This is a genomic window from Tabrizicola sp. T46 (assembly GCF_057219895.1).
Genome location: NZ_JBXVVV010000004.1, coordinates 115,045 through 171,156, shown reverse-complemented (window position 1 = coordinate 171,156; position 56,112 = coordinate 115,045). Strand labels below are relative to the sequence as shown.

At 66.5% G+C, this 56,112-nt stretch carries 52 protein-coding genes and 1 riboswitch (2 of these 53 cut by a window edge); of the genes, 24 read left to right on the top strand and 28 right to left on the bottom strand.

Annotated features, from left to right (window positions below):
* The 3 genes from ctaD to AC2D9V_RS16330 form a co-directional block, all read left to right on the top strand.
* On the top strand, positions 1–522 hold the 3' portion of the coding sequence (ctaD, locus tag AC2D9V_RS16340) for a cytochrome c oxidase subunit I (protein WP_484715169.1). It extends 1,158 nt beyond the left edge of the window; only the last 522 of its 1,680 coding nucleotides appear in the window; its start codon lies off the left edge, out of view; the stop codon is at positions 520–522.
* A gap of 75 nt (positions 523–597) precedes the next feature.
* The gene (locus AC2D9V_RS16335; protein WP_484715168.1) at positions 598–1,548 is read left to right on the top strand and encodes an alpha/beta hydrolase; all 951 of its coding nucleotides are present in this window, start codon (positions 598–600) and stop codon (positions 1,546–1,548) included.
* Positions 1,549–1,640: 92 nt separating this feature from the next.
* Positions 1,641–2,126 carry a DUF2244 domain-containing protein gene (locus AC2D9V_RS16330; protein ID WP_484715167.1) on the top strand — a complete coding sequence of 162 codons (486 nt, stop codon included), beginning with the start codon at positions 1,641–1,643 and terminating at the stop codon, positions 2,124–2,126.
* An 8-nt stretch (positions 2,127–2,134) separates the two neighbouring features.
* Here the strand turns inward: AC2D9V_RS16330 and AC2D9V_RS16325 are convergent, their stop codons facing one another.
* Entirely contained in the window at positions 2,135–2,593 is a 459-nt protein-coding gene (locus AC2D9V_RS16325; protein ID WP_484715166.1) for a GatB/YqeY domain-containing protein, read from the bottom strand.
* A gap of 178 nt (positions 2,594–2,771) precedes the next feature.
* Between AC2D9V_RS16325 and carA the strand changes: the two genes are divergently transcribed.
* The gene (gene carA / locus AC2D9V_RS16320; protein ID WP_484715165.1) at positions 2,772–3,926 is read left to right on the top strand and encodes a glutamine-hydrolyzing carbamoyl-phosphate synthase small subunit; all 1,155 of its coding nucleotides are present in this window, start codon (positions 2,772–2,774) and stop codon (positions 3,924–3,926) included.
* Positions 3,927–3,995: 69 nt separating this feature from the next.
* Positions 3,996–5,915: a glycosyltransferase gene (locus AC2D9V_RS16315; protein ID WP_484715164.1), complete on the top strand. Its 1,920-nt coding sequence runs from the start codon at positions 3,996–3,998 to the stop codon at positions 5,913–5,915.
* On the opposite strand, the gene AC2D9V_RS16310 is transcribed toward AC2D9V_RS16315, so the two are convergent.
* A complete protein-coding gene (locus AC2D9V_RS16310) occupies positions 5,880–6,515 on the bottom strand; it encodes a GntR family transcriptional regulator (protein ID WP_484715163.1) in 636 nt (211 codons plus the stop codon). The genes AC2D9V_RS16315 and AC2D9V_RS16310 overlap by 36 nt on opposite strands.
* Before the next feature lie 99 nt (positions 6,516–6,614).
* Here AC2D9V_RS16310 and AC2D9V_RS16305 point away from each other — a divergent pair, with 99 nt between their 5' ends.
* The 4 genes from AC2D9V_RS16305 (at position 6,615) to AC2D9V_RS16290 (ending at position 9,374) form a co-directional block, all read left to right on the top strand.
* Positions 6,615–7,262: a pyrimidine 5'-nucleotidase gene (locus AC2D9V_RS16305; protein ID WP_484715162.1), complete on the top strand. Its 648-nt coding sequence runs from the start codon at positions 6,615–6,617 to the stop codon at positions 7,260–7,262.
* Between the two features lie 68 nt (positions 7,263–7,330).
* Entirely contained in the window at positions 7,331–7,576 is a 246-nt protein-coding gene (locus tag AC2D9V_RS16300) for a hypothetical protein (protein ID WP_484715161.1), read from the top strand.
* Positions 7,577–7,653: 77 nt separating this feature from the next.
* Entirely contained in the window at positions 7,654–8,865 is a 1,212-nt protein-coding gene (locus tag AC2D9V_RS16295) for a UbiH/UbiF family hydroxylase (protein WP_484715160.1), read from the top strand.
* A gap of 260 nt (positions 8,866–9,125) precedes the next feature.
* Positions 9,126–9,374: a hypothetical protein gene (locus AC2D9V_RS16290; RefSeq protein WP_484715159.1), complete on the top strand. Its 249-nt coding sequence runs from the start codon at positions 9,126–9,128 to the stop codon at positions 9,372–9,374.
* A 74-nt stretch (positions 9,375–9,448) separates the two neighbouring features.
* Here the strand turns inward: AC2D9V_RS16290 and AC2D9V_RS16285 are convergent, their stop codons facing one another.
* From AC2D9V_RS16285 to AC2D9V_RS16270, 4 genes are all read right to left on the bottom strand, one after another.
* Positions 9,449–10,573 carry an aminotransferase class V-fold PLP-dependent enzyme gene (locus tag AC2D9V_RS16285; RefSeq protein ID WP_484715158.1) on the bottom strand — a complete coding sequence of 375 codons (1,125 nt, stop codon included), beginning with the start codon at positions 10,571–10,573 and terminating at the stop codon, positions 9,449–9,451.
* 2 nt (positions 10,574–10,575) lie between these two features.
* The gene (locus AC2D9V_RS16280; RefSeq protein WP_484715157.1) at positions 10,576–11,679 is read right to left on the bottom strand and encodes a mandelate racemase/muconate lactonizing enzyme family protein; all 1,104 of its coding nucleotides are present in this window, start codon (positions 11,677–11,679) and stop codon (positions 10,576–10,578) included.
* A 96-nt stretch (positions 11,680–11,775) separates the two neighbouring features.
* Entirely contained in the window at positions 11,776–12,258 is a 483-nt protein-coding gene (locus AC2D9V_RS16275; RefSeq protein WP_484715156.1) for an Lrp/AsnC family transcriptional regulator, read from the bottom strand.
* Positions 12,255–12,713: an Lrp/AsnC family transcriptional regulator gene (locus AC2D9V_RS16270; RefSeq protein ID WP_484715155.1), complete on the bottom strand. Its 459-nt coding sequence runs from the start codon at positions 12,711–12,713 to the stop codon at positions 12,255–12,257. The genes AC2D9V_RS16275 and AC2D9V_RS16270 overlap by 4 nt, the downstream gene beginning before the upstream one ends.
* A gap of 128 nt (positions 12,714–12,841) precedes the next feature.
* On the opposite strand from AC2D9V_RS16270, the gene ilvC reads away from it, so the two are divergent.
* The 3 genes from ilvC (at position 12,842) to AC2D9V_RS16255 (ending at position 16,359) form a co-directional block, all read left to right on the top strand.
* Positions 12,842–13,864, top strand: coding sequence for a ketol-acid reductoisomerase (ilvC, locus tag AC2D9V_RS16265; protein WP_484715154.1), 1,023 nt, complete (start codon positions 12,842–12,844; stop codon positions 13,862–13,864).
* A 193-nt stretch (positions 13,865–14,057) separates the two neighbouring features.
* Entirely contained in the window at positions 14,058–15,434 is a 1,377-nt protein-coding gene (locus tag AC2D9V_RS16260) for a DUF3300 domain-containing protein (protein WP_484715153.1), read from the top strand.
* 13 nt (positions 15,435–15,447) lie between these two features.
* Complete coding sequence (locus AC2D9V_RS16255) at positions 15,448–16,359, top strand: DUF2950 domain-containing protein (RefSeq protein WP_484715152.1); 912 nt, start codon at positions 15,448–15,450, stop codon at positions 16,357–16,359.
* A 26-nt stretch (positions 16,360–16,385) separates the two neighbouring features.
* Here AC2D9V_RS16255 and glmM read toward each other — a convergent pair whose 3' ends face one another.
* The 8 genes from glmM to AC2D9V_RS16215 form a co-directional block, all read right to left on the bottom strand.
* The gene (gene glmM, locus AC2D9V_RS16250; RefSeq protein ID WP_484715151.1) at positions 16,386–17,756 is read right to left on the bottom strand and encodes a phosphoglucosamine mutase; all 1,371 of its coding nucleotides are present in this window, start codon (positions 17,754–17,756) and stop codon (positions 16,386–16,388) included.
* Complete coding sequence (gene folP, locus AC2D9V_RS16245) at positions 17,753–18,775, bottom strand: dihydropteroate synthase (RefSeq protein ID WP_484715150.1); 1,023 nt, start codon at positions 18,773–18,775, stop codon at positions 17,753–17,755. Before folP ends, glmM begins: the two co-directional genes overlap by 4 nt.
* A gap of 45 nt (positions 18,776–18,820) precedes the next feature.
* Positions 18,821–19,717 (bottom strand): dihydroneopterin aldolase, encoded by an 897-nt coding sequence (locus AC2D9V_RS16240; RefSeq protein ID WP_484715149.1) that lies wholly within the window; start codon positions 19,715–19,717, stop codon positions 18,821–18,823.
* 90 nt (positions 19,718–19,807) lie between these two features.
* On the bottom strand, positions 19,808–20,434 hold the full coding sequence (locus AC2D9V_RS16235) for a cell wall hydrolase (protein ID WP_484715148.1): 627 nt from the start codon (positions 20,432–20,434) through the stop codon (positions 19,808–19,810).
* 190 nt (positions 20,435–20,624) lie between these two features.
* Positions 20,625–23,171, bottom strand: a complete 2,547-nt coding sequence (locus tag AC2D9V_RS16230) for a putative PEP-binding protein (protein WP_484715147.1) — start codon at positions 23,169–23,171, stop codon at positions 20,625–20,627.
* A gap of 275 nt (positions 23,172–23,446) precedes the next feature.
* Positions 23,447–25,726: a glycine--tRNA ligase subunit beta gene (gene glyS / locus AC2D9V_RS16225; protein WP_484715146.1), complete on the bottom strand. Its 2,280-nt coding sequence runs from the start codon at positions 25,724–25,726 to the stop codon at positions 23,447–23,449.
* A complete protein-coding gene (locus tag AC2D9V_RS16220; RefSeq protein WP_484715145.1) occupies positions 25,726–26,259 on the bottom strand; it encodes a DUF6446 family protein in 534 nt (177 codons plus the stop codon). The genes glyS and AC2D9V_RS16220 overlap by 1 nt, the downstream gene beginning before the upstream one ends.
* Positions 26,256–27,182 (bottom strand): glycine--tRNA ligase subunit alpha, encoded by a 927-nt coding sequence (locus AC2D9V_RS16215; RefSeq protein WP_484715144.1) that lies wholly within the window; start codon positions 27,180–27,182, stop codon positions 26,256–26,258. The genes AC2D9V_RS16220 and AC2D9V_RS16215 overlap by 4 nt, the downstream gene beginning before the upstream one ends.
* A gap of 178 nt (positions 27,183–27,360) precedes the next feature.
* Between AC2D9V_RS16215 and AC2D9V_RS16210 the strand changes: the two genes are divergently transcribed.
* A complete protein-coding gene (locus AC2D9V_RS16210) occupies positions 27,361–29,115 on the top strand; it encodes a trypsin-like peptidase domain-containing protein (RefSeq protein ID WP_484715143.1) in 1,755 nt (584 codons plus the stop codon).
* A gap of 7 nt (positions 29,116–29,122) precedes the next feature.
* Here the strand turns inward: AC2D9V_RS16210 and AC2D9V_RS16205 are convergent, their stop codons facing one another.
* The 3 genes from AC2D9V_RS16205 to metZ all read right to left on the bottom strand — a co-directional run bounded on the left by AC2D9V_RS16205 (position 29,123) and on the right by metZ (position 33,109).
* On the bottom strand, positions 29,123–30,571 hold the full coding sequence (locus AC2D9V_RS16205; RefSeq protein ID WP_484715142.1) for a TrkH family potassium uptake protein: 1,449 nt from the start codon (positions 30,569–30,571) through the stop codon (positions 29,123–29,125).
* A gap of 84 nt (positions 30,572–30,655) precedes the next feature.
* Positions 30,656–31,741 carry a GTP cyclohydrolase FolE2 gene (folE2, locus tag AC2D9V_RS16200; RefSeq protein WP_484715141.1) on the bottom strand — a complete coding sequence of 362 codons (1,086 nt, stop codon included), beginning with the start codon at positions 31,739–31,741 and terminating at the stop codon, positions 30,656–30,658.
* Between the two features lie 186 nt (positions 31,742–31,927).
* The gene (gene metZ / locus AC2D9V_RS16195) at positions 31,928–33,109 is read right to left on the bottom strand and encodes an O-succinylhomoserine sulfhydrylase (RefSeq protein WP_484715140.1); all 1,182 of its coding nucleotides are present in this window, start codon (positions 33,107–33,109) and stop codon (positions 31,928–31,930) included.
* A 50-nt stretch (positions 33,110–33,159) separates the two neighbouring features.
* Positions 33,160–33,237: riboswitch (SAM riboswitch) on the bottom strand.
* Between the two features lie 132 nt (positions 33,238–33,369).
* Between metZ and AC2D9V_RS16190 the strand changes: the two genes are divergently transcribed.
* On the top strand, positions 33,370–34,275 hold the full coding sequence (locus AC2D9V_RS16190) for an alpha/beta fold hydrolase (RefSeq protein ID WP_484715139.1): 906 nt from the start codon (positions 33,370–33,372) through the stop codon (positions 34,273–34,275).
* A 42-nt stretch (positions 34,276–34,317) separates the two neighbouring features.
* On the opposite strand, the gene AC2D9V_RS16185 is transcribed toward AC2D9V_RS16190, so the two are convergent.
* The 5 genes from AC2D9V_RS16185 to AC2D9V_RS16165 form a co-directional block, all read right to left on the bottom strand.
* Positions 34,318–34,953, bottom strand: coding sequence for a hypothetical protein (locus AC2D9V_RS16185; protein WP_484715138.1), 636 nt, complete (start codon positions 34,951–34,953; stop codon positions 34,318–34,320).
* 96 nt (positions 34,954–35,049) lie between these two features.
* Positions 35,050–35,658, bottom strand: coding sequence for an inner membrane-spanning protein YciB (locus AC2D9V_RS16180; RefSeq protein ID WP_484715137.1), 609 nt, complete (start codon positions 35,656–35,658; stop codon positions 35,050–35,052).
* Between the two features lie 61 nt (positions 35,659–35,719).
* Entirely contained in the window at positions 35,720–36,592 is an 873-nt protein-coding gene (locus AC2D9V_RS16175) for a hypothetical protein (RefSeq protein ID WP_484715136.1), read from the bottom strand.
* A 77-nt stretch (positions 36,593–36,669) separates the two neighbouring features.
* Entirely contained in the window at positions 36,670–37,809 is a 1,140-nt protein-coding gene (ftsY, locus tag AC2D9V_RS16170; protein ID WP_484715135.1) for a signal recognition particle-docking protein FtsY, read from the bottom strand.
* A 70-nt stretch (positions 37,810–37,879) separates the two neighbouring features.
* Entirely contained in the window at positions 37,880–38,581 is a 702-nt protein-coding gene (locus AC2D9V_RS16165) for a lysoplasmalogenase family protein (protein ID WP_484715134.1), read from the bottom strand.
* 64 nt (positions 38,582–38,645) lie between these two features.
* Between AC2D9V_RS16165 and AC2D9V_RS16160 the strand changes: the two genes are divergently transcribed.
* From AC2D9V_RS16160 to AC2D9V_RS16140, 5 genes are all read left to right on the top strand, one after another.
* Positions 38,646–39,713 carry an alkane 1-monooxygenase gene (locus AC2D9V_RS16160; protein WP_484715133.1) on the top strand — a complete coding sequence of 356 codons (1,068 nt, stop codon included), beginning with the start codon at positions 38,646–38,648 and terminating at the stop codon, positions 39,711–39,713.
* 55 nt (positions 39,714–39,768) lie between these two features.
* A complete protein-coding gene (locus AC2D9V_RS16155) occupies positions 39,769–40,170 on the top strand; it encodes a hypothetical protein (protein ID WP_484715132.1) in 402 nt (133 codons plus the stop codon).
* Positions 40,171–40,174: 4 nt separating this feature from the next.
* Positions 40,175–40,579, top strand: a complete 405-nt coding sequence (locus AC2D9V_RS16150; protein WP_484715131.1) for a hypothetical protein — start codon at positions 40,175–40,177, stop codon at positions 40,577–40,579.
* Positions 40,580–40,581: 2 nt separating this feature from the next.
* The gene (locus tag AC2D9V_RS16145) at positions 40,582–40,968 is read left to right on the top strand and encodes a hypothetical protein (protein WP_484715130.1); all 387 of its coding nucleotides are present in this window, start codon (positions 40,582–40,584) and stop codon (positions 40,966–40,968) included.
* A 100-nt stretch (positions 40,969–41,068) separates the two neighbouring features.
* Entirely contained in the window at positions 41,069–41,458 is a 390-nt protein-coding gene (locus AC2D9V_RS16140) for a lysozyme inhibitor LprI family protein (RefSeq protein WP_484715129.1), read from the top strand.
* Positions 41,459–41,625: 167 nt separating this feature from the next.
* Here AC2D9V_RS16140 and AC2D9V_RS16135 read toward each other — a convergent pair whose 3' ends face one another.
* Both AC2D9V_RS16135 and xseA read right to left on the bottom strand, forming a co-directional pair.
* The gene (locus AC2D9V_RS16135) at positions 41,626–42,753 is read right to left on the bottom strand and encodes an NAD(P)/FAD-dependent oxidoreductase (RefSeq protein WP_484715128.1); all 1,128 of its coding nucleotides are present in this window, start codon (positions 42,751–42,753) and stop codon (positions 41,626–41,628) included.
* Positions 42,754–42,993: 240 nt separating this feature from the next.
* Positions 42,994–44,556 carry an exodeoxyribonuclease VII large subunit gene (gene xseA / locus AC2D9V_RS16130; RefSeq protein ID WP_484715127.1) on the bottom strand — a complete coding sequence of 521 codons (1,563 nt, stop codon included), beginning with the start codon at positions 44,554–44,556 and terminating at the stop codon, positions 42,994–42,996.
* Between the two features lie 171 nt (positions 44,557–44,727).
* On the opposite strand from xseA, the gene purD reads away from it, so the two are divergent.
* From purD to AC2D9V_RS16115, 3 genes are all read left to right on the top strand, one after another.
* Positions 44,728–45,990 (top strand): phosphoribosylamine--glycine ligase, encoded by a 1,263-nt coding sequence (purD, locus tag AC2D9V_RS16125; protein ID WP_484715126.1) that lies wholly within the window; start codon positions 44,728–44,730, stop codon positions 45,988–45,990.
* Positions 45,991–46,132: 142 nt separating this feature from the next.
* Entirely contained in the window at positions 46,133–48,169 is a 2,037-nt protein-coding gene (locus AC2D9V_RS16120) for a PhoX family protein (RefSeq protein WP_484715125.1), read from the top strand.
* Positions 48,170–48,265: 96 nt separating this feature from the next.
* Entirely contained in the window at positions 48,266–49,522 is a 1,257-nt protein-coding gene (locus AC2D9V_RS16115) for an aspartate kinase (protein WP_484715124.1), read from the top strand.
* 47 nt (positions 49,523–49,569) lie between these two features.
* On the opposite strand, the gene AC2D9V_RS16110 is transcribed toward AC2D9V_RS16115, so the two are convergent.
* Positions 49,570–49,971: a hypothetical protein gene (locus AC2D9V_RS16110; RefSeq protein ID WP_484715123.1), complete on the bottom strand. Its 402-nt coding sequence runs from the start codon at positions 49,969–49,971 to the stop codon at positions 49,570–49,572.
* A gap of 207 nt (positions 49,972–50,178) precedes the next feature.
* A complete protein-coding gene (locus tag AC2D9V_RS16105; RefSeq protein ID WP_484715122.1) occupies positions 50,179–50,511 on the bottom strand; it encodes a GYD domain-containing protein in 333 nt (110 codons plus the stop codon).
* A gap of 389 nt (positions 50,512–50,900) precedes the next feature.
* On the opposite strand from AC2D9V_RS16105, the gene ptsP reads away from it, so the two are divergent.
* Positions 50,901–53,144 (top strand): phosphoenolpyruvate--protein phosphotransferase, encoded by a 2,244-nt coding sequence (gene ptsP, locus AC2D9V_RS16100; RefSeq protein ID WP_484715121.1) that lies wholly within the window; start codon positions 50,901–50,903, stop codon positions 53,142–53,144.
* A gap of 24 nt (positions 53,145–53,168) precedes the next feature.
* On the opposite strand, the gene AC2D9V_RS16095 is transcribed toward ptsP, so the two are convergent.
* On the bottom strand, positions 53,169–54,650 hold the full coding sequence (locus AC2D9V_RS16095) for a DUF1254 domain-containing protein (protein WP_484715120.1): 1,482 nt from the start codon (positions 54,648–54,650) through the stop codon (positions 53,169–53,171).
* 117 nt (positions 54,651–54,767) lie between these two features.
* Between AC2D9V_RS16095 and AC2D9V_RS16090 the strand changes: the two genes are divergently transcribed.
* Positions 54,768–55,700 carry a LysR family transcriptional regulator gene (locus AC2D9V_RS16090; RefSeq protein ID WP_484715119.1) on the top strand — a complete coding sequence of 311 codons (933 nt, stop codon included), beginning with the start codon at positions 54,768–54,770 and terminating at the stop codon, positions 55,698–55,700.
* 113 nt (positions 55,701–55,813) lie between these two features.
* Here the strand turns inward: AC2D9V_RS16090 and AC2D9V_RS16085 are convergent, their stop codons facing one another.
* Positions 55,814–56,112, bottom strand: partial view of an AMP-binding protein gene (locus tag AC2D9V_RS16085; RefSeq protein WP_484715118.1) — the final stretch only. It continues 1,162 nt past the right edge of the window; 299 of the gene's 1,461 nt are visible here — the last part of the coding sequence; its start codon lies off the right edge, out of view; the stop codon is at positions 55,814–55,816.

Here is a 56,112-nt window from a genome sequence, read left to right as displayed (position 1 = left end):
GGCGGTGTCACGGGCATCGTCCTCAGCCAGGCTGCCGTCGACCGTGCCTATCACGACACCTACTACGTCGTGGCGCACTTCCACTACGTGATGTCGCTGGGCGCGGTCTTCGGCATCTTCGCCGGCGTCTACTTCTGGATGGGCAAGATGTCGGGCCGGCAGTATCCGGAATGGGCGGGCAAGCTGCACTTCTGGATGATGTTCATCGGCTCGAACCTGACCTTCTTCCCGCAGCACTTCCTGGGCCGCCAGGGCATGCCGCGCCGCTACATCGACTATCCTGAGGCTTTCGCCTACTGGAACTGGTTCTCCTCGATCGGCGCCTTCATCGCCTTTGCGTCCTTCGTGTTCTTTATCGGGATCGTGCTTTATACCCTGCTCGCCGGGCGTCGCGTGACCGAGAACAACTACTGGAACGAATACGCTGACACGCTGGAATGGACCCTGCCCTCGCCGCCGCCCGAACACACGTTCGAGCAGCTGCCGAAGCGTGAGGATTGGGACAAGTCGCACGCGCATTGAGCGTGCTGATCTGAGGGGGCCCCGGGCGGAACATCCCGGGGCCCCTTCCCATTTCCGGTTCCTGGGAGTCTTCCGATGCGCGTCGTCCTGTTCCTTGCGTTCGTCGCGTTGTTCGCGCTGGGCGGCTATCTTGCCCTGACGGGCTGGTTCCTGGCCAAGACGGTTGCCGGAACGCTTGCGCTTGGTCCGCTGGCCACCGCGATTGCTCAGGCCGACCCGCCAGAGGATCCTCTTGTCGTGGGCTACGTCGGCTCGCCGATGGAAGCGCTTGGCTTGCCCTTCGAGACGATCACTCTTGAGACGACGCTGGGGCCGGTCGAGGCCTGGCTGGTGCCGGCCGCGGGGACGGAAGCCGGCCGCGCCATCTATGTCCACGGCATCGCCGGCCGGCGCGAGAACGGGTATCGCCAGTTGTCGATCCTGCATGAGAGGGGCTGGACGGTCCTTCTGACCACCTATCGCAATCACGGCGGGGCGCCGCAGTCGGAAGAGGGTCGCTATGCCTTCGGCCTGACGGAATGGCCGGACCTCGAAGCTGCGGTGGCCTGGTTTGCCCCCGAGCCGGGCGGGCCGGGCCTGCTGGTCGCAGCCGACTCGATGGGGGCCGCCGTTCTGGGCCAGTTCCTCGCGCGAAGCCCGCTGGCGGACCGGGTCGAGGCGATTGCGCTGGACAGCCCTGCAGTCAGTTTTTCGGCGGTAACGCGCCAATTGGCCAGGGTCAACGGATCCTTCCTGGGTGGGGCAGTTGCCTGGACCGCCGGGCGTCTGGTTCCAAGGCTGACCGGCCTGCCACTGTCCGAAGCCGAGGTTGCAGGGGTCTTCACCGCCTTTCCCGGTCCCCTCTTCATTGCCCACGGCACCCAGGACAGCATCGTTCCGTTTGCCCCGTCCGAGGCGCTTGCGGCGGAGCGCAGCGCGCCAACCGCGACACTCTGGACCGGTGCCGACCATCTTGGCTCTTTCGCCGAGGACCCCGCGGCCTACCGCGAGGCGCTTTCGGCCTTCCTTGCCAGCCTGGGCCGCTGATGCCGGATGGATCGGGTCTGTGCCGGCCCGATGGCCTTGCCTGCGACAGCCCGACGCTTTCCTTCGCTCTGCCATAGCCTAGACTTCACGCCATGCCCTACGAATGGCTTTCTTCTGATGACACCGAGTATCGGCTGCACGCATGGCCGCATCGGTCGCTTACCCAACGCGGCTTTGTCTGGTTCCTGGGGATCACTGCCTTCCTGATCGCCCTGCCGATGCTCGCCGTCCTGGGAAGCCCGGTCGTCTGGGCGCTGATGCCCTTCATGGTCGCGACCGTGGCCGCGATCTGGCTTGCCCTTCGCAAGAATGGCAGGGATCGCAGCATCGTGGAGGAGTTGGTCATCACCCCGACCCGGGTAACGCTTGCGCGGCATGGTCCGGGGGGTCGCAAGCAGGAATGGGAGGCCAATCCCCATTGGCTGCGCGTCACCCTGCATGAGGAAGGCGGACCGGTTCCGAACTACCTAACGCTCAAGGCCAAGGGCCGCGAGGTGGAACTCGGGGCCTTTCTGTCGGAAGAGGAACGCATGGCACTGCACGGCGAGGTGAAGGAAGCGCTCCACTCATTACGGTAGGTTGCCCCTTAGCCGAGCCGTGCCTTCACCAGAGCGCCCACCGCGCCGAAATCCATCTGGCCGGTGTGGCGCGCCTTCAGGGCTGCCATGACCTTGCCCACGTCGCGGATGCTGGTCGCCCCGGTTTCAGCGACAGCTGCATCGATGGCAGCGGCCACTTCGTCGGGTGAAAGCTGGCGCGGCAGGAATTCCTGGATGACGGTGATTTCCTCGAGTTCCTTCTCGGCAAGTTCCAGCCGTCCGCCCTCTTCATAAGCCTTGGCAGACTCCTGGCGCTGTTTCACCATCTTGCCCATGATCTGCAGGATTTCGGCCTCGCCCACCTCGCCTGCGTCGGTCTCGCCACGTGTGGCGATCTCGCGATCCTTGATGGCGGCGTTGATCAGGCGCAACGTCGAAAGACGCGCGGCATCCTTGGCCTTCATGGCCTCTTTCAAGGCCGTCTGCAGACGGTCGCGCAGCAGCATGAAATGGTTTTCCCCAGTTTCCCCAGATCGGCACAATACTCTGATCCGCAGGTGACCGCAACCGGGGGTTCTTTTCCTAAGATGTTGACATTGCTTCATAATCCTTTTTCCCTGCGGCCTTGACCCGCTGCCATCCACCCCTTAGGTTCGCGCCAATTTGCCCTCAGGAGAGTCGCCCATGCCCGCGCCGCGCGATGCTACCGCCTGCCTCGCCCTTGCTGACGGCACGATCATCTATGGCAAGGGCTTCGGCGCCGTGGGCGAAACGGTGGCGGAACTCGTCTTCAACACCGCGATGACCGGCTATCAGGAGATCATGACCGACCCCTCCTACGCGGGACAGGTGGTGACCTTTACCTTCCCGCATGTCGGCAATGTGGGCGTCACGCCCGAGGATGACGAGACGGCACGGCCTGTCGCCGCCGGGATGGTGGTGAAATGGGACCCCACCGAACCCTCGAACTGGCGTGCGACCGGTGAGCTGACCGACTGGCTAACGCAGATCGGGCGGATCGGGATGGGCGGGGTCGACACCCGCCGCCTGACCCGGGCGATCCGCCAGCAGGGCGCGCCGCATGTGGCCCTTGCCCATGACCTCGAAGGCCGGTTCGACATCGAGCGGCTGGTCGCCAAGGCGCGGGCCTGGAAGGGCCTCGTGGGCCTTGACCTCGCCAAGGATGTGACCTGCGCACAGAGCTACCGCTGGGACGAAATGCGTTGGGCCTGGCCCGCGGGCTATCAGCGGCGCGAAGGGCCGGGGCTGCGCGTCGTCGCGATCGACTACGGGGCCAAGCGCAACATCCTGCGCTGCCTGGCCTCGGTCGGCTGCGAGGTGACCGTCCTTCCCGCCACCGCCACGGCGGAAGAGGTGCTGGCCCATGACCCGGAAGGCGTATTCCTGTCGAACGGCCCCGGCGATCCGGCAGCGACCGGCGCTTATGCCGTGCCGATGATCCAGGGTGTGCTGGCGAAAGACCTGCCGCTCTTCGGCATCTGCCTAGGCCACCAGATGCTTGCCTTGGCGCTGGGGGCCAAGACGCGCAAGATGAACCACGGCCACCACGGGGCAAACCATCCGGTGAAGGACCTGACCACCGGCAAGGTCGAGATCACCTCGATGAACCACGGCTTCACGGTGGATGCCGACACCCTGCCGAAAGGCGTGGCCGAAACGCATGTCAGTCTTTTCGACGGCACGAACTGCGGGATCGCGGTCACCGGCAAGCCGGTCTTCTCGGTCCAGTACCACCCCGAGGCGAGCCCCGGGCCGCAGGACAGCTTCTACCTTTTCGAACGGTTCGCCGCTGAAATGCAGGCGCGCCGCCCGGCCTGATCCGGTCGCCTTAACCACCTGTTAACCCTGCCTGCGCATGCTTTCTCCTGCGGTCAAACCGGAGGGGGAATGCAGTCGAAGGCAGGCCAGCAGGACTGTACCGCGCCGCAGCGACCTGTCGCGCGGCGCCGTCCTGTCGCAGCCGCACTTCTGCGCAGCGGCCGGGTCACCTCTGACGAGATACTTCAGGCGCTGGCCCATCACGGCCGGGAAGCCGCCCGTTTGCCCGAAGTGCTGCGCGCGCGCGGCTTTGTCGACGAGGACTCGCTGCTGGAGGCAGAGGCGCAGGCCTGGGGACTGCGGCAAGTCCGCATCGCGGAAGTGCTGCCAGATCCCCGCCTGATCGACGCCCTTGGGGCCGAGATGTGCCTGCGCCACGGCCTTGTGCCGTGGCGGCGGGTGGGAGATGTCACCGTGATCGCGCTGTCCCGACCCGAAACCTTCGCAGAACTTCGTCCCCAACTGGAGGCGCGGCTTGGCCCGGTCTGCGCCGGCCTCGCCCCGGCGCGCGACATCGTCGGTGCCATACACGCGCTGCGCGGTGACGAGCTTGCCCGCGCGGCAGAGTTCCGCGTTCCCTCCGGCGAAAGCTGCCGCAACTGGCCCCGTCTGACCAAGGCACCGAAAGTGATCACCTGTCTGGTCCTGCTGGCGATCCTGCTGCTTGTGGCACCCGTCGCCACGGGTCTGGTTCTGCTGGTCTTCTCGTTGCTTTCCCTGCTCGCTCTCGTTGCACTGAAGTTCGCGGCCACGATTGCCGCGCTCTCGGGGCAGTCGTTCAGGCCGGCCACCGATCCCGCCCCGGATGATCCGACCGTGTCGATCATCGTGGCGCTGTATCGGGAAAGCGACATTGCAGGCCGTCTGGTCCGCCGCCTTGCGCGCCTCGATTACCCCGAACATCTTCTCGACGTTATCCTCGCCGTTGAGGCCGGCGACCAGATGACGAGAGAGGCGCTTGATGCGGCAGAACTGCCCCCCTGGATGCGGATCATCATCGTGCCGGAGGGCGAGGTCAGAACCAAGCCGCGCGCGCTGAACCACGCGCTTGACCATGCCTGGGGCGCGATCGTCGGTATCTATGACGCCGAGGATGCGCCAGAATCGGACCAGATCCGCCAAGTGGTGGCGCGCTTCCGCTCCGCCGGCCCGAAAGTGGCCTGTTTGCAAGGGGTGCTGGACTATTACAACCCGCGCACGAACTGGCTCTCACGGTGCTTCACCATCGAATATGCGGGGTGGTTCCGGCTGATCCTTCCCGGCATCGCCCGGCTGGGGCTGGTGGTGCCGCTTGGCGGTACGACACTGTTCTTTCGCCGCAGGATTCTGGACCGACTGGGTGGGTGGGACGCACATAACGTGACCGAAGATGCCGATCTGGGTGTTCGCCTCGCGCGGCACGGCTACCGGACCGAACTGATCAATACCGTCACCATGGAAGAAGCGAACTGTCGAACGCTGCCCTGGATCAAGCAGAGGTCACGCTGGATCAAGGGCTACATCATGACCTGGGCCGTCCACATGCGCGACCCGGGGCTTCTGTGGTGTCAGCTTGGTCCCCGCGCCTTCATCGGGTTCCAGGTCATGTTCCTTGGCACCATCGCCCAGTTCCTGCTGGCACCGCTGATGTGGTCGCTTCTCCTCGTGCCCTTTGGCTTTGATCATCCGCTTCTGACGATGCTTCCGCCCGCGGCCTTCTGGGCGCTGCTGGCCGCTTTTCTTCTGTCCGAGGCTGCGAACCTTACCGTCGGGATCGTCGGCATCCGGCGGACTGGCCATAGGCTTTCGGCCTGGTGGGTGCCGACCATGAAGCTTTACTTCCCGCTGGCAACCGTCGCCGCCTACAAGGCCGTCCTCGAACTGGTGACGAAGCCATTCTACTGGGACAAGACCACGCATGGGCTTTTCGACCATGTGGCCGATCCGGTACCGGCAATTGCGCGGAAAGCAGTGCTAGCGCAGCCGAAGCTCGCCCGCCTCGACCCTTAGCCGGGTCTCGAAGGCACGGCTGATGTGCATCTTCAGCGCCTGATAGGCGGCCTCGCCGTCACCCGCCTCGATGGCCGCAACGATCTGGTCGTGTTCGACCAGCGCCACCTCGTCACGCCCTTCGGCGGCGAAGGAGGTGTTCGCCATCAGCGCCATCGACCGATGCACGAGGTCAAGCTGCTGGACGAGGAAGCGGTTGTGGCTGGCGAGGTGGATCTGCTTGTGAAACCGCTTGTTCGCCCGGCTGAGCTGGCGCGGATCGCCGCCCAGCAGCGCGCGGTCCTCTGCCACCATGCTGCGCAGGACCCGCACCTCTTCCGGTGTGGCATGACGGGCGGCAAGCCGGGCGGCGAGGCCCTCAAGCTCGGTCCGGACGGTGTAGAGATCGGCAAGCTGGTTGTGGTCAAGACTGGCCACGATCAGGCTGCGCCCGTCCCGCGTCAGCATCGCCTGGGTTTCCAGCCGCTGCAGCGCCTCGCGCACCGGGGTGCGGCTTACGCCCAGCCGTTCGGCCAGTTCGCTTTCGACCAGGCGATCGCCGGGCTTGTAATCACCCGCCTCGATCGCCTCGAGGATCAGCGTATAGGCATCTTTCTGCACCGGCTTTGGCCCCCGTTATGCGCGTTGCCGGACCCTACCGCCTCTCGCGACCCGCAATCAACCCTTCCCAAGGCTGGCAGGCCGGGCTAGATCCCGCGCATGCCGAAGGAAGCCTTCAACCGCGTCACGACCTGGGTCTTTGACCTCGACAACACGCTTTACCCGCCGCACATGCGCCTTTTCGACCAGATCGAGGTCAGGATGACCGACTGGGTGATGCGCGCCTTGCAGGTGGACCGGGCGCGGGCCGACCATCTGCGCGCGCATTACTGGGCCACCTATGGCACCACCCTGGCCGGCCTGATGGCCGAGCATGACGTCGAACCCGGCCCCTACCTGAACGAGGTGCATGACATCGACTTCAGCGTGCTGGCCCCCGATCCCGCCCTGTCCGACGCCATCGCCGCCCTGCCCGGACGCAAGATCGTCTACACCAACGCGTGCCAGCCCTATGCCGAACGGGTGATTGCCGCGCGGGGGCTTTCCGGCCGGTTCGACGCGGTCTACGGCGTCGAACATGCGCGCTTTCACCCCAAGCCCGCGGCCGAGGCCTTTGCCACTGTGTTTGGCCTTGACGGGCTTGACCCGACCTCTGCCGCGATGTTCGAGGATGACAGCCGCAACCTGCTGGTGCCACATGCGCTGGGGATGCAGACCGTCCATGTCGCCCCCGCAGCTCAGCCTGCGCCGCACATCCATCACCACACGAGCGACCTTGCCGCCTTCCTTGCAGGCCTGGTGGAGTGACGGAACGTCACAGCCCCTGACCTTTCGCCAAGCACGCCCTATCTCCTCGAAAACCGCAGGAGACGACGATGACCGCCACAGCGACCGCCTACATCCCTTCGCCCGCCGGCCGCGTGCTGCGCGCCCTTCCTGTGATCGGCCGTGTCGTCCGCGAGATCGAGCGCGAGATCGACACCGTCTATTACCTGATCGTCATCCTTCTGACCGCTCTGGTCCTCGCCGTACAGGCCTGGGGCCTTGCGGCGCTGGTGGTGACGGCGGTTGCCTTTGTGCCGGTGATGTTCGTGCTGCTGATCTGGATCACGCTGCCCTGACGAACGGTCGCGGGACAAGCTGTCCTCTGGTCCTTTCCGCACCGGCGGCCTAAGCTTTGCTGGCAGAGGTGGGTCAGATGCGTGAGACAGCGGATATCCTGATTTCTGGTGGTGGTGTCGCAGGCCTTTCGGCTGCGGCAGCACTTGGTTCGGCCGGGTTTCGGGTGATCTGTGTCGATCCGACGCCCCCCGTGACCGATGCCGCGGATGACGGGGCGGACCTTCGCACGACGGCATTCCTGCGGCCCTCGATCCGGGTTCTGAGCGAGGCCGGTCTCTGGGACCGGCTGGCCCCTCATGCGGCGCCCCTGCAGGTGATGCGGATCATCGACGCCGGCGGAGCCGAGCCGGTGGCGCGCCTCATAAAGGACTTCGATGCCGCCGAGATTTCGGACCAGCCGTTCGGGTGGAACCTGCCGAACTGGCTGCTCCGGCGCGAAATGGTGGCACGGCTTGGCGAGCTGCCGCTTGTGAGCTTCCGGCCCGGGGTCGGTTTCGCCCGGATGCTGGTGCGCGACTCCGCCGCCCTGGTGACGCTGACCGATGGCACGCAGGTCACCGCCAGGCTTGTCGTCGGCGCAGATGGTCGCAACTCGCCCGTGCGCGAAGCCGTCGGGATCGGCGCACGGACCTATCGCTACGGCCAGAAGGCGCTGGCCTTCGCCGTAGGCCACGACCTGCCGCATGAGAATGTCTCGACCGAGGTTCATCGTTCGGGCGGGCCATTCACTCTGGTTCCCCTGCCCGACCGCGATGGCCGCCCCGCCTCGGCCGTGGTCTGGATGGAGACGGGGCCTGAGATCGCGCGCCTGGTCGGCCTTCCCGTCCCTGATTTCGAAGCCGAGATGACGGCACGGTCCTCCGGCGTCCTTGGCCCGTTGACACTGCTGACCCGGCGGTCGGTCTGGCCGATCATCAGCCAGATCGCCGACCGGATGGCTGCCACGCGCACCGTCCTTCTGGCCGAGGCCGCGCATGTCGTGCCCCCCATCGGCGCGCAGGGGCTGAACATGAGCCTGGCGGACCTGACCTGTCTTCTGGACCTTGCCGCACAGCATCGCGACGATCCCGGCGTTTCTGCGGTGACCGACGCCTACCATAAGCGGCGGCACCTTGAGGTGCAGGCCCGGGTGACCGGCATTGACATCCTGAACCGGGCGTCGATGGCCGGCGCCCAGCCCTTGCGTGACCTGCGGATGCAGGCGCTCGGGCTGCTCTACTCCGCTGCCCCGGTGCGCCAGACTTTGATGCGGGCGGGGCTTGGCGTAGGTCTTCGGACATTGCGGTGAAGCAGATTTGTGCACTTCTGCACAGTGCTGTCTCAAGCGGACCATGCGGACGGATCCCGGACCGACTTCGTGAGCAAAAGCGCGGCAGTTTTCACGTTTCTCCGTGAGAATTCCGGGATTTCGCGCACAAGACCCACGACCGGTCACATTCCGGCGAAGCGCAGCGAGCAAGGCGTGATTTTCCTTTCCGCACGCCAAGACCCATCTTCGCTCTACCGCCCAACGCAAAGGGCGCCAAAACAAAATCAAAGGGTTACATCATGAAACATCTGCTTCTCGCCTCTGCCTTGGTCGCCGTATCCGGCTTTGCCGCCATCGCCCAAGAGGCCCCGGTTCCCCTGTCGGCCGCGCTGACGGCGAAGATCCTGACGCTGGTTCCCGATGCGGACCTGTCCAACCTGACCAACGCCCAATACGCGCAGCTGGTCAGCCTCTTCTCGAACTCGGAGAACCTCAGCTCGGGCGCGAATCCGGCTGGTGCGGTCAAGGCGATCATTGGCGCCCAGTGATTTCCGACCTTACAGGTCAGAAACGCACAGACCGTAACGCGCAGGCCGGAGAGTTCCTCTCCGGCCTGTTCGCTTTACATCACGGCGTCGACGGCCCGCTTCAGCCGGGCCACGGTCGCGTCCACATCCTTCAGCTTGTCGAGGCCGAAGAGTCCCAGCCGGAAGGTGCGGAACTCCGGTCCCTCACCCACCTGAAGCGGTACGCCGGCGGCGATCTGCACGCCTTCCGCCCGGAACTTCGCGCCATTCTGGATCTCGGGCTCCGTGGTGTAGCTGACGACCACGCCCGGCGCCTGGAAGCCCTCGGCCGCCACTGAAGGCGCGCCCTTTTCGGCCATCATCCCGCGCACCGCCCGCCCCAGCGCCCATTGCGCGGCCTTGGCTTCGGCAAAGCCCATCGCCTTCGTCTCGACCATCGCGTCGCGGAAGCCCATGATCGCATCGGTTGGCATCGTCGCATGATAGGCATGGCCGCCCTTTTCATAGGCCTCCATGATCGCGCGCCACTTCTTCAGGTCCACGGCAAAGCTGTTCGACGTGGTCTCGGCCAGCCGCGCCTCGGCCCGGGGACTCATCACCACCACCCCGGCGGAGGGAGAGGCCGACCAGCCTTTCTGCGGGGCCGAGATCAGCACGTCGACTCCGGTGGCCTCCATATCCACCCAGATGCACCCGCTTGCGATGCAGTCGAGCACCATCAGCGCCCCCACCTCATGCGCGGCGGCGGCCATCCGGGTGATGTAATCGTCCGGCAGGATGATCCCGGCGCTGGTCTCGACATGGGGCGCAAAGACCGCGTCGGGCCGCACCTCACGGATCTTCGCCACAACTTCGTCGATCGGCGGGGGCGCATAGGGGGCCTGGGCGTGGTTCCCTTGCTGGCGCGCCATCACCACGGTCGTCTCGGTCGCAAAGCCACCGGCGTCGAAGATCTGCGTCCAGCGGAAACTGAACCAGCCGTTCCGGACGATCAGCACCCGGCCCTGCCCGAACTGGCGCGCGACCGCCTCCATCGCATAGGTTCCGCCGCCGGGGACAAGCGCCACGGCGCTGCCCCTGTAGACCTCCTTCAGCATGCCCGAGACTTCGCGCATCGCCTGCTGGAAACGGGCCGACATGTGGTTGAGGCTGCGGTCGGTGAAGACGACCGAGAATTCCTCCAGCCCCTCGGGGTCGATATGGGCGTGCAATCCGGGCATTCTCAGGTCCTTTCCGAAACGCGGTGGCGGGCGCGGGCCAGCCAGTCGGGGTTGATCTCGATACCCCAGCCGGGGGCGTCGGTGACAGTGGCATGGCCGTCCTCGATCCGGTAGGGATCACCGAGGAACAGGCCGTCCTGCCAAGGGTAGTAATCTAATCCCTCGATCGAGAATTCCAGATACTTCCCGGCATTCGGGATCGCGCGCAAGAGGTGCATCGTGCACATCGTGACCAGGCCAAGGTTCGCCGCATGGGGCGTGATCGGCAGGCCTGCCTTCTCGCCCATCCGGCAGACCTCCAGCGTCCGGCAGATGCCGCCAAGGTACATGATGTCGGGCTGCAGGATGTCGACCGCCTTGTGCTCGATGGCCAACTGCCAGGCGGTCAACTCGCAATCCTGCTCGCCCCCGGCCACATCGAGCGACAGGGCCGCGCGGACCTCGGCGGTCTGGTCGACCTCCCAGTAGGGACAGGGTTCCTCGAAATGGCCGATGCCGTGGTCTTCCAGCATCCGGCCAACTGCGATGGCGCGCGCGGGCGAATAGCAGGAATTGCCATCAACCAGTTTCTCAACTCCATCGCCGAGTGCCTTGGAAACAATGGGAATAACTGCTTCTGTCCGCCCCGGCCATTCGTCCCGGTCGCGACCGCATTCCGCGCCGACACGCCATTTGAAGGCGTCAAAGCCGAAGGTGTCCCGCAGCTTGACGAAACGCGCGGCCTCATCCTCGGGCGTGATGTCGCGCTTCATCGAACTGGCGTAGGCCCGCACCTTGCCGGGCGACCCACCCAGCAGCGTCACAACCGGCTTTCCCGCAACTTTGCCCCGCAGGTCCCAGACCGCAGTGTCGAGCCCAGCCTGTGCCCGGCGAAGGTAACTGCCGGGGAACTTGTGCTCGCGCTCGTAGATCAGGCGCAACGTGTCCTCAAGGTCGGCGACCCCGGTTCCCAGTGCATGCGGGGCAATCTGGCGATGGAAGACCTCGGCGGTCAGGTCGGCCTGATAGGTTGAGGTCTGTCCCCAGCCCACATCGCCCGTGTCGGCCGTCACCTTCACAAAGCAGACGAAGGGCGTGTCGAAGGTTTCCAGCTTTGCGATCTTCATGGCTTCTCTCTGGCTGCTTGTCGTGCGACTTCGTCTTCTCCTCGCGACGAGCGCATGAAATGCGACGAGGAGCAGCCCGACCCTACCCGGCGACAATCACCGTTTCCCGACCGTTTCCGCCACTCCCAAGGGTCCGGGGCGACGTTCTTCGGTCAGAAGGACATTCGCCTCGACGTTGCCCACGCCCGGCAAGGTCATGATCCGTCGGCGCAGGACGCGTTCGAAATCCGCGATGTCGCGGGCGACCACCCGCAGGCGATAGTCGAAAAGCCCCAGCACGTGCTGCACCACCTGAACTTCGGGGATCGCCTGCACCGCGCGTTCGAAGTCTTCAAGGCTGACCCGCCCCTTCGTGGCAAGCTTCACCCCCAGGAACACCGTCACCCCGAACCCCAGCTTCTCACGGTCAACCTCTACCGCAAGGCCCTTCAGTACCCCCGCCTCTTCCAGCCGACGGGCGCGCCGCCAAGTCGCCGGTTGCGACAGGCCCAACCGACGGCCTAGCTCACCCGCCGAAAGCGTGCCGTCGGCCACCAGCTCCCGCAGGATTGCCCGGTCGATGTCATCCAGATCAATCACAGCGGCATCCCCCCGGTTTCCTTGATCGTCGACACCAGCATCAGCGCCTCGACCTCGGCGATATGGGGCAGCGTGAGGATGCGGTCGCGGTAGATCCCGGTCCAATGGCTCATGTCGCGGGCGATCACGTTCAGGCGCACGTCAACCCGGCCAAGGAAGGTCTCGATGGCGATGACCTCCGGCACCTCGCGCGCGGCCGCGATGAATTCGTCGAAGGCCCGGGGGTTGGTCTTGTCGAGCGTGAAGCGCAGGCTGACCTCGACCTCATACCCCATGGCCCGCCAGTCGATGAGCGCCCCTTCCGCCCGGATCACGCCGCCCGCGCGCAACCGGTCGAGCCGCCGCCACAGCGTGGCAGGTGTGACCCCGGCGCGGGCCGCGAGTGCCGCGCGCTCCAGCCCCGGCTCGGCCAGCCAGTACCGAAGGATACGCCGATCGGTATCATCGAGTTTCATGATATTTTCGGAACAACGTGACTTCGTGCATGAGTTTTCGCAGAAAACTCGTCCAGCGTCAAAGATTGCACAAGTTGCAGCGCAGAATTGCCTACCTTGCCGCCATCAACACCAATGGAGGACGCCCGATGCGCGTTTACTACGACCGCGACTGCGATGTGAACCTGATCAAGGACAAGAAGGTCGCCATTCTCGGCTATGGCTCCCAGGGCCACGCCCATGCGCTGAACCTGCGCGATTCCGGTGCGAAGAACGTCGTCGTGGCGTTGCGCCCGGGTTCGCCCTCGGCGAAGAAGGCCGAAGGTGAGGGCCTCAAGGTCATGGGCATCGCCGAGGCTGCCGCCTGGTGCGACCTGATCATGTTCACCATGCCCGACGAGCTTCAGGCCGCAACCTACAAGCAGTATGTCCACGACAACCTGCGCGAAGGCGCCGCCATCGCCTTCGCTCACGGCCTGAACGTGCACTTCGGCCTGATCGAGCCGAAGAAAGGCGTCGACGTCATCATGATGGCCCCCAAGGGCCCCGGCCACACCGTCCGTGGCGAATACACCAAGGGCGGCGGCGTCCCCTGCCTCGTGGCCGTCCACCAGGATGCGACCGGCAAGGCGATGGAAATCGGCCTTTCTTACTGCTCGGCCATCGGCGGCGGGCGTTCGGGGATCATCGAGACCAACTTCCGTCAGGAATGCGAAACCGACCTCTTCGGTGAACAGGCGGTCCTCTGCGGCGGCCTGGTTGAGCTGATCCGCATGGGCTTCGAGACGCTGGTCGAAGCGGGCTATGAGCCGGAAATGGCCTATTTCGAGTGCCTGCACGAAGTAAAGCTGATCGTGGACCTGATCTACGAAGGCGGCATCGCCAACATGAACTACTCGATCTCGAATACCGCCGAATACGGCGAGTATGTCTCCGGCCCGCGCATCCTGCCTTACGCTGAGACGAAGGCCCGGATGAAGGCGGTCCTGACCGACATCCAGACCGGCAAGTTCGTCCGCGATTTCATGCAGGAAAACGCCGTCGGCCAGCCCTTCTTCAAGGCGACCCGCCGGATCAACGACGAGCACCAGATCGAGAAAGTCGGCGAGAAGCTGCGCGCCATGATGCCCTGGATCGCCAAGGGCAAGATGGTCGACCGCGCGCGGAACTGACCTGCGCCCGTCAAGCGAATCCGGAATGTCGGGCCGGGGGAGCAATCCTCCGGTCCGATCTCATTCAGCCCGCCCGGCCAAAGCACGACAGCAAACGCGGTTCTGCCGACAGCGCATAAGCAGAAGGTCCTATTCACCTTGGAAGGAGAGTTGCTAGCATGCGTTTACCTTTCGGCACCCAGCGAGGATCACGATGCGAACCGCAACCGGCATGACGCTGATGGCCCTCCTTCTGGGCACAACCCTTGCCTTCCCTCCCGCCGTGCTGGCGCAAGAGGCGACGGCAGCGCCGGAGGAAGCGACCGCAGGCGCATCGGTCTTCTCTGCCGAGGACCTCGACACCATGATGGCGCCGGTCGCGCTTTATCCCGATCCGCTTCTTGCCCAGGTCCTGATGGCCTCGACCTATCCGGTCGATGTGCTGAAGGCTGACCGGTTCCTTCTCAAGAACGCGGGGCTTGACGACAAGGCCCGCAGCGCGCTTGTCGCCGAACAGGACTGGGCGGACCCGGTCAAGGAACTTGCGGCCGGGTTTCCTGAACTCGTCTCGCGCATGGCCGAGCACATGGACTGGACCGAACAGACCGGCAATGCGGTGATCGCCCAGACCGATGACGTGCTGGCCTCGCTGCAGCGGCTGCGGGCGCAGGCCAAGCTGAACGGCTACCTTGAAGACAACGAGGCGATGACGGTCGAGGAAGACCCGGAAAGCGGCAGCATCACCATCAGCTCGGCCAACCCCGAGGTGGTCTATGTGCCGCAGTATACCGAAACGGTCTACACCCAGCCCGCGCCGGCCACTCCCATCTACGTCACAGACGAGAACGACTGGGACGACTATCTCGCCACCGGCGCGATCATCTGGGGCAGCGCCGTCATCATCGACGAGATCTTTGACGATGACGACTGGGACGACGACTGGAACCACTGGTACGGCGGGAATGGCGGCGGCAACAGCATCGACTGGGACGGCGACATCAACATCGACAACGGCATCAACATCGGGAACGGGAACGGCAACGACATTGGCGGCGGGATCGACATCGGCAACGGTATCGGCAACGGCGGGATCGGCAATGGCGGGATTGGCAACGGCAACGGCGGTCTGGGCAACTTTGAACGCCCGACGACCCTTCCGGCAACCCTGCCCGGTCGGCTGGGCGATGTCGACTCGGACCGCCTGAGCAACAGGAAAGATGGCAGCTTCAAGCCATCCGATGCCAGCCGCGACGCCGCGCGCGAAAAGATCGCTAAGGCCAAGGTCAATCGGGGCACGGGAGGCGGGGTCGCGACACTGCCCGCCGTGACAGGGAAGGCCGATCTGGGGAAGGTCAACAAGTCTGCCAAGCCTTCGGTCAAGCTGCCCCAGGTCTCGAAACCGACCAACAAGGCGGCAAAGCCCGCCAACACAATACCGAAGTCGATTGCCAAGCCGAAGAAACCCGCCGCTGCCAAAGGCAATCTCAACGTCTCGAAAAAGAAGGCCGCGCCGGTCTATCTTCCCTCGTCGGGGAACCGGGCAGGTGCGGCCTCGCTGCGCGGCAACAAGAGCCTGAAGGGGAACCGCTGAGATGGCACGCTTCATGAAACCGCTCCCATCTGCGCTTGCTGCCCTGTTTGTCTCGACAGGCATGGTCCTGGCCGAACCGGCCATCTTCGCCTCGCCCGAAGCCGCGTCCAAAGCCTTGGTCGCGGCCCTGCAGGCTCAGGACCGCGCTGCCTTGCTCACGATCTTCGGGCCAGAGTCGGAAGACCTGATCAGTTCCGGCGATGCCGACGAAGACGCCGAGGCCCGCGAACGCTTCCTTGCCGAATTTGGCACGGAGCACCAGATCGTGACTGCGGGAGACAACCGCGCCGAACTTCACATCGGCCGCACGCTCTGGCCCTTCCCCGTGGCGATGACGAAATCCGAGGCAGGCTGGAGCTTCGACGTCGAAGGCTCGCGCGAGGAAATCCTGGCGCGGCGGATCGGGATGAACGAGCTCGACGTGATCGCACTCATGGAGCGCGCGGTCGAGGTTCAGGCGGCATTCCGGCAGGTCGATTATGACGGCGACGGCGTGATGGAGTTCGCTTCCTCGATCCTTTCCACCCCCGGCCAGCGCGACGGTCTTTACTGGCCGCCCGAGGAAGGCACGCCCGAAAGCCCGATCGGCGCCTTCATGGCCCAGGCCGCCGCCGACGGGGTAAGCATCGATGGCGTGGACCAGGCCCCGGTGCCATTTCTGGGCTACTTCTTCCGCATCCTGACCCGGCAGGGCGAAGCCGCCCCCGGTGGCGCCTATGACTACATGGTCAACGGCAACATGGTCTCGGGCCACGCGCTTCTCGCCTATCCTGCCGAACCGGGCCAGTCCGGCGTGATGAGCTTCATGATGGGCGAAAGCGGCCAGATCTACGAGGCCAACCTCGGCGAGGCGACGCTTGATGTCGCCGGCGCGATCGACAGCTTCAACCCCGGCGAAGGCTGGACGAAGCTGGACTCGGAATAACGGCGGCCTGTCGCCCGGGCTGCCGGTCAGGCAGTCCGGGAAGCCGAGCCGGATTGCAGAGAGCTGCGAACCGCTTCGACAATACCGTCGACGATCTCGGCCAGAAGGTCCTCGTCCTCGCATTCCGCCATGACCCGCACGAGGGGCTCGGTCCCGGATTTGCGGATCAGGAGCCGGCCCTTGCCGGCGATCCTTTCCTCGCTGGCGCGGATGACGTCCTGCACCGCCTCGGCCTCCAGGGGCCTTGCGCCGTCGGTGAAGCGGACGTTCTTCAGAAGCTGCGGCACGGTCTCGAAGCTCCGGGTCAGGTCACTTGCGGCGCGGCCGGTGCGGACCATCTCGGCCAGGAACTGCAGCCCCGCGATCAGCCCGTCGCCGGTGGTGGCATAGTCGGTCATCACGATGTGGCCCGACTGTTCGCCCCCGAGGTTGAAGCCGCCTTCCCGCATCCGTTCCACGACGTAACGGTCGCCGACCGCTGTCCGCTCCAGCCGCAGGCCGCGCGCGGCCAGGAACCGCTCCAGCCCCAGGTTCGACATCACCGTGGCGACCAGCGCGCCCCCGGCAAGGCGTCCTTCCTCGGCCCAACGGGCAGCGAGAAGGGCCATGATCTGATCGCCGTCGGCCACCCGGCCCGTCTCGCCCAGGATCATCACCCGGTCGGCATCGCCGTCGAGACTGATGCCCACATGCGCGCCATGCGCCACGACCGCCTCGGCCGCCGTCTCAGTATGGGTCGATCCGCAGCGGTCGTTGATGTTGGTGCCGTTCGGCGCGACGCCCACCGGGATCACTTCGGCGCCAAGCTCCCACAGAACCTCGGGCGCGCAACGGTAGGCCGCCCCGTTGGCGCAATCGACCACCACTTTCAGCCCGTCCAGCCGCAGGCCCGTCGGGAAGCTGGTCTTGACGAACTCCTGATAGCGTCCCCGCCCGTCCTCGATCCGCTTGGCGCGGCCGATGTTCTCGGGCTTGGCAGGGGTGACCTCGCCTTCCACCATGGCCTCGATCTCGGCCTCGGCCGCGTCACTCAGCTTGAACCCGTCCGGGCCGAAGAACTTGATCCCGTTGTCCTGGTGCGGGTTATGGCTGGCCGAGATCATGACCCCAAGATCGGCGCGCATCGAGCGGGTGAGGTAGCCCACCGCCGGTGTCGGCACGGGTCCAACCAGAAGCACGTTCATGCCGGTCGAGGTCAGCCCCGCCGTCAGCGCGTTTTCCAGCATATAGCCGGAAAGCCGGGTGTCCTTGCCGATCACCACACGATGCGCAGACGACCCGTCACGGCGGAAATACCGCCCGGCGGCAGCCCCCAGCTTAAGCGCGAGTTCCGCCGTCATCGGCCAGCTGTTCGCCCGCCCGCGCACCCCATCGGTCCCGAAAAGCTTGCGCGTCATGCCGGTCCCCCCCCGAGCCCATCCTCCCGCGTCGCCTGCCACAGCCGCAGGGCCTGCCGGGTTTCAGCCACGTCATGCACACGGGTGATCTGGACACCTTGGGCAAAGCCTTCCAGCGCCACGGCCAAAGAACCGGGAACGCGGGCCGCAGGCGCCTCGGCCCCGCCGATCGACCCGATGAACCGCTTCCGCGAGGCGCCCAGCAGGATCGGGCAGCCCAGACCGTGAAACATCGAGATCCGCCGAATCAGGGCGAGGTTGTGTGCCGAGGTCTTGCCGAAGCCGATGCCCGGATCGATCGCGACCCGTGCGCGCGGGATCCCCATCTGTTCGGCCCAGATCAGGCGGGCCTCCAGATCGTCATAGACGTCCAGCAGCACATCGGCATAACGCGGGTCATCCTGCATCGTCTGCGGCGTGCCCTTCGCGTGCATCAGCACCATCGGCACGCCCTGCTGGGCGATGAACGGCCCAAGGGCGGGGTCGAACGCAAGGCCAGAGACATCGTTGACCAGCGTCGCCCCGGCCCGGATCGCCGAAATCGCCACCATCGCCTTCCGCGTGTCGACCGAGATCGGGCCGCGCAGGCCACCGGCCCGCAGCGCCTCGATCACCGGGGCGGTGCGGGCGATCTCGGTCGCGACCGGCACGTCCTGCGCCCCAGGCCGGGTGCTTTCGCCGCCGATGTCCAGGATCTCGGCGGCCTTGGCCATGTACCGGCCATGCGCGACCGCCGCGTCGATCGAGGCGAATTCGCCCCCGTCCGAAAAGCTGTCCGGCGTCACGTTCAGGATGCCCATCAGCCTCGGCCGGTCCATCGACAGGCCGGCGAAATCGGGCCGAGGCGCGGTCAGCCGAAGGAGGACGTCTTGCGGGCAATCCCGGGCCACGATCAGCCGGGGCGGCGCGGTGCGGGACAGGACTTCGACCCGGTCAAACCAGCACCACCCTCCGGCCAAGGTATAGGCCTTGGCCGGGCGGGCCAGATCGGTCATCGCAATCGGTCTGAAATAATCCATCCCATCCGATTGGCCGAAGCCCGCCCGCTTGGCAAGAGGGAAGGCTCAGGCCCGGCTTACCGGGATGCGGCTTCCTGCCGGAACGGCAACATCTCCGTGAACGATCAGCCCCGAGGCGCCCATCGTTTCAGCCAGCCACAGCGCCAGGCTGACCGGCGCGGTCCCCTGCGGCCCGTCGACGGCATCAAGGACCAGCTTTGACGGAGCCCAGACCACCGTCTGCCCGCGCCGCATCGCCCACACGATCTCGGTCCGCGTGGCAACGACGACGCAGCGCGCATCGCGGGCCGCAAGGGTCCAGGCGTTCTGCTCGATGGCCAGAAGGTCGATCCGCCGCTGGGTCGGTTTGTGGCCCGTCACGGGACGCGGCAGGTCGGGAAGGCCCACGGTCAGGATCAGCGGCATCCCGCGTGCCTGCAAGGCGTCGAGCCGCGCCGAAAGATCCGCCGCCGCGATGGCGGCATTGTCCAGGAAGACGACCAGCGGGTGCACCCCGTCATCGACAGCGAGTTGCGGCCGGGCGGCGCGGGACCGGGCAATCTCGACCCCCAGCGCATAGGGCCCCACGTCCAGCTTCTCGATCCGGATGAAGACCCGCATCGCCGCGGCTTCGGCAAGGATCCGGTCGGCCACCCGCTCGGCCAGCGTCTCCAGGAGGTTCAGCCGTTCGGCTGCCAGTTCGGCGGCAATCGCCTCGGTGATCCGGTCATAGCTCAGGATGCGGTCGACATCGTCCATGAGGGGTTCGGTGACCGGCCTGACCTCGACCACGACATTGAAGCGCAGCCGCTGCCGGTGCCCCCGTTCCTTCTGGAAAGCACCGATATCGGCCTCGACGATATGGTCGCGCAGCGAAATGCGGTCACGCGGATCGGTCGAGGCCGAAGCCTCGGCCCGGTCTTCGGGATGGGCGAAGGCAAGCTCGATGTCGGTAGTGGTCATGGCTCGGCCCTTCCGTCTGTCGCGCGCTTCATAGCACGCGGGCGCAGGATACCAAGTGCGCAGGCGGCACCCGGACCCCGCCCGGCGACATCAGCCGCTGAACCCGGCCTTGCGGTAGAAGAGATGCGCACCGATCGTTGTGGTATGGGCATAGCGCCGTGACCAGCTGGGCCGGACCGAGCGGGTGTGGAAATGCGTGGCCCCTTCGGTCAGCAGGCGCGGGGCACCATCCAGCATCGCCCGGGCGATCCGCCCGGCAAGGTCCGCGGCCCCCTTCTCGCGCATCCGGTCGGTGCGGCCGTCGCAGATGTAGGAAAACTGACACCCGCCGCTGCCGCGCTGGCGCACGACGCCGCAGACGGTGCGCGGGTAAAGCGGGCTGTCCACCCGGTTCAGGATGACCTCGGCCACCGCGATCTGGCCTTCCAGGCTTTCGCCACGGGCCTCGAAATAGATCGCCTCGGTCAGGCATTGCCATTCGGCGTTGCCCTCTGGGGTGGGCTGCGCCATCAGCCAGTCCTCCGTCAGACCATCGGTCAGGGCCGAGGCCGACACGGGGGCAAGCGTGTAGGGCGGGATCGAAAGGGAGGCATCGGGGACCATCGCCACGACCGGGGCAAGGGCGGCCGCGAACCGGTCGGCAACCGGCTCGGACCCATCGCCAAGGCCGGTCGCCGCCACGAGCGCAACTGCGCGGGCCACTTGGAAAACGATCATTCTGCACTTCCGTCGTTGTTGTCGTTCCGGCGGAAGTTCCCCCGCCGTGCAAGCAGGCGGCGAGGTAGGGGAAAGCATTTGCTGGGTCTACTACTGTTGCAGAATTACAACTGAATTGGCACTGTGTTCGGCAGAAACTCGCCGAAAAATGAATGCGTCCACCTGAGGAAAATCCGGCAAGCCGCTTATTTTAAACAGTTTTCGCCCTATCGGCGAGTGCTTGGTGCGCCGCTGCGAGTCGGGCCATCGGAACCCGGAACGGCGAGCAGGAAACATAGTCGAACCCGGCATTCCGGCAGAAGGCAATGGACTCCGGGTTGCCACCATGTTCGCCGCAGATCGACAGCGTCAGGTCGGACCTTGTCCGCCGCCCGCGCTCGGCGCCGATGTGCAGAAGCTCGCCCACCCCGTCGACGTCAAGGATATGGAACGGGTCCTCGGGATAGACCCCAAGCCTTACATATGAGTTCATAAAGCGCCCGGCGTCGTCGCGGCTGAGGCCATAGGTCATCTGAGTCAGGTCGTTCGTCCCGAAGGACAGGAAGGCTGCGTGCTGGGCAATCTCGCCCGCGCGAAGGGCGGCGCGCGGGGTTTCGACCATGACCCCCAGCTTGTAGTCGAAATCGGCCCCGGCCCGGGTGCGGACAAGGGCCGCGACCGCATCGATCCGGGTCTTGACCAGTTCCACCTCGCGCCGGGCGCTGACGAGGGGGATCATGATCTCGGGCACCACCGGCGCGCCGCGGCGGGCGCTTTCCAGCGTCGCCTCGAAGATCGCCTGAACCTGCATGTCGTAGATCTCCGGCAGGACGACGCCCAGCCGCACGCCCCGCATGCCCAGCATCGGGTTCACCTCGGTCAGCGCCTCAGCGCGGCGGGTGACTTCCGAGAGTGGGCGGTCCAGCGCCTCGGCAAGGTCCCGCAACCCTTCGCGATCTAGGGGCAGGAATTCGTGCAGCGGCGGGTCGAACAGACGAATGCAGACCGGAAGCCCCTGCATGATTTCAAAGAGTTGCACGAAGTCGGCGCGCTGCATCGGCAAAAGCCGGGTAAGCGCCGCGGCACGGTCGGTCGGCGTGTCGGCGAAGATCATCTCGCGCATCACGATCAGCCGGTCTTCATCGAAGAACATGTGCTCGGTCCGGCAAAGACCGATCCCCTCGGCCTCGAACTTGCGCGCCGTCTCGGCGTCTGCCGGGGTGTCGGCATTGGCGCGCACCCCGATGTCGCGCACCGCGTCGGCCCAGCTCAGAAGCCGGCGGAAGCTGTCGTCGAGCGCGGGGGGCAGCATCTCGGCCGCCCCGGCCAGCGCCTCGCCTTTCGAGCCGTCCAGCGTGACGACATCGCCTTCCCGGAAGACGCGGCCATCGGCGGCGGTCAGCTTCTTGTCGCGCGTGTCCAGCCGCATGTCCGACGCACCCACAACGCAAGGCAGGCCAAGACCCCGCGCGATCACCGCGGCATGGCTGGTCATCCCCCCCCGTTCGGTCAGCACGGCGGCCGAGGAATGCATGCCCCGGATATCCTCGGGCGAGGTTTCGCGGCGCACGAGGATGCAAGGCTCCCCCTTCGAGGCGCTGGCCTGCGCGGCGGAGGACGAGAAGACAAGCCTGCCCGTCGCCGCGCCGGGCGAGGCGGCGATGCCTTTTGCGATCACGTCGCGGGTGCCGCGCGGGTCGACCTGGTGGTGGAGAAGTTCCGACAGCGCCTGCGGCTCGACGCGGAGGATCGCTTCCTCCTTCTCGATCACGCCATCTTCGGCCAGGGCCACGGCGATGCGCAGACCGGCACGGGCCGAGCGTTGCACCTTTACTGCATCAAGAACGGCTAACCTGCCGTCTTCAATGGTGAATTCGATCTGCATCTCTTCCCGCAGCCGCGCCCGGCAGGTGGCACCATGGGCGACGAGAGTGGCGAAGATCTCGGGTGCCACATCCTCCAGCGAAGGGCCGCGCGGGTCGCGGGTGAGGTAGAGCGCTTCGGTCGTCTTCAGGGCATCGCGGCCCTGGCTTTGGCCAAGGTAGCGACCGATGATATGGGGCTGGCCGGTGACCGGGTCGACGAACTGGATCACGCCCGAGCCGGAAATCCCCTGCCCTATCCCTTGTGCCATTTCCTGCACGACAAGGCCCAAAGCCGCTTCATCTGGTGCCCCCTTCGCCTGACGCAGAAGGCGGGCGGAGGTGCCTTCCCAGGCGCGGGCCATGGAGCGGAGGACCTCGGACAGCTGACGGGCGGGGTCTTCGGGGAAGGGTTCGTCGGTCTCGACCTCGTAATGCCGCAAAGCCTCACGCAAGGCCCCCGGACCGGGTTTCAGACCGTCGAAGACATCGGGGTCAAGGCGCGCGACATGGATCGCGTAGGCCTGGATGAAACGGAGGTAGAGGGCATCCGCCGCCGCCTCGCCATGCGTCTCGGCAAGGCGGGCGTGACGCTTGGCGTTGAGGCCAATGTTCAGGATCGTCGCCGGCCCGCCCCAGTCGGGATTGGCGGGCGAAGGGCGCACGGAGATGAGCGGGCCGTCGCCAAAACTGTCAAGGATTCCAATAGCATCCACCCCATGCCCGGCAGCGATGGCGCGGACGGTGGTGGCGGGCATGGCGACGGATTTCGGCACCGGAAGGTCAAGCCGGACGAGGCGCTGCAGGCACTTCGCCCGCCAGCCGTGGCTGGCGGTCGCGATCTGCGCCGAGGGCGAGATCAGGACAAAGTCCGGGATCGGGTCGTGTTTCTGCACTGCAGCACCATGTTCGGGCGCAGAATACGCGGAAACCCCTGTCAATCAAGCGTGACATGTCAGTTTGATGACGAATAATCGGGCAGTTTCTGATCGCCCCGCCGCAGGACGTACGGAGCGGGTGCAAGTGGCTGGGAACGCGGGCTTAATCGCCGGAAGGCTGGCCGATTTCGGCGTCTTCCTTGCGTCTTCCTTCTGTCTTCCTTGCGTCTCTACGCGCGGCAGGGTGGAGGGCTGTTAACCCTGACAGTCGAATCGGTCGGCCGGGCCTCGCGTCAGCCCTCGATGCGGGTGAGGTCGGCGACGCCCGAGCAGACCGTGCGGATGCGGTTGAGGAGGTTCAGGCGGTTCCGCCGCACGATCGGGTTGTCGCTGTTCACCTGCACGGCGGTGAAGAAGGCGTCGATCGGGGCACGAAGGGCGGCCATCGCGGCCATGGCGGTACCGAAATCCTCCTGCGCCATCGCGGGGGTGATCGTGGCCTCTGCCCGGTCGAGGGCGGCGAAGAGCGCGCGTTCCTCATCGGTTTCGGCGAATTTCAGGTCCGCGCCGAAGGAATATTCGACACCGTCCTTCGCCTCGGCCTGCGTCAGGATGTTGTTCGCCCGCTTGAACCCTTGCAGGAGGTTCGCCCCGTCTTCGGTCTTCAGCGTTTCGGAAAGCGCCGTGGCGCGTTTGACGAGGAGGGTCAGGTCGTCGTTACCCGGCATGGCAAGGCAGGCGTCGATGACATCGTGCCGGACGCCTTGGTCCTTGAGGTAGACTTTCAGGCGGTCGTGGAAAAAGGAGAGGAGGTCGACACTCATAGCTGCTGTTTTGCTATCCAGCCGTCCAGCTGCCGCAACGAGGGTGTCAAGATCGCCATACTGCGACTGACCGAGTTCTGTGCTCCACTCGGAAGCTGCTACTCTGTTGATGGCGCCGGGACTCGTTGGCGGGAGTCTATCGCTCATATCTTCATAAAGCTCTTCGAGACGCACAGTGTCGTCGGCTGCAGCGGCAATTTCGTTGGCCAGACTCGCATGGATCCATTCGCCAAATGGAACAAGAAGGAGTTTTCGGGCAACAACCCGCACCCCATTCCCCAGCACCAACCGGATCACCCCCAGCGCCGCCCTCCGCAGGGCAAACGGGTCCTTCGACCCCGTGGGCTTTTCGTCAATCGCCCAGAAGCCGGTCAGCGTGTCGATCTTGTCGGCCAGCGCCACAGCGACCGAGACGGGGTCGGTCGGGACCGCGTCGCCCTCGCCTTTCGGGCGCCAGTGGTCGCGGGCGGCGTCGGCCACGGCGGGTTTCTCCCCCGCTTCCAGCGCGTAGTAGCGGCCCATGACGCCCTGAAGCTCGGGGAATTCGCCGACCATCGCGGAGCGGAGGTCGAGCTTCGCCAGCCGTGCGGCGCGCTCGGCGTCATCGGCATCCGCGCCCACCAGCGGCGCGATCTCGCGCGCGAGGGCGGCGATGCGGTCGATGCGGTCGGCCTGGGACCCCAGCTTGTTGTGAAAAGTGACGGCCTTCAGCCCCTCGGCCCATTCGGCCATGCCGGCCTTCGCCACCCGCAGGTCATTCTCCCAGAAGAACTTCGCGTCGGAAAGCCGCGCGGCGAGGACCTTCTGGTTGCCTTTCAGGATCACCGCCCCGCCATCGGCGGCTTCGATGTTCGCCACGGTGACGAAGCCCTCGATCCGGCCGGTCCTTGGGTTCCGGACCGAGAAGAACTTCTGGTGCTCCTTCATCGAGGTTTGCAGCACCTCGGGCGGGAGGGCGAGGAACTGGTCGGCGATCCGGCCCATCAGGGGGACAGGCCATTCGACGAGGCCCGCGACCTCGGTGAGCAAGCCTGCGTCGGGGACGACCTCCATCCCCGCAGCGAAGGCGAGGTTCTGCGCGCCCTGCCAGATCGCGGCCTCACGCTCGGCGGTGTCGAGGACGACCTTCGCGCGCTTCAGCTTCACCACGTAGTCGTCAAAGCCGGTCACGGTGAAGCGGCCCATCCCCATGAAGCGGTGGCCTTCGGTGGTGTTCCCGGCCCGGATGCCGTCAACTTCCATCGGGACGACATGGGCGCCGGTGTCGTCGGTCAGCAGGCAGAGGATCGACTGCAGGGGCCGCACCCAGCGCAAGGACCCCGACCCCCAGCGCATCGACTTTGGCCAGGGGAAGGTGCGGATGACGGTTTCCAGCACCTCGGCCACGATCTCGGCGGCCGCGCGGCCGGGCTTTTCGACGACGGCATAGAAGGTCTCGCCCTTCTTGTCGGCGCGGCGTTCCAGCTGGTCGAGCGTCAGGCCGGTCGAGCGGAGAAAGCCTTCGATCGCCGGCAGCGGCGCGCTGGTCGAGGGGCCTTTGCGTTCCTCACGCACCGGGCGGCTTTCGGCGGTCAGCCCGTCGACCGAGAGGACAAGGCGGCGCGGGGTCGAGAAGGCACCGGCCCCGGCATAGGTGAGGCCGGCCTCGACCAGGCCATCGGTCACAAGCTTCTTCAGGTCATCGCGGGCCTTCGCTTGCATCCGCGCCGGGATTTCCTCGGAAAAGAGTTCGATGAGGAGGTCAGCCATCAGTTCTGTCCTTCGGGAACGGGCGGGCAGCCTTCGGGCGCGGGGCGACCGGCGAAGACCTCACGTCCGCATGCGTTGATCTGGTGCCAGGCATAGCCGCGCCCGTCGCCGGTGATGACGACCACGCGGTCGATGCCATAGGTGATGTGGGGTTCGGAAAGGAAGGCCAGCGCCTCGCCCGTTTCCAGGGCCGCGCCGATGGCGGCGGCGTCGAAGCAGGAAAAGTCGCTGGGTGCGTTCAGGGGCACGGCGTTTTCATAGGGCCGGTAGGTTTCGGTCAGCATCGCAAGCGTCATCGGCGTGCGGAAGCAGGCGCGGAACTTGATCGGCGAGCTTGCCGCATCGGTGCCTTCGACACCTTCGACCAGGATCGGTTCGGGCTGGTCGCTGCCGAGCGGCACGAGGCGGATTTCCTCGCCCGGGGTGAAGGCGACGGGTTCGTAGAAGGCCCGTTCGGCTGTGTACCAGAGCCCGATGCCCGCGACGACGGCGGTCAGCATGATAGCGGCCACGGCGATGCGCCCGACATTCACCGGTCCGCCCCCGCCTCGGTCTGGCGGAAGGCGTCGGCGCAGAGCTTGGCCAGCGCGCGCACCCGGCCGATATAGGCCTGCCGTTCGGTGACCGAGATCACGCCCCGCGCGTCGAGAAGGTTGAAGATGTGGCTGGCCTTGATCGTCTGGTCATAGGCGGGGTGCGCCATCACGATGCGCTTGCCAGACTTCGGATCGTCCGCGTCGAAGGCCAGAAGGCGCTGGCATTCGGCCTCGGCGTCCTTGAAGTGCTGGAAGAGCATCTCGGTCGAGGCGCCGTCGAAGTTGTGGCGGGAGTATTCTTCCTCGGTCTGGCGGAAGATGTCGCCGTAGGTCAGAGGAATGGGCGACTGGGGGTCGTTGAAGGGCATGTCCATGACGTGGTCGATGCCCATGACATACATGGCAAGGCGTTCAAGCCCGTAGGTCAGCTCGCCCGAGACGGGTTTGCAGTCATGGCCGCCGACCTGCTGGAAATAGGTGAACTGGCTGACTTCCATCCCGTCGCACCAGACCTCCCACCCCAGGCCCCAGGCGCCGAGGGTCGGGCTTTCCCAGTCATCCTCGACGAAGCGGACGTCATGGAGGCCAAGGTCGATGCCGATGGCGGCGAGGGAGCCGAGGTAAAGCTCCTGCAGGTCGGGGGGCGAGGGTTTGATGATGACCTGGTACTGGTAGTAGTGCTGGAGGCGGTTCGGGTTCTCGCCATAGCGGCCGTCGGTCGGGCGGCGCGAGGGCTGGACGTAGGCCGCGGCCCAGGGCGTGGTGCCAAGCGAGCGGAGCGTGGTTGCCGGGTGGAAGGTGCCGGCGCCGACCTCCATGTCATAGGGCTGCAGGATCGCGCAGCCCTGAGCGGCCCAATAGGTCTGCAGGCGCAGGATGATCTCCTGGAAGCTGCGGGGGGTGGTCTGGTCCTGCGGCATGGGGCACCCTTCGGGGGTCTTTTGGTCGCGCCTTCCCTATCCACTGGGGCGGGGACGGTCAATTCGCCAAATCGGGGCGCGACACCGGAACCGGGCGGGGGTGACGTTAGGGCCTTGCCGTCGCGGGCGGGTCCTTTAAGCTTTGCGGTGTCGGACCCACAGGCAGGATTTCATTCAGGTGCGCTTCTTTCCGGTTGTCTTCTGCGCGGTGCTGCTTTCGGTCCTCATCCTTCACCTGCCGCGCCCGGCCATGGCGCAGGACCAGACGGTCTGGGTCCAGATCGAGGCGCAGCCAACCCTGGCCGAAGCGGAAGACCGCGCGCGGGCCTGGGCGGCGCTGTTTCCAGAGACCGGCGGCTTCCGGCTGCGGTCGGGGTGGTACGGGGTGATGCTGGGGCCCTACCCCGAGACCGAGGCGCGGGCCAGGCTGACGACGCTGCGCCGCGAGGGGATGATCCCCGGCGACAGCTTCATCGCCTTCGAGCGGGACTTCGGCCCGCGGTTCTGGCCGCCGGAGGGCGTTTCGCCCACCCTGCCGGACCCCGGCGAGGAGGCCGTGGCCGCGGCACCTGCGCCCGATCCCGCCCCGGCCCTGATCCCCGACGAGAGCGCCGCCGAGGCGCGGGACAGCGAGGTGCTGCTGACCCCGGAGGAACGCCGCGAATTGCAGACCGCGCTGAACTGGTTCGGCTTCTACGAGGGGGCGATCGACGGTGCCTTCGGTCGCGGGACCCGTGCCGCCATGACCGCCTGGCAGGAGGCGCAAGGCATGCTGGAGCCGACGGGCATCCTGACCAGCCGGCAGCGGGCCGAGCTTCTGGCGGCCTACAGGGATGAGCTGGCCGCCTTCGGCTTTGCCGAAGTGGTCGAGGCCGAGGCGGGGATCACCGCCGTCCTGCCGCTGGGTCTGGTCGAATTCGACCATTACGAGCCGCCCTTCGTGCATTTCCGCCCGCGCGATGGCGAAGGCCCGCGGCTGATGCTGATCTCGCAACCCGGCGATCAGGCGGCGCTGACCGGGCTTTACGACCTGCTCCAATCACTGGAAACGGTTCCCTTGACGGGTGAGCGCAGCCGCGACGAGCGGACTTTCCGCATCCGCGGCACCTCGGCCACGGTCGACACCACGATCTACGCCGAACTGACTGGCGGCTTCATCAAGGGCTGGATGCTGATCTCGACCCCCGACAAGGCAGCGCGGGATGCCCGTATCCTGCAGCGGATCGAGGCGAGCTTCGCCACCGATCCCACCAAGGCGCTGGACCCCGGCATGGCGGTGATGCCCGACGCGACGCGCAGCACGCTTCTGGCGGGGCTGGAGGTGCGCCGCCCGAAGCTGAGCCGGTCCGGCTTTTTCGTCGACACCTCGGGCACCGTGCTGACCGTGGCCGAGGCTGTGACGGGCTGCGGACGCGTGACCCTTGACGGGACGGTTCCGGCCACGGTGCGGCACCTGGATGCGGCCAGCGGCCTTGCGCTGCTGACGCCCCGGACCGCCCTTTCCCCGCCCCAGGTGGCCGAGTTGCAGACCGCCCCCGAACGCCCGGGGACCGAGGTGATGGTGGCCGGCTATTCCTATGAGGATCGCCTGCCCGCCCCGGTGATGACCTTCGGCACGCTCGCCGAGGTGACCGGCCTTGCAGGCGAGCCGGGGCTGAAGCGCCTTGCCCTGCAGGCCCTGCCGGGCGATGCGGGCGGGCCGGTGATTGACGCGACCGGCGCGGTGATCGGCGTCCTTCTGCCGCAGGTCGCGGAGGGCGGGAAGGCGCTTCCGGCGGATGTGCATTTCGCCTTTGCCGCCAGCGGGATCGCCAGCCTTCTTTCCGCAAACGGCGTAACCCCGGCGCAGGCCGCGCGGACCGGTGCGGTGGCCCCGTCTGACCTTACCGATCTGGGGACCGGGATGACTGTCCTCGTCTCCTGCTGGGAGTGACGTGGCGCTACTGGCGCCAGAACGCCGGAAGCACCAGAAGCAGCACCGCCAGAAGGCCAAGGCGGCCAAGGATCATGCAAAGGGTCATGATCGCAATGGCGCCGGGCGGGAAGTCGATGAAGGTGCCGGTGCGTTCGACCATCGGCCCGAAGCCGTAGCCGACATTGCCCAGCGTGGTCCAGACCGCAAACAGCGCCGAGACAAGATCGACGCCCATCAGGGTCATGGCGACGGTCATGACGCCCATGATCAGGATGAAGCTCGACACGAAGAGGATCAGCGCGTTCAGCACGTCCTCTTCGACGCTGCGGCCTTCGTAGCGGATCGGGTCGACGCTGGAGGGGCTGCCGATCAGCCGGATTTCCCGCCGAAGCACCGCGATCACCAGCTGCACCCGGAAGACCGAAAGCCCCGCCGCCGATGACCCGGAACAGGCGCCGATGACGCCGATCACGAAGGCCACGACCAGCATGTAGCCGCCCCAGGTGGGGAAGCTGCCGGAGAAGAAGCCGGTCGAGGACATGATCGAGGTCAGGTTGAAAAGCGCCTCGCGGAAGGTGGGTTCCAGCGGCGCGCCGGTTTCCCAGATCCGCCAGACCGTCACCGTAACGACGGCATAGGCCAGCCAGCGCAGGTAGGCGCGAACCTGGCTGTCCTGCCAGAGCGGTCGGGCCGAGCCGTTCATCAGCTGGACGTAGCGGATGTAGGGCAGGCTGCCGAGGATCATGAACAGGGCACCGGCATACTCCCCCGCCCCGACGTACTTGTTGAAGGACACGTCCGAGGGTGAAAAACCGCCCGTTGCGATGGTGGCGAAGCCGTTCACGACCGCGTCCAGCGCGGTCATCCCGATGATGGCATAGACGGCGATGCATGCAACGGTCAGCGAGACGTAGATCACCAGCAGCTGCCGGGCGATGTCGGTGGCGCGGGGCAAGGCCTTGCCGAAGGTATCGAAGCCTTCCGTGCGGAAGAACTGCATGCCGCCCACCCGCATCAGGGGCAGGAAGATCATCGCGATGAAGGCGATCCCGAGACCGCCGAGCCAGTTGAGCATCCCACGCCAGAGGTTCATGCCGGTGGGCAGGTCATCAAGACCGTAGATCACCGTCGCCCCGGTGGTGGTTATGCCCGAGACGGCCTCGAAATAGGCATTCTGCAGGTTCAGGCCCGGCGCGCCGATGTAGAAGGGCAGCGCCCCGAAGAAGGGCACGAGAAACCAGATGCCGGCCGTCAGAAGATAGGCCTGCCTTGTGTCGAGCGCCCGGCCCAGAGCGTTCCCGGTCGACAGCGTCAGGGCCCCGCCGACAACCCCGGTGATCGCCGCCGAGGCCATGAAGGCATAGCCGTTCTCAAGACCCGCCCGCCAGTCGATCGCCGCCGGCGCAAGCATCAGGATCGCCAGGACGATCAGGATGCGGCCGATGACATAGACGACGGGGCGGAGGTCAACCATGGTTGGGCATGGCTACGCTGCGCGGTCCGCTGCGTCAATCGCCGGGCTCCGGTGCCGCCATGACGGGGGCACCGGGCCGCGCTCTCAGCCGGCGTGGATCAGGCTTGCAAACAAGCGCGGATCAAGGCTTTCAGCGGCGAAGGTCTCGCCTTCGGTCAGAAGGCTGATCGCGTCGTGGCTGTGCAAGGACTCCTGGTGGCTGGCAATCACCCGGAAGTCGCCGATCCGGGCATCGGCCCGAAGCCCCTCGCAGAAAAGCCGCGCCGCATCCTCGACGAAGATCGCGTTTGCGGCGTTCAGCTCGGCAAAGGCCTGTTCATCCTCGCGTTTGACCATGACCTGCGTCTCGGTGACGACGGCCTTGCGGGCAAGCTCGATCAGGTCTTCGATCCACATCTCGCCCGTCAGTTCCACCGACAACCGCGCGACCGAACGCTGGGAATGCGGCGTGGCAAGCTGGCCGCGCGTCATCCGGGCGTGTTCGGAAAGCTCGAGGCTGCAGGGGCAGGTCGAGGAATAGACATAGTCGAGATGGACGATGCGCTTGCGGACCCCCGCCGTTTCGACGAGTTCAAGGGCAATGTCATAGTACTGCCAGCCCGAAAGGTCCGACCGGAGCGAGGGCATCAGCATCGGGAACGAGGCCCGCAGCTGGATGCGTGCATCGAACGACCCAAGGTCGCGCATGTAGTCGTCCAGCGCCGCCTCGATCACGCCGAAGGAGAACTCACGCTCGGCGTGCTTGTAGAAGGACCGCATGATGCGGCTCATGTTGATGCCCTTCTTCTCGGCCTCAAGGCTGACGGTGCCGGTGACGCTGGTTTCCAGGACCAGCGGCGCGCCGTCGCGGGTGGCATAGCGGATCGGCAGCCGGAAGTTCGAGATGCCGACATGCTGGATCCGCGCCTTGGCACCCCGGATCAGGCTGGCGGGGCCGTTCTGCAGGTCGGGAAGCGTGGCGAGATAGCCCGCATCGGCGCGGAACCCGTGCGGATAGTCGCGCGACAGCGCCGGATAGCCCTGCCCCGGAAGAAGGTAACCCACGGCAGCATCCAGACGCGCGATCTCGTCATCCGACGACTTCCCCGCCCACTGGCGCAGCACGGCCAGCGCCGCCTCGGCCTCGGCGCGCGTGGGAAGACGGTCGATCTCGGGGGTGTGGATGTTCATGGGAAGGTCCTTTCGGTTCGGGCGGCTTGCACCGCCGTCAATGTCATCAGGTTTACGTGGCGGGAGACCCTTCGGATCACCCGGCAGACATAGATGGAGGACCGGGAAGGGGATGGCAAGATGCCGCATCCCCAGCCGGCGGGTGGTAAGTCAGTTTTCTGCCTGGCCGATCGCCAGCGCTGGCCGTCAGGCCTGCGCCAACGCCTGCGTCAGGTCGCCGATCAGGTCGTCCGCATCCTCCAGCCCCAGCGACAGGCGAACCAGCCCCGGCGTGATGCCCAGCGCGTCCTTCTGGTCCTGCGGCAGACGCTGATGGGTCGTCGTCGCGGGGTGGGTCGCGATGGTCTTGGCGTCGCCGAGGTTGTTGGAGATCTTGGCGATCTCAAGCGCGTTCAGCATCCGGAAGGTCGCCTCCTTGCCGCCAGCGACCTCGAAGGTCACCAGCGTCCCGCCCGAGCCCATCTGCGCCATCGCCAGCGCGTGCTGGGGATGCGAGGCGAGGCCGGGGTAGATCACCTTCGAGACCTTCGGATTGGCCGTCAGCGCCTGAGCCACCTTCAGCGCGCTGTCCGCCATCGCCCGGCAGCGCAGGTCCAGCGTCGCCATGCCGTTGAGGTGCATCCAGGCGGTGAAGGGCGACATCGAGCCGCCGGTGTGCTTCATGTAGGGTTCAAGCGTCTTGCGGATGAACTCACGCGTGCCGCAGACGACGCCGCCCAGCGCCCGGCCCTGGCCGTCGATGTGCTTCGTGGTGGAATAGACCACCACGTCCGCGCCCTGTTCGACCGCGCGGGAGAAGATCGGGGTGGCAAAGACGTTGTCGCAGACCACCAGCGCGCCGGCGGCGTGGGCGATCCGGGAAACCTCCGTGATATCAACCAGTTCCAGCGTGGGGTTCGACATGGACTCGAAGAACACGGCCTTCGTTCCCGGCGTCACCGCGCGGCGCCACTGGTCAAGGTCGGCGCCGTCTACGAAAGTGACCTTCACGCCGAAACGCTGAAGCACCTCTTCCAGGACGTAAAGGCAGGACCCGAAGAGCGCCCGGGCGCTGACCACGTGGTCCCCTGCCCGCAGCATCGACATCAGGGCGCCCGAAACCGCCGCCATGCCCGAGGCGGTGGCGAAGGCGTCCTCGCTTCCTTCCACGGCGGCGATGCGTTCCTCGAACATCCGGGTCGTCGGATTGCCGTAGCGGGCGTAGATGAACTCATCCTCGCCCGCCTTGACAAAGCGCGCCTCGGCGGCCTCGGCGGTGGGGTAGACGAAGCCTTGCGTCAGGAAGATCGCCTCGGCCATCTCGCCGTACTGGCTGCGGCGGCTGCCATCGTGGACAAGGCGGGTGCGGGTCTTCCAGTCGTCGGTCATCACAGGCCCCCTTCGGCCAAGAAAAAGCCCCGGACACGGAAAAGGTGCCGGGGCGGATGCCCTTCACCTCTTTAGCGGCTTGTTTAACGTGGCCCGCAATCCGGTAACAAAGCGCCACGAGGGCTGACTTACGCCTGTGGTCGGCTGTGGTCAACCCGCCACATCTTGTGTGCGTCATTGGTTCGTTACGCCCGCGTCACCCCTGCGTCGTCGCCCTGCGGCAGGAAGGCGGCGACCCCGGCAGCCACGGCAGGCAGGCCATGCCCGACGATCCAAGACCGATCCGCGCCGATGCCGCACGCCACGGCCTTGAACTGGACCGCGACCGGCTGGCGCGCAAACTGGAGACGCTCCCCGACGCCGCCCCGGTCGTGGTGATGATCCACGGCTGGCGCTATGCCCCCGGCTTTGCCCGCGACTGCCCGCATGGATCGATCATGTCGCTGGAGCCTCGGAAGGACGACCGCCGGGCGGTCAGCTGGCCGCGCCACCTTGGCCTTGACGGCAAGGGCGGGCTTGGCATCGCGCTGGCATGGCACGCGAAATGCGACCCCTGGCGTGCGCATCTGCGGGCGGGCTGGACGGGTGCCGCGCTGGCCGAGATCGCGCAGACGGTCCATGGCTTAAGCGGGCGCCCGATCCATGTCATCGCCCATTCGATGGGCGCGCGGGTGGCCCTTTCTGCGCTGAAGGACGTGGCACCGGGCCAGATCGGGCGGATGATCCTTCTCGCCGCTGCCGAGACAAGGGGGCGGACGCTGGCTGCCCTGGACACGCCGGCGGGTCGGGCGGCCGAAGTGATCAATGTCACCACGCGCGAGAATGACCTCTTTGACGCCTGTTTCGAATGGGGCATCCACCTCGGCCTGCGGACATCCATCGGCCAGGGCCTGGGTCGGGCGCATCCGGGGTGGCATGATCTCTGGATCGACCAGCCCCGGACGCTGGAGGGGCTGGCGCGCCTCGGTCATCCGCTGTCGGACCCGCCTCGCCGCATCTGTCACTGGTCGCCCTATCTGCGCCCCGGCACGATCGGGCTTTACCGCGCGCTTCTGGACGGGCGGCTGAGGGCTGCCGACCTGCCGCAACCCCGCCCGGGACGCCGCTGGTCGCGGCTGATCCTTGGCGGCGGGCCGCATGTCGGCCCTGGCCTGTCAGCGGCCTGATGGGACATCGGAAAGTGACGGACCCTTGGCCCGCCGGCCGGATCAGACCGGGTGGGCCTCGTCATCGAGGTTGATCACGGTCAGGACCATGGCCCTCAGGATCGTGTGGCCGATGATCGGCAGGACAGCCCAGAAGAGCAGCCAGTGGGATGCATCGACAACCTGGATCAGCGTTTCGTTCAGCAGAAGGAAGCTGAAATTGTAGACCACCATCATCTTGCTGAGGTTCGGCAGGTGGGCGCGCATCTCGACGTCGGGCCAGAAGCTGGCGGCGGTCGCGGTGCGGTTTTTCAGCACGTCGATAAGGAAGATGCTGCCGATCACGACGTAGAACAGGCTTTGCATCCGCTGGCACCACAGGGGATCATCGGCATGGGCAAGGATCAGAAGCGGCAGGGTGGCGAAGGCGCTGGCGAAGAGCACCGTCTGCAAGGGCGTGTAGCGCGTCAGCATCCGCCGCACCATTCCCTCGAAGCCCATCGCGATGCGGATCGCAAGGGCGACAAGGAAAGCCGTTGCGAAGGCTTCACCCTGATGATCGGGGCCAAGCGTCACTGAAAGGACAGGATAGCCGACCAGAAGCACCGCGCCCGGAATGTAGAGGCTGCGCGACAGCGGCGGCAGGTCCTGAAAGAGGCTCAGGAACAGGCGGACCAGATCGAACGGGTGACGGTACATGGCGAACTCCCTCAAGCTCGCCTTTAGGTATAGACATGGTTAAAGGCGGGCCTGAGGCGTCATCCGGACCGCAAAACGGCATTCCTGTGCAACTTGTCAGGATTTGTCGTCGTCGGTTTCGACCATGTAGCGGCTGAGCATCGCGAACTGCAGCATCAGGAACAGGAACAGCGCGGCGGGCATCGCGAAGGTTTCCAGCTTGACCCATAGCTCGGTCGACTGGGTGCGCCAGATCACCTCGTTTGCGATGGCAAGGGCGGCGAACATCATTGCAAGCCTGCGGGTCAGGATCACCCAACCCTCTGGTTTCATTGGCAAAGCTTCGGCCATCACCCATTGCAGCAGGCTTTTCCCGCGCCAGAGCCCTGCGCCCAGGATCACGGCGAAGCTGCCATAGACGATCGTCGTCTTCATCTTGAAGAAGCTTTCGTCGTTGAACCAGGCGGTCAGGCCGCCGAAGAAAACGACCATCACCGCGACGAAGATCTGCATCCGGCTGAGCGTTCCGGTCAGCCACCAGAGCGCCGCAATTGAGGCAAGAAGCAGCGGCACCAGGATCAGGGCTGCCACAATGAAGCCCGAATAGGCGACGTCGCCCCACACGAACGACTCATCCTTGATCCGCATGTAGACCAGGAAGAAGATGAGGGTGGGGCCAAGCTCCAGCACCTGTTTCAACACCGGGTTGATCTTGCGTTCCGCCATGGGTCGACCTTTGCCTCGTCGTTCCTATCTGGCCCGGATGGGGCGCAGGTTCAAGGGCGGGCTAGTCGGCAAGGCCGGGGGTCCAGGCGGCGGCAAGCGTCACTCCGTCGAACAGCGCGGCCATGGCCTTCGGCGACATGGGGTCGCCGGCCAGCGCGACCATGCCCAACCGCGCGGCGCCGATCCCGTCTTCGGACAGCAGCGACAGTTCCAGCTTGCCCCGGCCCTGCGGCAGGGCCCGGACGGCGGCCGACAGCGCCTTGCGTGACGCATCGTCCAGCGCGGACGGCGGCACAAGGTCGACAATCTCCTGCAGCGCCCCGCGCGCGGCATCGACAGCTGGGCCGCCCGGCGCGCCCGCCAGCCCTTCGCCAGCCATGTCCATAAGCGGACGCAGGACCCGGCCGTCGTTGCGCCAGACGAGGGTGGCCCGGGTCAGGCGACCGGCAGCAAGGCTTGCGGCAGAGAGGTCGGCGTCCTGAATATCGGCAGACAGGTCCAGAGTGGTGCCGCCAGAGAGTTCCAGCCGCAGCGCCGAAAGGGTCACGCTGCGGGAGGCCGGATCGTGCACCGCCCGAAGGCTCAGGTCGGCAGACTGAAGGCGCAGCATGGACCGCAACCGGTCGTCCATGTCGCGGTCGGAAGGGCGCGGGGCGGCGCGAAAGCCCCGCAGGTCGATGTCGAATGCCGTCGCGGTCTGGCGGATGCGAAGAAGGTCAAGCGCGAGGTCGGGCCTTCCCTCTGCCGTGCTGCGCAGGCGGCTGCCGTCCAGCACGCACCAGTCGCCATCCGGCGCTGCCGGGGGGATGGCCGCCTCGTAGCCTTCGACCGAGGAGATCGCGGCGACGACCGGCGCGCAGTCCGGCGTGCCCTGGGCAGCGGCGGGCGTGATCGTCAGGGCCATCGCAAGGGCCAAAGCCGCAGCGCTTTGCATCACCAGCCTCCGTGTCCGTCCCGACGCAGGGAAGAACCCTAGCGGGCGGTGGGTGTTCCGCCTAGCCCCAACAGCACCTAGTCCCCGGCGCCGACCAGCGCGCGGGCGAAATCCTCGGGGTCGAAGGGGGCGAGGTCGTCGATCTGTTCGCCCACCCCGATCGCGTGGATCGGGAGGCCGAACTTGTCGGCCAGCGCGACAAGGACCCCGCCCTTGGCCGTGCCGTCGAGCTTGGTCATCACGAGGCCCGAGACATCGGCGATCTTGCGGAAGATTTCCACCTGGGTCAGCGCGTTCTGGCCGGTGGTCGCGTCAAGGACCAGAAGCGTGTTGTGCGGCGCGGTCGGGTCGACCTTGCGGATGACGCGGACGATCTTGGCAAGCTCCTCCATCAGATCCTGCCGGTTCTGCAGCCGCCCTGCCGTGTCGATCATCAGAAGGTCGGCGCCGTCCGCCTTTGCCTTCGTCAGTGCGTCGAAGGCAAGGCTTGCGGGATCGCTGCCTTCTGGCGCGGTCAGGACCGGGACCCCGGCGCGGGTGCCCCAGATCTGGAGCTGCTCCACCGCCGCCGCGCGGAAGGTGTCGCCCGCCGCGATCACCACCGACTTCCCCGCCGCCTTGAACTGGCTGGCGAGCTTGCCGATGGTCGTGGTCTTGCCCGAGCCGTTCACGCCCACGACCAGCACCACCTGCGGCTTCGTGGGGTAAAGCGGCATCGGGCGGGCCACGGGTTCCATGATCCGCGCGACCTCGGAGGCGAGGGCCGCCCGGAGCTCGGAGGCCGAGACGCGGCGCCCGAAGCGCCCTTCTGCGATGTTGGCCGTGACGCGCACCGCCGTGTCGACGCCCATGTCAGCCTGGATGAGCAACTCCTCGAGGCTTTCGAGCATCGCGTCATCCAGCACCCGGCGGGTTTCCTCGGGCGCGCCACGGCCAAGGATGCGGCCGAGAAGGCCTGGCTTTGCCGCTGCGGGCTCGGGCGTCGGGGGCCGTTCCGGTTCCGGAGGGACGCTGGCTTGCGGCGAGGATGCGGTCGGCTCAGCCGGCGCAGAAACGGGGGGCCGTTCCGGCTCTGCCACGGCCGAGGGCGCAGCTTCCAGGGCCGAAGACGTGTGAACTGCCTCCTCCGCCCCGTCCGAGACCAGCGCCTCCAGCCCCTCGCCGATCTTGTCCGAAGACCGGAACAGGCGATCCTTGAGCTTCTTGAAGAACGACATCGGCGGTCCCCGGGCTATGCTTCCCTCCACCTAATCGCTTTGGCGGGGCAAGAAAAGGTTGGAAAGCCGCTCAGCCCTTGACTTGCCAGAGCATCACCGCCCCCACCGCGATCAGCACCTGACCGACCCAATAGGCGGGCCAGAGCGCCAGCGCGAGCCGCGTCCGCGTCACCGCGTCCTTCACCACGAAGAGCTGCATCGCCAGCAAAAGGTCGGACAGGATGAAGAGCCCGGCCCCCAGCCGCAGCACGCCCTGGCCATGATGCTCCGGCACCAGCACTGCCGCGACCCCCATCAGCCCGATCAGCCCGACATAGGCCCTGACCGGCTGGCGCAAGGTCCCGGTACGCGGGGCGAGCCAAAGCTCGGTTGACGCCAGAAGCGCCAGGAGCCCGACCAGCGCCGCGATCTCGGCCCCCGACAGCCCGTCGAAGCCGATCTCGCCCGACCGGATCAGGAACCAGCCCGCATAGGCGAGATGGCCAAGGCCAAAGGCCGCCACCCCGGCCAGGAAGCGCGCAGCACCCCCCAGCGCCAGAAAGAGATCGCCCAGCGCCCCGAGCGCGAGGCCCAGCGGGATCAGCCAGGACCAGCCGCCCGGCAGGACAACCGTGAGGCCCAGCGCCAGAACTCCGGTCGAAACCGTCTTCACCGCCGCGCCAAGCGGCCCCTTCTCGGCCCGCCGGGCGTAGGCCAGCCAATAGATGACGGCCGCCGCCAGCGACACAATGGCAGTTGCAAGCGCCGCGAATTCGCTCAAGCTTCCCGCCATCCTGTCCCCCTAACCCTCGACCACCGGCCTTCGGCCCCGCCAGACTTCCCCGGACCCGCCCCCGATGCAAGCCCGCTCCCTGCCCCTCTCGGCCTTCGCCGTAGCCGCTCTGCTGCCACTGCCGCTTCTGGCGCTGGGCGTCCTGCAGGGCGGCATCTGGCTCTGGCTCGCCTTCCTTTACATGGGGGTGCTGACCATCCTCCTCGACCAACTGGTGCCCCTGACCACGGGCGCGGGCGAGGGGATGGAGTTTCCCGCCGCCAATCTCCTCCTCGTCTCGGTCGCCATGGGCGTCCTTGCGGCCCTTCCCGTCGTGGTCTGGGCCATCGCCGCCGACGGCACGCTTCGGACGGGCGAGAAGGTCCTCCTCTTCTTCGCGGCCAGCTTCTGGTTCGGCCAGGTCGGCCACCCGGCGGCGCATGAGCTGATCCACCGCCCCCGGCGCGAGCTTTTCCGGCTGGGGGCCGCGGTCTATGCCGCCCTCCTTTTCGGCCAGCATGCCAGCGCCCACCGGCTGGTGCACCACCGCCACGTCGCAAGTCCGGCCGACCCGAACACCGCCCGCGCGGGCGAAGGCTTCTACCGCTTTGCCCGCCGTGCCTGGATCGGCAGCTTCCGAAAGGGTCTTCAGGCCGAAACCGAACTCAGGGCGCGGGGGGTCACTTCGGGCCTGCACCCCTATGCCGGTTATCTTGCGGGAAGCCTTGGCGCGCTCGTCCTCGCCCTGGTCCTCGCCGGGCCGATGGGCGTTCTGATCTGGGTCCTGTTGGCGCTGCACGTGCAGGGGCAGATCCTCTTGTCGGACTATGTCCAGCACTACGGTCTTCAGCGCCGGCCACGCGCCGATGGGCGGCTGGAGCCCGTGGGCCTCCGCCACAGTTGGAACGCGCCGCACTGGTTCAGCGCCGTGGTGATGCTGAACGCGCCGCGCCACTCGGACCACCACGCGAACCCCTTGCGCCCTTTCCCCGCCCTGCGCATGCCGGGGGCGAACGAGGCGCCTACCCTGCCCTGGCCGCTGCCGGTCGCCTGCGCCATTGCCCTCGTCCCCGGCCTCTGGCGCCGCGCGATCGGCCCGCACCTCGCCCGCTGGCGCGCCCCGGCCCCGGCCCGGCCGGACACGCGGCCTTGACTGGACCCTTCCCTCCGCATCTGGCAGGGTGACCGCGCTGCCGCCGGAGTGATGGATGCGACACAGCCTTTTCATTGCCTTTCTCGCCCTTCTGCCCGCCGCGCCCGGCCTGGCAGAAACTCCGATGACGGGGCCCGAGTTCGAGGCGAACACCACGAACGAGACCATCACCTACGACTATGGCGGCGGGCTCTTCGGCACCGAGGAATACCTGCCGGGCCGCCGCGTCCGCTGGGCCTTCGAAGGCGATCTCTGCATCTATGGCGAATGGTATGTGCAGGGTGACGAGATCTGCTTTCTTTACGAGAACGACCCCACACCGGCCTGCTGGCTCTACTTCCTCGAGGATGGGAAGATCCGGGGCCGCTACATGGGCGAAGGCGGGGGCTGGGAGATCCTGGAAAGCTCGCGCGACGGCGGCCCCCTGCCCTGCGCCGGGCCGGATGTGGGGGTCTGACCCGATGCGCAGCCTTGCCCTTGCCACGGGCCTTTTGCTCGCCTTCGGCATCCAGCCGCTCCTCGCCCAGACGCCCCTCAGCGCCGAGGAGTTCGAGGCGCATGTGACGGGCAAGACCGTGACCTACCGGCAGGGTGTCAGCCTCTTCGGGATCGAGGAATACCTGCCCGGCCGCAAGGTGCAGTGGAGCACCGCCCCCGGCGAATGCCAGTATGGCAGCTGGTATCCGGAAGACAGCTATATCTGCTTTGTCTACGAATACGATCCCCTGCCGCATTGCTGGACCTTCTGGAAAGAGGACGGGGCGCTCGTTGCCCTGTCCGACACCGGCCAGCCGGGCGAGGAGCTTTACGAGGTCGACCGCAGCGAGAGCCCGCTCGATTGCCCCGGCCCGGACATCGGCGTGTGACGATGCGGCTGGCGCTTGCGCTCATGCTCTGCGCCGGCCCCGCCGGGGCGCAAAGCCTGATGACGCCCGATGAGTTCGAGGCCTGGTCCACCGGCCAGACGCTCGACTACTGGATCGACGGGGTCTTCTGGGGCAGCGAACGTCATCTTGAAGGCCGCCGGACACTCGACGCCGATGCCGAAGGCCCCTGCCGCGAAGGGCGCTGGTTTCCGAAGGACGGGATGATCTGCTTTGTCTACGTCGGCGAGGCGGGCGAGCATTGCTGGTACTTCCGGCGCGACGGCGGGGTCGTGGTGGCCGAGATCGCCGGGGACACGTCCGGGTTTTCAAGCGAGGTCGTGATCGCCGACCAGCCGCTTCAATGCCCCGGCCCGGATGTCGGCGTCTGACCCCGGCGAAAGAGTTGCCCGCGCCCGATGGCTCGACTAGCTTCAGGGCCATGGCTGGCATCGTACCGGCATGGCGACAACAGCAGACAGAGTGGAACGCATGAAGACACTGATCATCCCGGCCCTCGCAACGCTTGCCGCCGGTGCGGCCTTCGCCGATCCGGCGACGGAATGCGGGGTCGACTTCGGCAGCCAGGTGGAAATCGGCGATTGCGTGGCAGCGACCGAAAAGCGGGTCGAGGCCAGCCTTGCCACCATGCTCGGCTTCGCCACCGAAGCGGCGAAGGAGCTGGACGGCGTGACCGGCCGCGCCGTGTCGGTCCCAGCGCTGGAAGCTTCGCAGGCGGCCTGGAGCGCCTATCGCGACGCGCAATGCGAATACGTCGGGTCCACCTACGGCGGCGGGTCGGGGACGGGCATCGCCATCAGCTCCTGCCGGATCGAGCTTGGCCGTGCACGCGAGGCGGAACTCCGGGCGCTCCTGCCCTAGCCGCGTCCCGCGCTGCGCCCCGGCCACTCAGGCTGCCGTCCGCGCGCGCCCATGCCTCACCGCCCCGCACCGAAGTTCCGCCACGCGCTTCCCGCGCGATGACCGGACGGGCAAGTCCCGTAAGCCGGGCTTCAGCCCGGCCTCGTCACAATCCGCTACAAGGACCCTTAGCGCCCGAACCACCTTGCCCGGCGGCTGGAGCCGAAATGCTCCTTGTCCAGCCGCAAGGCCTCGGACGCTCCGTGGTAGGTGCCAAAGGGTTTCGGCCCCGACAGGAAGTCCACGTCCACCCGCCCGATCCGGTTCGCCCCGAACTCGATATAGCAGGACCCTGCCCCCGGATTTCGCGCGGTCTCCGCCTCTCCACGCAGGCGCGAGATGATGTTGGCCGCGACGGCGCGTGCGGCCCCTTCGGCATAGACCCCCGCCTTCGGCACTCCGGTATTGGCCAGATCGCCCAGCGCATAGACACCGGGATGTTTCGTCGCCAGCGTGAAAGGATCGACCGGAACCCAGCCGCCTTCGGTCAGGCCCGCCGCCACGACCACATCCGCCGCACGGTTCTTCGGGACGCCAAGGAAAAGTTCACAAGGAAGCGTGCTGTCATTGTCCAGATGCACCGTCTTGCCGTCCACCCGGGCCACGCGGGTGTTGGGGATGAAGGTGATCCCGCGCTCTGCGAAAGCCTCAAGGATCGCCTTCGACGTGTCGGGGGACGGCGGCACCGGCGAGGGCAGGGGATTCACCACGGTGATCCGGGTCTTGTCCTCCAGCCCGCGTGCCGCAAGGTAATCATGCAGCATCAGCGCGCATTCGGCAGGCGCGGGCGGACATTTGTAGGGCGCACCGCAGACACCGATCACCACATCACCGCCCGTGAACCCGGGCAGCACCTGCGACAGATGCGCGGCACCGGCGACCGAATAGAATTCGTTCACCCCCAGAACAACGCCCGGAGTGCTCGTCACGTCGTAATCCGCCCCGAGCGCGATGATCAGGATATCAGCCTCATGCACGCCAGAGTTGGTTGTCACCCGCCGTGCCTCGGCATCAATCGCCGTGATCGTCTCGCGCAGCAGTCGGACCCCCGGTTTGGAAAAATCGGCATAGGGATTGCGAACCCCGGATTCCGGCGTGCGACCGAACAAGAGGTCCAGCTTGGCATAGCCGAAGACAAAGGCATCCGACCGGTCGATCAGCGTGACCTCGGCCGCCTCTCCAATCGCCTCGGACAATGTGGTGCAAAGCTCCATTCCGCCGAAGCCGGCGCCAAGGACGAGTATGCGCGTTGTCATTGTCCCTCTCCCCTTTTCGCAGCACCATGTCAGTCGGCAAAAAGTGGCGCAAGCGAACAGTGAAAGGGGTCCTGATCCCTCTGCACTCTGCACGCGAAGTCCGGGTGCAAACCCTGCACCTATCCGGTCGACCTGCCCGACGAGGCAGACCTTACCAAATCCCTAACATCCACAAGCAAACCATTGGGATCATTTAATAAACCGAATTTGACCACTGTGGTCACCATCCCGGCCCGGGCGTCAGAACAGGCTCCCCTGCCCGCCGTCGCCCTCGCCCCGGCCCCGTTTCCCGGCGCGGGGGCCGAGGGCGAGCTTCCCGTCATGGAACTCGATCTCCAGGGCTGCCGCCCGTTCCGCCGCCGCCTTCCCGGTCACCACCGCCCCGTCGCCGCGGACGACCGCATAGCCGCGCTTCAGGGTCTCACGGTACCCCAGTGTCGCCCGGGTGCGGTCGAGGGCCTCCAGCCGGTCGGCAAGCCGACGGAACCGCTGCACCGGGGCCGCGTCCAGCCGGGCCGCCAGCCCCTCCAGCCGCGCCCGCCCCTCGCCCGTCCGCCGCGCCGCTTCGCCCAGTATCCGCGCCAGCGCCGGGGCGAGGCGGGCGGCGAGGCTCTCCAGCCGTTCGCGGCGGCGGTCCAGCCGGATCAGGATCGCCCGGCCCAGCCGTTCCTCGCGCGCCTGAAGCTGGTCGCGCTGGCGGGCCAGCCCTCCCCGCAGCGCCTGCGGCTGCAGCCGCCCCGCGATCCGGTCGAACTCCCGGTGCTTCTTCGTGACCGCCAGCCCCAGCGCCGAACCCAGCCGCAGCGCCCCGGCATCCAGCCGCTGGCGGGGCGTGGCAAGCAGCGTCTCCACCCGGGGCAGCGCGCGCGAAAGGTCGCGCAGCCGTTGCCGCCGCAGGGTCACCCCTTGCCCCACCCCGCGCGTGAGCCGGGCACGGAGGGCGTCCAGCGTGGCCAGCAGGTCCAGCCGCACCGGCACCGCCAGTTCCGCCGCTGCCGTGGGCGTCGGCGCGCGCAGGTCGGCGGCGTAGTCGATCAGGGTCGTGTCGGTCTCATGGCCCACGGCCGAGATGAGGGGGATGCGGCTTGCCGCCGCCGCGCGGACGACGATCTCCTCGTTGAAGCCCCAGAGGTCTTCGAGGCTGCCGCCCCCCCGCGCGACGATCAGGACGTCCGGGCGCGGGATCGGCCCCCCCGGTTCGATCGCGTTGAACCCCCGGATCGCGGCCGCCACCTGGGCCGCACAATCCTGCCCCTGGACGGCGACCGGCCAGACGAGGACATGCCGGGGAAAGCGGTCGCGGAGGCGGTGGAGGATGTCCCGGATCACTGCGCCCGAGGGCGAGGTCACGACGCCGATGACGCGGGGAAGGTAGGGGATCGGCTGCTTCCGGGCGGGGTCGAAGAGGCCCTCGGCCTGAAGCGCGGCCTTCCGCTTTTCCAGCATCGCCATCAGCGCACCCGCCCCGGCGGGGGCGACGTCATCGACGATCAGCTGGTATTTCGACTGGCCGGGAAAGGTCGTCATCCGCCCGGTGGCGACGACCTCCATCCCCTCCTCCGGCCGCACCTGCATCCGTGCGACCTGCCCCTTCCAGCTGATCGCGGCGATCACCGCCCGGTCATCCTTGAGGTCGAAGTAGAGATGCCCCGAGGCCGGACGGCTGACCCGCCCCACCTCGCCCCGGACGCGGACAAGGCCGAACTCCCCCTCGATCACCCGCTTCACCGCGCCCGAAAGCTCAGAGACGGTGTATTCGGGCTGGTTGCCGGTGGGCGCGGGGCTGTCGTCGATCAGGTCCATCCCGGTAGGATAGGCCCGACGTTGCCGCAGGGAAAGATGCGGATTTTTCGAAAACTCCGCTTCGGACCCTTCAAAGGGTCCGGTCCGATTTCTTCGAGGAAATCGGCGGGGCTTGCCAGCCGAAGCGCCCGTCCCTATCAGGCAGACAACCTTGCAACAGGGGCGGCTTACATGAACATCCTCATCCTCGGCTCGGGTGGCCGCGAACATGCTCTCGCCTGGGCGGTGAAGCAGAACCCCAAGACCGACCGGCTGATCGTCGCCCCCGGCAATGCGGGGATCGCGATGCTGGCGGAATGCGCCGAGATCGACATTCTGGACGGGGCCACGGTCGTCAGCTTCTGCGAAGAGAACGCCATCGACTTCGTGATCGTCGGACCCGAGGCGCCACTCGCCGCCGGGGTGGCCGATGCGACACGTGCGGCGGGGCTGCTGACCTTCGGCCCTTCGGCAGCTGCGGCGCGGCTGGAGGCCTCGAAGGCTTTCACCAAGGAGGTCTGCGACGCCTGCGCCGCCCCCACCGCCGCCTGGGCCCGTTTCACCGATCCGACCCAAGCCAAGGACTATATCCGCCGCATGGGCGCGCCAATTGTCGTCAAGGCAGACGGGTTGGCAGCAGGCAAAGGCGTGATTGTCGCCATGACGGAAACAGAAGCCCTTTCGGCCATCGACGACATCCTCGGCGGTGCCTTCGGAGCTGCCGGGGCCGAAGTGGTGATCGAAGAATTCATGGAGGGCGAGGAGGCGAGCCTTTTTGTCCTGACCGACGGCACCCATGCCCGGCCCGTCGGCACGGCGCAGGACCACAAGCGGGTGGGCGACGGCGACACCGGGCCGAACACGGGCGGGATGGGGGCCTATTCGCCGGCCCCGGTGCTGACACCTAAGATCGAAGCGCAAGCGATGGACGAGATCGTCCTTCCGACGATCGCCGAGATGGCGCGGCGCGGCACGCCCTATTCGGGCGTCCTTTACGCGGGGCTGATGATCAAGGACGGCCGCGCCCGGCTGGTCGAATACAACGCCCGTTTCGGCGACCCCGAGACGCAGGTCCTGATGATGCGGCTCGGGGCGCAGGCGCTGGACCTGATGCTGGCCACTGCCGAGGGGCGGCTGGACAAGGCACAGGTCAACTGGGCCGATGACCATGCGCTGACCGTGGTCATGGCCGCAACGGGGTATCCCGGGGCCTATGCCAAGGGGAGCCAGATCCGCGGGCTGGAGGAGCTGCCCGAGGACAGCCGCCACATGGTCTTTCACGCCGGCACCGCCGCCCGCGACGCGCAGATCATCGCCAGCGGCGGCAGGGTCCTGAACGTGACCGCAAGAGGGGCCACCTTGCGCGAGGCGCGGGATGCCGCCTATGCGATGGTCGACAGAATCGACTGGCCGGGTGGGTTCTGCCGCCGCGACATCGGCTGGCGGGCGCTTTGACTTCCGGCTGTCACCAAACCATCAAACCATCGCAATACGCCCGACTCCATCCGTCGCCACCGTCCGTCCCGGGGGTGCCACCAGCCGTCCGCAAACCGGGCGCTGCCCCTTGTCCCAGCAATCCCTCGCGATGGAGCAAGGCATGAAAGACTACGAGAACGACTATTCCGACTTCCGCAAGACCCCGTTCTACGAGCATGGCGACGAGGTTCCCTCGAACCGTTCCGCCAACCCCACGATGTATGACGTGATCGAGGCCCGCGCCTCGCGCCGGGGGTTCATGGTCGGCGGGCTTGCCGCCATAGCCACCGGGCTTTTCGGCACCGCCATCACCGCCCGCAGCGCTCTGGCACAGACCACCGCGGCTTCAGGTCTTCTCGGCTTCACGCCCGTGCCTCTGTCGAAGGACGACACGGTGGTCGTCCCCGAAGGATACAAGGTCCAGATCCTCGCGCCCTGGGGCACGCCCCTGACCGGCGACATGCCCGCCTTCGTTTCTGGCGGCAACAGCGGGGCCGAGCAGGGCATGCAGGTCGGGATGCACCATGACGGGATGCATTACTATGGCATCGACGGGTCTTCGACCGACGGGCTTCTGGTCTTCAACCACGAATACATCGAGCCGCGCTTCCTGCATGCCGCGAAATGGGCGGGCCAGGCGCTGGACAGCGACATGGTCGTCTTCGCCGCCGACGGCAGCCGGAACGCCGACGAGGTCCTGAAGGAAATCAATGCCCACGGCGTCTCGATCGCGCGCATCCAGCGCGGGTCGGACGGGCAGTGGGCGATCGTGGCCGACCCGCTGAACCGCCGCATCACCGGGCTGACGGAGATGACCTTCTCCGGCCCCGCCGCCGGGTCGGCGCATCTGGTGACGAAGTATTCGCCCGACGGGACGCGCACGCGCGGCACGCTGAACAACTGCGCCCACGGCGTCACGCCCTGGAACACGTACATGACGGCGGAAGAGAACTGGGCCGGCTATTTCGTCAACGCCGATGCCGAAATGCCGCGCGAGCAGAAGCGCTATGGCGTGTCGGCCGAAGAGTCACGCTACGGCTGGGAAAAGGCTGCCGGCGCGCCGGACGAGTTCGTCCGCTTCAACGCCGCCGCAATCGGGGCGAGCGCGACGGAAGACTACCGCAACGAGCCGAACGGCTTCGGCTGGCTGGTGGAGTTCGACCCCTTCGATCCGGCCTCGGTTCCGGTCAAGCGCACGCATCTCGGCCGTTTCGCGCATGAGGGGATCGTCTTTGCCCCCGCAATCGCCGGGAAACCGGTCGTCTGCTATTCGGGCGACGACAGCCGCTTCGAGTACATCTACAAGTTCGTCTCGGCGGCGGCATATGACCCGGCCACCGCGTCGGGCGCGCTTCTCGACGAGGGCACGCTCTACGTCGCGAAGTTCAACGACGACGGCACCGGCGAATGGCTGGCGCTCGCCCCGGGTCAGAACGGTCTGACCCCGGAGAACGGCTTTGCCGACCTGGCCGACATCCTCGTCAACACCCGCGCCGCCGCCGATCAGGCCGGAGCGACGAAGATGGACCGCCCGGAATGGGGCACGGTCGATCCGAACTCGGGCGAGGTCTACTTCACGCTGACCAACAACAACCGCCGCGACATGACCCAGATCGACGCGGTGAACCCGCGGGCCGAGAACAACTTCGGCCAGATCGTGCGGTGGAGCTATGAGGGCGGTGACCATGCGCTGCCGACCTTTGCCTGGAACCTCTTCGTCATCGCCGGCACTCCGCGCAACTCGCTGGTCTTCAACGGCGAGGTCCTGGGCGACGACAGCACCTTTGCCTGCCCGGACGGCCTCTGGTGCGACGCGCAGTCGCGGCTCTGGATCCAGACTGATATGGGCGACATCGGGCCGAACCAGGAGGGCCCGCTGGAGCCCTTCGGGATGAATGCTATGCTGGCGGCGGACCCCAAGACCGGCGAGATCCGTCGGTTCCTGACCGGACCCTGGGGGCAGGAGATCACGGGCGTGATCGCCACGCCGGACGGGACGACGATGTTCGTGAACGTCCAGCATCCCGGCGGCCATGCCACGGCCGAGGAGTTCGCGGCCGGCACCTTTGGCTCGGGCTTCCCGGACTACAACGGCACGGTCCCGCGTTCGGCCACGCTGGTCATCACCCGCGACGACGGCGGCGTGATCGGGGCCTGATGACGTTGAGGGGTGGGCAGCATTGCCCGCCCCTTCCCCCCCTTGCACGCATCCCTCCCCCCGCATAAGAACCGCGCGTCAACACGCGGGGGGAAGATGCCGCTACTGGTGATGAAATTCGGCGGGACATCCGTGGCGGACCTCGCGCGGATCGAGAACGCCGCGAAGAAGGTGCAGCAGGAGGTCGAGCGCGGCTATGACGTGATCGTCATCGTCAGCGCCATGTCGGGCAAGACGAACGAGCTTGTGGGCTGGGTCGAGACCACCTCGAAGCTTTACGACGCGCGTGAGTATGACGCGGTCGTCTCGTCGGGCGAGAATGTTACCGCCGGGCTAATGGCGCTGCGGCTGCAGGAGATGGGCATCCCCGCCCGGTCCTGGCAGGGCTGGCAGGTGCCGATCAACACCACCTCGGCCCATGGCGCGGCGCGGTTCGTGTCGATCCCGCGCGAGCATATCGACGCGAAGTTTGCGGAAGGCTTCAAGGTCGCGGTGGTCGCGGGCTTTCAGGGCCTGTCGCCCGAGGGCCGGATCACCACGCTGGGCCGGGGCGGCAGCGACACCACCGCCGTTGCCTTTGCCGCCGCCTTCGGGGCCGAACGCTGCGACATCTACACCGATGTCGATGGCGTCTACACCACTGACCCGCGGATCAGCCCGAAGGCCCGCAAGCTGGACAAGATCGCCTTCGAGGAGATGCTGGAGCTTGCCTCGCTGGGTGCCAAGGTGCTGCAGACCCGCTCGGTGGAACTGGCGATGCGCTACAAGGTGCGGCTCCGCGTCGTGTCGTCCTTCGAAGAGGTCGACGAAAACTCTGGAACCCTGGTCTGCGACGAGGATGAAATCATGGAATCGAAAGTTGTGTCCGGCGTCGCCTACAGCCGCGACGAGGCGAAGATGACCCTTCTGAAGGTCGAGGACCGGCCGGGCGTTGCCGCCGCGATCTTCGGTGCCCTGGCCGATGCGGGCGTGAACGTGGACATGATCGTCCAGAACATCAGCGAGCAGGACGATCCGGGCGACAAGCGCGCCCATACCGACATGACCTTCAGCCTGCCGACAAACCAGGTCGATCGGGCGAAGAAGGCGATCGACGAGGCTTCGGCGGCGGGCAAGTTCGTGTTCTCGGACCTCGTGACCGACACGGATGTCGCCAAGGTTTCGGTCGTGGGCATCGGGATGCGGTCACAGGTCGGCGTGGCGGCCAAGATGTTCGCGGCGCTGGCGGCCGAGAATGTGAACATCAAGGTCATCACGACCTCCGAGATCAAGATCTCGGTCCTGATCGACCGGAAGTACATGGAACTGGCCGTGCAGGCGCTGCACGACACGTTCGAGCTGGAAAAAGCCTGACCGGAAGGGTCCCGTGCCGCCCCTGCGGGCTGCACGGGTGGTGCAGGTTACTGGATCGACAGGTCGATGCGGAACCCGGACGTCTTTCCTGAATCCTCGTCGTCGCCCATGTGATAGACGCGGATCGAATAGGTTCCGCTCTCGGGCAGGGTGACCGTGGTGGTGTTGCCGTCAATCGAGCTGTTGTAGATCGCTTCGCCGCTGCTGCCCGGGGGAAGGACGTTGTAATACACCGCACCGCTTCCGTTGCTTGCCTCGACGACCAGATCGATGAACATCTTCTGGCCCTTCTTCGCCCCGAGCCGATAGTCGATGTATTCGTCCCCGATGATCGTCCCGTTGACCATCGTACCAAAATTTCCGGGCTCGAACTTCACGTCCGACACGGTTTGCGCCAGCGCGGGAATTGCCAGAGCTGCCACCAAAACTGTCAGGGTCGCCTTCCACATCTCCGTCACCTCTCTCTGAGCCAGAGCCCTGGTCCAATGGCCGACTCTGATCCGATGTAACGCTCAAATCCGTGTGTCGGACAAGGCATATGTGTCGGCGGGCATCGCCGCCTGGCCCGCGGCGGGTCGCAAGCCGGCCATCGTCTGGTCGGCGTCGCGTGCAGCGGGCCCAAACCTCTGCCCGCTGCACCGGCCTTAGGGACGTCCTCAGCCCATCGGCGGCTTATAGGCACCCGTGACCTTGCCCGCCATTGCCATGGCGGCCGCGGCATCCGCCGAGGTCATCAGCTTGACGGTGGATGATTTCGACACCGTCCCGGCCGAGGCGACCGCCGCTGCCCCGGCCATCATCATCTTGTCATCCGGCCCTTCGATCAGGCAGATGACATCCCATTCCCCGAACGCGAAGAACATGTGGTGGAGCTTTCCACCCAGTGCCTCGATCAGCTTGCGCGCTGCGGCTTCGCGGTCGCTTGGACTTGCGACCAAGGCCCTGATCGCTTCTTTCGAATAGGCCAGCTGGTAAAGATAGAATGACATTCTGACTCTCCCTCGTGGTTTGAACCCGTGCTGACTTCGTCCTGGGCTGTTTCCCGGCTTTCGGAAAACAGTCTGGGCGCTGATCGACAGGTGCCTCGACCTTTCTTGGTCAAGCGAGGTTGACGCGGGAAAGTGTGCGCCTCTGTCCGTTCTTCGTCGAGCGTTCGTTTCCGGATTCCACCTGATCCGGGACCTTTTCAAGGGACCGTTTCCACCCTGGCATTCCACCGGCCCCGGAATGAACAACCCTGCATTGCAGCGCCTGGTGCTGCCCAGCGATCGGGCACCGAAGCCTGACCACGCGCGGGCCGTCCCGGAGCGGCGGCATTTCCCTTCCCCCCCGCCTCATCCATCGCCTATAGAGAGGGCATGACGCGAAGGACCCCGTGATGCCCGACCGCAGCGAAAGCGACAGCCGCAAGCTTCTGCGCCGTCTGCGCGACACCCTTGCCGTGCCGGGCAAGGGGCAGGACCGGCTGGACCAGATCACTCATCTGATCGCCGACAGCATGCGGACCGAGGTCTGCAGCATCTACCTGTTCCGCGACCCCGAAACGCTGGAACTGTGCGCGACCCAAGGTCTGAAGAAGGAGGCCGTCCACAAGACGCGGATGAAGCTGGGCGAAGGCCTGGTGGGGCGCGTGGCGCGGACGGGGATGCCGGTGAACACCGCCGACGCGCCGTCTGAAAAGGGTTTTCGTTACATGCCCGAGACGGGGGAGGAACTGTTCTCCTCGTTCCTTGGCGTGCCGATCCAGCGGGTGGGCGAAAAGCTGGGCGTTCTTGTCGTCCAGTCCAAGATCGCCCGGCAGTTCTCGGAGGACGACATCTACGCGCTGGATGTCGTCGCCATGGTGCTGGCCGAGATGACCGAGCTTGGCGCCTTCACCGGCGACGAGGGCGGGATGCGGGCCTTGCACAAGCAGCCGGTGATGCTGCGCGGCACCAGTGGCCAGGAAGGTGCGGCGGAAGGCCGGGTCTGGCTGCACGAGCCCCGCGTCGTCATCACCAACCCCGTCGCCGACGACCCCCTGACCGAGATCGACCGCATCCGCGCCGCGGTGGGGGAACTACGCGTCTCGATCGACGACCTTCTGGAGGCCGAACAGCTCGACAAGGACCAGAAGCAGGTGCTTGAGGCCTACCGGATGTTCGCCCATTCGCGCGGCTGGCTGCGGCGGATGGAGGAAGACATCATGCGCGGCCTGTCGGCCGAGGCGGCGGTGGAAAAGGAACAATCCGCCGCCCGTGCGCGGCTGGAACAGGTGCCGGACGCCTATCTGCGCGAACGGCTGTCGGACCTGGACGACCTCTCCAACCGCCTTTTGCGCATACTGACCGGACAGGGCAAGGACACCGGGGCCGAGATGCCGGAGAACCCTGTCCTCGTCGCGCGCAACATCGGGCCGGGCGAGCTTCTGGACTATGGCCGCAAGCTGAAGGGTGTGGTCCTGGACGAAGGCTCGGTCGGCAGTCACGCGGCGGTCGTCGCGCGGGCGCTGGCGATCCCGCTGGTGATCTCGACCGAACGCATCACCGCCGAGGCGCTGAACGGCGACCCGATCCTCGTCGACGGCGACCAGGGGATCGTCCACCTGCGCCCCGAGGAAACCGTCGCCCGCGCCTTCCGCGACAAGATCGCCATGCAGGCCGAGGCGCAGAAGCGTTATGCAAGCCTGCGCGCCCTGCCGGCGACGGCGAAATGCGGCTCGACGGTTGCCCTGCACATGAATGCAGGGCTGATGGCCGACCTGCCGAGCCTTGAGGGGTCCGGGGCGGAAGGCGTGGGCCTTTTCCGGACCGAGCTTCAGTTCCTTGTCCGCTCACGCATGCCGCAGCGGGCAGAGCTTGCGCGCCTTTACGCCCGGGTGATGGACGCGGCGAAGGGCAAGCGCGTGGCGTTCCGCACGCTCGACATCGGGTCGGACAAGGTCCTGCCCTACATGAAGCCGCCCGAAGAGCCGAACCCGGCGATGGGCTGGCGGGCCATCCGCGTCGGCCTCGACAAGCCTGGTGTCCTTCGGATGCAGCTTCAGGCGCTGATCCGGGCGGCGAACGGGCGGCCCCTGACGATCATGTTCCCGCTGATCACCGAGATGAGCGAATTCCAGGCCGCCCGCGCCCATGCCCTGCGCGAGCTTCACCGGGAAAAATCGCTGGGCCACCCGGTGCCCGAGCGGATCGAGATCGGCGCGATGATGGAGACGCCAAGCCTCGCCTTTGCGCCGCGGGCCTTCTACGAGCTGACGGATTTCATCAGTATCGGCGGCAATGACCTGAAGCAGTTCTTCTTCGCCGCCGATCGCGAGAATGAGCTGGTCCGCCGCCGCTATGACACGCTGAACCTGAGCTTCCTTGGGTTCCTGGAACAGATCGTCGCCCGCTGCGCCGAGACGGAGACCCCCCTCTCCTTCTGCGGCGAGGATGCCGGCCGCCCGATCGAGGCGCTGGCGCTTGCGGCCATCGGGTTCCGCACCCTTTCGATGCGCCCTGCCTCGGTCGGCCCGGTCAAGGCGCTTCTGCGCCGGGTGAACCTCGACGAGGCGCGGGCGGTGATAGACCGGGCGCGGGCCGAAGGGGCGGAAAGCGCCCGGCCGATGCTGATGGACTGGCTCGCGACGCAGGGGGAATGAGTCGCCAAGGCCGGGGTACCCGCGTCACTCCAGCCTTTGGATGTCGTTCAGCTGCCAGCTCTTGTCGAAATAGGCTTCGGTCGCGCCGTAGAAGCGGAAGTACGGGAACCAGCCCTTGCCGGGGTTGGTCTGGATCCAGTTCGTGGCGTCCACCGGGCGCTCTGGCCCGAAGTAGATGTCGACCGAACCGTCCGCGTTCGTTACCAGCCCCTCGCTGCGCGAGCTTAGGTCGGCAGCCCCCTGCGGCGTGACCAGGGGGCCGCGCGTCACGTTGTCGTAAAGCGTGATCGACCAGAACTGCCTGACCGGCGGGTTCGGCTCTACCCGCATGCGGTAGGTGGCTCCCCCGTCCAGCCAGTTGCCCTCGCTGTCCTTGGACGCCTCAAGGTAAACCTGCCCGAAGCCCACGATACGGCCCTGCATGCCCACAGACATGCCGACAGCCTCGTAGAACCAGGACGACCGCTCGTCGAACTGCACACGGCTCGCGTCAGGCGTCTCCTGATAAAGATCGAACATGACCGCGTATTCCCAGTGTTTGCCGGGATAGACGGTCGCTCCGGGGAAGCGCTTGTCGAAGGCGACGGTGCGCGCCATCAACTCGCCCACCTTTGCCGCCTCGGTCAGGATGCGCGCCTGCCTCTCGTCGGGCGCAAAGGGCTGGCCCGGCACGATGCCCAGCGGTGCCAGCATGCCGAACATCGTCCGGTCGCGCGGTGCGACCGGCTCGTCGGCGTAAAGCTCGGCCAGAAGCCGCCAGTAGTCCAGCGTGTCGGGTTGCGCCGACTGCCAGGGGCGACCCGCAACATCCGAAAAGCTCGTCTGGGGCGGGTTGTCACGCTGGTCCCAGGAATAGATGCGGAAGCCGCGAAGGGTGGCTTCTGCTTTCGCCTTGTCGGGATCAAGGCCGCGCGTCGCAAACCAGAGCTGGTTCGACGTGGCCCGGTACACGAGGTAGCCCGGTGCTTCGACCTCTGGTCCGCCGGGGGGCAGGATCAGATACCTGGCCCCCTCACCCTTGTCAGGGCCGGTCTGGCCGATATCGGTCACGGGCTGCTGCCAGATGTCGAGGACCCCCCCGGCCGTCAGGCCAGCGGGCGCTTCGATCACCATCGGGCCCTGCTTCGCCATATCCCAGTACGAAAATGCATAGAGGGTTGTGATGTTAGGCGTCAGCATGCCCGCCTTGTCCGCCAGTGTGCGGTAGAACAGGATATCCCCGTTCGGGGTGCCAAGCTGCTTTGCCTGGGCGTCGTAAAGCGCCTTGAACCCGACCGCAGGCAGCGCCCAGAGATAGGCCTGCGTGGCGCGGTGAAAGTCCATCTGGTCGTACAGCAGTTCCGCGGTTGCCGGGCTGGGGTAGCCGTTCTGCAGCTCAAGGTCGCCAAGCCAGCTTGGGATAGTGGTGGTTTCGGCAAGCGTGGTGCTTGGAACGGTGAGCGACAAAAGCCCGGCGGCTACCGTTGACGCCAAAAGCCTGCTCAGGGTCTTCGGGTAGATGCGCATCGCTGGTCCCTTTCCATTTCGCCGACGAAATCGGGGCGTTCTTCGCGGCGGCAGTACTTGCCGGGGTGATACGGGACAACTAGGCTACCGATACGGCGCACGTATCGGTGGTTTCGCATGCTGGACCGACTGAGGGCGGCCATTGTCCTGGCCGATACGCATACCTTCCACGGCGCCGCCAAAGTCCTGGGGATGAGCCAGCCGCAGCTGACCCGGATCATCAAGGCGCTTGAGCAGGAACTGGGCGTCATTCTCTTTGACCGCGGCCCGAAGGGCGTGACCCTGACGCCGCAGGGGCAATCCACGCTGGAAGAGGCGCGCAATCTCTTGCGTGCCGAGGCGCAATTCAAGCGCAGCATCACCGACCTTCAGTCCCAGACGACACGGCTGACCGTCGGGGTCGGGGCCTATATCGCGCAGTCCTGGGCCGGTGCCGCACTGATCGCCCTGGCCAGACGCACCGGGGTGGCGGTCAGCCTGCGCGACCTTGACTGGTGGCGGCTCGGCGAGGCGGTCCTGAACGGCGAAGCCGAGCTTTGTGTCGGAGAGCTGACCGAGGCAGAGCGACACCCGCACCTGAAGACAGAGGTGTTGCGGGAGAGGACGGGCCTCTTCGTCGTGCGGCGGGACCATGACCTTGCCGGGCGGCGCGAAATCGGTCTGACCGATCTGGCGTCCTATCCGCTTGCGGCCCCAAGGGCACCCAGCCGGATGGCCCAGGTCCTGCCGGCTGTCAGCGCGATGGGGCGGCTGTCCGAGGACGGACGCTTCTTCCTGCCAGCGATCGAATGTTCCGTCCCGCGCTCGGTGATCGACGTCGTGGGCTCATCGGATGCCGTCGCGATGATCCTGCCCGAGTTCTGCAGCGAGCAGCTCGCAACGGGAGAGTTCGTTGCCCTGCCCTTCCGGCCACCCTGGCTGCGGACGCGGCAGGGCCAGATCTACCGGCGTGACACGCCCCTTTCAGAGATCGGCGCGCGGTTCCGCCTGGCCGCCAAGATCGCAGAACGCGCCCATTTCCGGCGGGTTCAGGCTTTGGAGGCCGGGTAACGGCAGGCTCGCCCGACCGGCAGGTGGACACCTTTCCAAATCGTTAATGAAAATCCTTAAGTCCTTTTCTTAATTGCATTTTCCGAAAGTGACCACTGTGGACACTTCGGGTTTCAGACCTCGAAAAGCCCCGCATGAACCCGCCGAAGCTCGGCCTTCTGGACCTTCCCCATCGCGTTCCGGGGCAGATCGTCCATGACGATCACCCGCTTAGGGATCTTGAACGCCGCGAGCCTTTCCCGCAGCGCGCCCCGGACCGCCTCCTCCTCGACCGCTCCCACCACGCAGGCCACCACCGCCTCGCCGAAGTCAGGGTGCGGCACGCCGATCACCGCGCTGGCCCGGACTCCGGGAAGGTCATCCAGCGCCGCCTCGACCTCGGCCGGGTAGACGTTCAGCCCGCCGGTGATGA

Coding starts and splice junctions, on each gene's coding strand:
- AC2D9V_RS16335 (WP_484715168.1), top strand. CDS start 598: ATGCGCGTCGTCCTGTTCCTTGCGTTCGTCGCGTTGTTCGCGCTGGGC.
- AC2D9V_RS16330 (WP_484715167.1), top strand. CDS start 1,641: ATGCCCTACGAATGGCTTTCTTCTGATGACACCGAGTATCGGCTGCAC.
- AC2D9V_RS16325 (WP_484715166.1), bottom strand. CDS start 2,593: ATGCTGCTGCGCGACCGTCTGCAGACGGCCTTGAAAGAGGCCATGAAG.
- carA (WP_484715165.1), top strand. CDS start 2,772: ATGCCCGCGCCGCGCGATGCTACCGCCTGCCTCGCCCTTGCTGACGGC.
- AC2D9V_RS16315 (WP_484715164.1), top strand. CDS start 3,996: ATGCAGTCGAAGGCAGGCCAGCAGGACTGTACCGCGCCGCAGCGACCT.
- AC2D9V_RS16305 (WP_484715162.1), top strand. CDS start 6,615: ATGCCGAAGGAAGCCTTCAACCGCGTCACGACCTGGGTCTTTGACCTC.
- AC2D9V_RS16300 (WP_484715161.1), top strand. CDS start 7,331: ATGACCGCCACAGCGACCGCCTACATCCCTTCGCCCGCCGGCCGCGTG.
- AC2D9V_RS16295 (WP_484715160.1), top strand. CDS start 7,654: ATGCGTGAGACAGCGGATATCCTGATTTCTGGTGGTGGTGTCGCAGGC.
- AC2D9V_RS16290 (WP_484715159.1), top strand. CDS start 9,126: ATGAAACATCTGCTTCTCGCCTCTGCCTTGGTCGCCGTATCCGGCTTT.
- AC2D9V_RS16285 (WP_484715158.1), bottom strand. CDS start 10,573: ATGCCCGGATTGCACGCCCATATCGACCCCGAGGGGCTGGAGGAATTC.
- AC2D9V_RS16280 (WP_484715157.1), bottom strand. CDS start 11,679: ATGAAGATCGCAAAGCTGGAAACCTTCGACACGCCCTTCGTCTGCTTT.
- AC2D9V_RS16270 (WP_484715155.1), bottom strand. CDS start 12,713: ATGAAACTCGATGATACCGATCGGCGTATCCTTCGGTACTGGCTGGCC.
- ilvC (WP_484715154.1), top strand. CDS start 12,842: ATGCGCGTTTACTACGACCGCGACTGCGATGTGAACCTGATCAAGGAC.
- AC2D9V_RS16260 (WP_484715153.1), top strand. CDS start 14,058: ATGCGAACCGCAACCGGCATGACGCTGATGGCCCTCCTTCTGGGCACA.
- AC2D9V_RS16255 (WP_484715152.1), top strand. CDS start 15,448: ATGAAACCGCTCCCATCTGCGCTTGCTGCCCTGTTTGTCTCGACAGGC.
- glmM (WP_484715151.1), bottom strand. CDS start 17,756: ATGACGCGCAAGCTTTTCGGGACCGATGGGGTGCGCGGGCGGGCGAAC.
- folP (WP_484715150.1), bottom strand. CDS start 18,775: ATGGATTATTTCAGACCGATTGCGATGACCGATCTGGCCCGCCCGGCC.
- AC2D9V_RS16240 (WP_484715149.1), bottom strand. CDS start 19,717: ATGACCACTACCGACATCGAGCTTGCCTTCGCCCATCCCGAAGACCGG.
- AC2D9V_RS16235 (WP_484715148.1), bottom strand. CDS start 20,434: ATGATCGTTTTCCAAGTGGCCCGCGCAGTTGCGCTCGTGGCGGCGACC.
- glyS (WP_484715146.1), bottom strand. CDS start 25,726: ATGGCTGACCTCCTCATCGAACTCTTTTCCGAGGAAATCCCGGCGCGG.
- AC2D9V_RS16215 (WP_484715144.1), bottom strand. CDS start 27,182: ATGCCGCAGGACCAGACCACCCCCCGCAGCTTCCAGGAGATCATCCTG.
- AC2D9V_RS16205 (WP_484715142.1), bottom strand. CDS start 30,571: ATGGTTGACCTCCGCCCCGTCGTCTATGTCATCGGCCGCATCCTGATC.
- folE2 (WP_484715141.1), bottom strand. CDS start 31,741: ATGAACATCCACACCCCCGAGATCGACCGTCTTCCCACGCGCGCCGAG.
- metZ (WP_484715140.1), bottom strand. CDS start 33,109: ATGACCGACGACTGGAAGACCCGCACCCGCCTTGTCCACGATGGCAGC.
- AC2D9V_RS16190 (WP_484715139.1), top strand. CDS start 33,370: ATGCCCGACGATCCAAGACCGATCCGCGCCGATGCCGCACGCCACGGC.
- AC2D9V_RS16185 (WP_484715138.1), bottom strand. CDS start 34,953: ATGTACCGTCACCCGTTCGATCTGGTCCGCCTGTTCCTGAGCCTCTTT.
- AC2D9V_RS16180 (WP_484715137.1), bottom strand. CDS start 35,658: ATGGCGGAACGCAAGATCAACCCGGTGTTGAAACAGGTGCTGGAGCTT.
- AC2D9V_RS16175 (WP_484715136.1), bottom strand. CDS start 36,592: ATGCAAAGCGCTGCGGCTTTGGCCCTTGCGATGGCCCTGACGATCACG.
- ftsY (WP_484715135.1), bottom strand. CDS start 37,809: ATGTCGTTCTTCAAGAAGCTCAAGGATCGCCTGTTCCGGTCTTCGGAC.
- AC2D9V_RS16165 (WP_484715134.1), bottom strand. CDS start 38,581: ATGGCGGGAAGCTTGAGCGAATTCGCGGCGCTTGCAACTGCCATTGTG.
- AC2D9V_RS16160 (WP_484715133.1), top strand. CDS start 38,646: ATGCAAGCCCGCTCCCTGCCCCTCTCGGCCTTCGCCGTAGCCGCTCTG.
- AC2D9V_RS16155 (WP_484715132.1), top strand. CDS start 39,769: ATGCGACACAGCCTTTTCATTGCCTTTCTCGCCCTTCTGCCCGCCGCG.
- AC2D9V_RS16150 (WP_484715131.1), top strand. CDS start 40,175: ATGCGCAGCCTTGCCCTTGCCACGGGCCTTTTGCTCGCCTTCGGCATC.
- AC2D9V_RS16145 (WP_484715130.1), top strand. CDS start 40,582: ATGCGGCTGGCGCTTGCGCTCATGCTCTGCGCCGGCCCCGCCGGGGCG.
- AC2D9V_RS16140 (WP_484715129.1), top strand. CDS start 41,069: ATGAAGACACTGATCATCCCGGCCCTCGCAACGCTTGCCGCCGGTGCG.
- AC2D9V_RS16135 (WP_484715128.1), bottom strand. CDS start 42,753: ATGACAACGCGCATACTCGTCCTTGGCGCCGGCTTCGGCGGAATGGAG.
- xseA (WP_484715127.1), bottom strand. CDS start 44,556: ATGGACCTGATCGACGACAGCCCCGCGCCCACCGGCAACCAGCCCGAA.
- purD (WP_484715126.1), top strand. CDS start 44,728: ATGAACATCCTCATCCTCGGCTCGGGTGGCCGCGAACATGCTCTCGCC.
- AC2D9V_RS16120 (WP_484715125.1), top strand. CDS start 46,133: ATGAAAGACTACGAGAACGACTATTCCGACTTCCGCAAGACCCCGTTC.
- AC2D9V_RS16115 (WP_484715124.1), top strand. CDS start 48,266: ATGCCGCTACTGGTGATGAAATTCGGCGGGACATCCGTGGCGGACCTC.
- AC2D9V_RS16110 (WP_484715123.1), bottom strand. CDS start 49,971: ATGTGGAAGGCGACCCTGACAGTTTTGGTGGCAGCTCTGGCAATTCCC.
- AC2D9V_RS16105 (WP_484715122.1), bottom strand. CDS start 50,511: ATGTCATTCTATCTTTACCAGCTGGCCTATTCGAAAGAAGCGATCAGG.
- ptsP (WP_484715121.1), top strand. CDS start 50,901: ATGCCCGACCGCAGCGAAAGCGACAGCCGCAAGCTTCTGCGCCGTCTG.
- AC2D9V_RS16095 (WP_484715120.1), bottom strand. CDS start 54,650: ATGCGCATCTACCCGAAGACCCTGAGCAGGCTTTTGGCGTCAACGGTA.
- AC2D9V_RS16090 (WP_484715119.1), top strand. CDS start 54,768: ATGCTGGACCGACTGAGGGCGGCCATTGTCCTGGCCGATACGCATACC.